The organism is Allobosea sp. Root381 (assembly GCF_001429395.1).
GTDB lineage: Bacteria > Pseudomonadota > Alphaproteobacteria > Rhizobiales > Beijerinckiaceae > Allobosea.
This window is the reverse complement of record NZ_LMJT01000023.1, coordinates 57,672-115,342: the sequence shown is the minus strand read 5'-3', so window position 1 is coordinate 115,342 and position 57,671 is coordinate 57,672. Positions and strand designations below refer to the sequence as shown.

47 protein-coding genes and 1 pseudogene are annotated in these 57,671 nt (G+C 67.3%); 25 read left to right on the top strand and 23 right to left on the bottom strand.

What is annotated here, in order from left to right; genetic code table 11:
- Positions 1–28 precede the first annotated feature (28 nt).
- Both pqqB and ASE63_RS17740 read right to left on the bottom strand, forming a co-directional pair.
- Positions 29–910, bottom strand: coding sequence for a pyrroloquinoline quinone biosynthesis protein PqqB (gene pqqB, locus ASE63_RS17745; protein ID WP_056804153.1), 882 nt, complete (start codon positions 908–910; stop codon positions 29–31).
- A gap of 177 nt (positions 911–1,087) precedes the next feature.
- On the bottom strand, positions 1,088–1,375 hold the full coding sequence (locus tag ASE63_RS17740; RefSeq protein WP_056804149.1) for a hypothetical protein: 288 nt from the start codon (positions 1,373–1,375) through the stop codon (positions 1,088–1,090).
- A gap of 166 nt (positions 1,376–1,541) precedes the next feature.
- On the opposite strand from ASE63_RS17740, the gene ASE63_RS17735 reads away from it, so the two are divergent.
- Positions 1,542–2,807 carry an FAD-dependent oxidoreductase gene (locus tag ASE63_RS17735; protein WP_244491441.1) on the top strand — a complete coding sequence of 422 codons (1,266 nt, stop codon included), beginning with the start codon at positions 1,542–1,544 and terminating at the stop codon, positions 2,805–2,807.
- Here the strand turns inward: ASE63_RS17735 and ASE63_RS17730 are convergent.
- The 3 genes from ASE63_RS17730 to ASE63_RS17720 form a co-directional block, all read right to left on the bottom strand.
- Entirely contained in the window at positions 2,804–3,400 is a 597-nt protein-coding gene (locus ASE63_RS17730) for a sugar O-acetyltransferase (protein WP_056804143.1), read from the bottom strand. The two genes, ASE63_RS17735 and ASE63_RS17730, sit on opposite strands and share 4 nt — an antisense overlap.
- 96 nt (positions 3,401–3,496) lie before the next feature.
- A complete protein-coding gene (locus ASE63_RS17725) occupies positions 3,497–4,156 on the bottom strand; it encodes a TetR/AcrR family transcriptional regulator (RefSeq protein WP_244491440.1) in 660 nt (219 codons plus the stop codon).
- A gap of 29 nt (positions 4,157–4,185) precedes the next feature.
- A complete protein-coding gene (locus ASE63_RS17720) occupies positions 4,186–5,676 on the bottom strand; it encodes an AMP-binding protein (protein WP_056804140.1) in 1,491 nt (496 codons plus the stop codon).
- 221 nt (positions 5,677–5,897) lie between these two features.
- Here ASE63_RS17720 and ASE63_RS17715 point away from each other — a divergent pair, with 221 nt between their 5' ends.
- From ASE63_RS17715 to ASE63_RS17645, 15 genes are all read left to right on the top strand, one after another.
- Positions 5,898–7,157 carry an ABC transporter substrate-binding protein gene (locus tag ASE63_RS17715; RefSeq protein WP_056804137.1) on the top strand — a complete coding sequence of 420 codons (1,260 nt, stop codon included), beginning with the start codon at positions 5,898–5,900 and terminating at the stop codon, positions 7,155–7,157.
- A 98-nt stretch (positions 7,158–7,255) separates the two neighbouring features.
- Entirely contained in the window at positions 7,256–8,158 is a 903-nt protein-coding gene (locus ASE63_RS17710) for a branched-chain amino acid ABC transporter permease (RefSeq protein WP_056804134.1), read from the top strand.
- A 1-nt stretch (position 8,159) separates the two neighbouring features.
- Complete coding sequence (locus ASE63_RS17705) at positions 8,160–9,179, top strand: branched-chain amino acid ABC transporter permease (RefSeq protein WP_056804131.1); 1,020 nt, start codon at positions 8,160–8,162, stop codon at positions 9,177–9,179.
- Positions 9,176–9,964 (top strand): SDR family oxidoreductase, encoded by a 789-nt coding sequence (locus ASE63_RS17700; protein ID WP_056804128.1) that lies wholly within the window; start codon positions 9,176–9,178, stop codon positions 9,962–9,964. The genes ASE63_RS17705 and ASE63_RS17700 overlap by 4 nt, the downstream gene beginning before the upstream one ends.
- Complete coding sequence (locus tag ASE63_RS17695; protein WP_056804123.1) at positions 9,957–10,709, top strand: ABC transporter ATP-binding protein; 753 nt, start codon at positions 9,957–9,959, stop codon at positions 10,707–10,709. Before ASE63_RS17700 ends, ASE63_RS17695 begins: the two co-directional genes overlap by 8 nt.
- Positions 10,706–11,422, top strand: a complete 717-nt coding sequence (locus ASE63_RS17690) for an ABC transporter ATP-binding protein (RefSeq protein WP_056804120.1) — start codon at positions 10,706–10,708, stop codon at positions 11,420–11,422. Before ASE63_RS17695 ends, ASE63_RS17690 begins: the two co-directional genes overlap by 4 nt.
- A gap of 19 nt (positions 11,423–11,441) precedes the next feature.
- Entirely contained in the window at positions 11,442–12,800 is a 1,359-nt protein-coding gene (locus tag ASE63_RS17685; RefSeq protein ID WP_056804117.1) for an MmgE/PrpD family protein, read from the top strand.
- 114 nt (positions 12,801–12,914) lie between these two features.
- Positions 12,915–13,931 carry a thiamine pyrophosphate-dependent dehydrogenase E1 component subunit alpha gene (locus tag ASE63_RS17680; protein ID WP_200962586.1) on the top strand — a complete coding sequence of 339 codons (1,017 nt, stop codon included), beginning with the start codon at positions 12,915–12,917 and terminating at the stop codon, positions 13,929–13,931.
- Positions 13,931–14,905, top strand: a complete 975-nt coding sequence (locus tag ASE63_RS17675; protein ID WP_056804111.1) for an alpha-ketoacid dehydrogenase subunit beta — start codon at positions 13,931–13,933, stop codon at positions 14,903–14,905. Before ASE63_RS17680 ends, ASE63_RS17675 begins: the two co-directional genes overlap by 1 nt.
- A gap of 12 nt (positions 14,906–14,917) precedes the next feature.
- Entirely contained in the window at positions 14,918–15,718 is an 801-nt protein-coding gene (locus tag ASE63_RS17670) for an enoyl-CoA hydratase/isomerase family protein (RefSeq protein WP_056804107.1), read from the top strand.
- A 1-nt stretch (position 15,719) separates the two neighbouring features.
- Positions 15,720–16,970, top strand: coding sequence for a dihydrolipoamide acetyltransferase family protein (locus tag ASE63_RS17665; protein ID WP_056804105.1), 1,251 nt, complete (start codon positions 15,720–15,722; stop codon positions 16,968–16,970).
- Complete coding sequence (locus ASE63_RS17660; protein ID WP_056804102.1) at positions 16,967–18,139, top strand: acyl-CoA dehydrogenase family protein; 1,173 nt, start codon at positions 16,967–16,969, stop codon at positions 18,137–18,139. The genes ASE63_RS17665 and ASE63_RS17660 overlap by 4 nt, the downstream gene beginning before the upstream one ends.
- Before the next feature lie 46 nt (positions 18,140–18,185).
- Positions 18,186–18,851 carry an EthD family reductase gene (locus ASE63_RS17655; protein ID WP_056804100.1) on the top strand — a complete coding sequence of 222 codons (666 nt, stop codon included), beginning with the start codon at positions 18,186–18,188 and terminating at the stop codon, positions 18,849–18,851.
- 129 nt (positions 18,852–18,980) lie between these two features.
- Positions 18,981–20,063, top strand: a complete 1,083-nt coding sequence (locus ASE63_RS17650; RefSeq protein WP_056804096.1) for an ATP-grasp domain-containing protein — start codon at positions 18,981–18,983, stop codon at positions 20,061–20,063.
- 678 nt (positions 20,064–20,741) lie between these two features.
- Positions 20,742–21,473 carry a response regulator transcription factor gene (locus ASE63_RS17645; protein WP_082610067.1) on the top strand — a complete coding sequence of 244 codons (732 nt, stop codon included), beginning with the start codon at positions 20,742–20,744 and terminating at the stop codon, positions 21,471–21,473.
- Positions 21,474–22,103: 630 nt separating this feature from the next.
- Here the strand turns inward: ASE63_RS17645 and ASE63_RS17640 are convergent.
- The 8 genes from ASE63_RS17640 to ASE63_RS17605 all read right to left on the bottom strand — a co-directional run bounded on the left by ASE63_RS17640 (position 22,104) and on the right by ASE63_RS17605 (position 34,240).
- Complete coding sequence (locus ASE63_RS17640) at positions 22,104–23,336, bottom strand: glycosyltransferase (RefSeq protein WP_056804090.1); 1,233 nt, start codon at positions 23,334–23,336, stop codon at positions 22,104–22,106.
- Positions 23,314–24,555 (bottom strand): oligosaccharide flippase family protein, encoded by a 1,242-nt coding sequence (locus tag ASE63_RS17635; protein WP_056804087.1) that lies wholly within the window; start codon positions 24,553–24,555, stop codon positions 23,314–23,316. The genes ASE63_RS17640 and ASE63_RS17635 overlap by 23 nt, the downstream gene beginning before the upstream one ends.
- A complete protein-coding gene (locus tag ASE63_RS17630) occupies positions 24,545–26,788 on the bottom strand; it encodes an NAD-dependent epimerase/dehydratase family protein (protein ID WP_056804084.1) in 2,244 nt (747 codons plus the stop codon). The genes ASE63_RS17635 and ASE63_RS17630 overlap by 11 nt, the downstream gene beginning before the upstream one ends.
- Positions 26,785–28,047: a glycosyltransferase family 4 protein gene (locus ASE63_RS17625; RefSeq protein ID WP_244491439.1), complete on the bottom strand. Its 1,263-nt coding sequence runs from the start codon at positions 28,045–28,047 to the stop codon at positions 26,785–26,787. Before ASE63_RS17625 ends, ASE63_RS17630 begins: the two co-directional genes overlap by 4 nt.
- Positions 28,047–29,018 carry an NAD-dependent epimerase/dehydratase family protein gene (locus ASE63_RS17620; protein WP_244491438.1) on the bottom strand — a complete coding sequence of 324 codons (972 nt, stop codon included), beginning with the start codon at positions 29,016–29,018 and terminating at the stop codon, positions 28,047–28,049. The genes ASE63_RS17625 and ASE63_RS17620 overlap by 1 nt, the downstream gene beginning before the upstream one ends.
- Before the next feature lie 12 nt (positions 29,019–29,030).
- Entirely contained in the window at positions 29,031–31,124 is a 2,094-nt protein-coding gene (locus ASE63_RS17615) for a polysaccharide biosynthesis tyrosine autokinase (protein WP_162261798.1), read from the bottom strand.
- A gap of 345 nt (positions 31,125–31,469) precedes the next feature.
- Positions 31,470–32,867, bottom strand: coding sequence for a mannose-1-phosphate guanylyltransferase/mannose-6-phosphate isomerase (locus ASE63_RS17610; RefSeq protein WP_056804073.1), 1,398 nt, complete (start codon positions 32,865–32,867; stop codon positions 31,470–31,472).
- A 41-nt stretch (positions 32,868–32,908) separates the two neighbouring features.
- Positions 32,909–34,240: a polysaccharide biosynthesis/export family protein gene (locus tag ASE63_RS17605; RefSeq protein ID WP_082610063.1), complete on the bottom strand. Its 1,332-nt coding sequence runs from the start codon at positions 34,238–34,240 to the stop codon at positions 32,909–32,911.
- A gap of 529 nt (positions 34,241–34,769) precedes the next feature.
- Here ASE63_RS17605 and ASE63_RS17600 point away from each other — a divergent pair.
- The 5 genes from ASE63_RS17600 to ASE63_RS17580 all read left to right on the top strand — a co-directional run bounded on the left by ASE63_RS17600 (position 34,770) and on the right by ASE63_RS17580 (position 40,344).
- Positions 34,770–35,750: a UDP-glucuronic acid decarboxylase family protein gene (locus tag ASE63_RS17600; RefSeq protein ID WP_056804550.1), complete on the top strand. Its 981-nt coding sequence runs from the start codon at positions 34,770–34,772 to the stop codon at positions 35,748–35,750.
- Positions 35,747–36,574 (top strand): WecB/TagA/CpsF family glycosyltransferase, encoded by an 828-nt coding sequence (locus tag ASE63_RS17595; protein WP_056804067.1) that lies wholly within the window; start codon positions 35,747–35,749, stop codon positions 36,572–36,574. The genes ASE63_RS17600 and ASE63_RS17595 overlap by 4 nt, the downstream gene beginning before the upstream one ends.
- A gap of 62 nt (positions 36,575–36,636) precedes the next feature.
- Positions 36,637–37,638: an NAD-dependent epimerase/dehydratase family protein gene (locus ASE63_RS17590; protein WP_056804064.1), complete on the top strand. Its 1,002-nt coding sequence runs from the start codon at positions 36,637–36,639 to the stop codon at positions 37,636–37,638.
- A gap of 41 nt (positions 37,639–37,679) precedes the next feature.
- Positions 37,680–39,155 carry an exopolysaccharide biosynthesis polyprenyl glycosylphosphotransferase gene (locus ASE63_RS17585; RefSeq protein ID WP_156410444.1) on the top strand — a complete coding sequence of 492 codons (1,476 nt, stop codon included), beginning with the start codon at positions 37,680–37,682 and terminating at the stop codon, positions 39,153–39,155.
- A 100-nt stretch (positions 39,156–39,255) separates the two neighbouring features.
- On the top strand, positions 39,256–40,344 hold the full coding sequence (locus tag ASE63_RS17580; protein WP_162261797.1) for an acyltransferase: 1,089 nt from the start codon (positions 39,256–39,258) through the stop codon (positions 40,342–40,344).
- Between the two features lie 8 nt (positions 40,345–40,352).
- On the opposite strand, the gene ASE63_RS17575 is transcribed toward ASE63_RS17580, so the two are convergent.
- The 6 genes from ASE63_RS17575 to ASE63_RS26760 form a co-directional block, all read right to left on the bottom strand.
- The gene (locus tag ASE63_RS17575) at positions 40,353–41,801 is read right to left on the bottom strand and encodes a right-handed parallel beta-helix repeat-containing protein (protein ID WP_056804055.1); all 1,449 of its coding nucleotides are present in this window, start codon (positions 41,799–41,801) and stop codon (positions 40,353–40,355) included.
- Positions 41,798–43,204 (bottom strand): O-antigen ligase family protein, encoded by a 1,407-nt coding sequence (locus ASE63_RS17570; protein WP_162261796.1) that lies wholly within the window; start codon positions 43,202–43,204, stop codon positions 41,798–41,800. The genes ASE63_RS17575 and ASE63_RS17570 overlap by 4 nt, the downstream gene beginning before the upstream one ends.
- 216 nt (positions 43,205–43,420) lie before the next feature.
- A complete protein-coding gene (gene rsgA / locus ASE63_RS17565) occupies positions 43,421–44,434 on the bottom strand; it encodes a ribosome small subunit-dependent GTPase A (RefSeq protein WP_056804050.1) in 1,014 nt (337 codons plus the stop codon).
- Positions 44,435–44,550: 116 nt separating this feature from the next.
- Positions 44,551–47,181: an AAA family ATPase gene (locus ASE63_RS17560; protein ID WP_056804047.1), complete on the bottom strand. Its 2,631-nt coding sequence runs from the start codon at positions 47,179–47,181 to the stop codon at positions 44,551–44,553.
- Complete coding sequence (locus ASE63_RS17555; RefSeq protein ID WP_056804043.1) at positions 47,178–48,302, bottom strand: DNA repair exonuclease; 1,125 nt, start codon at positions 48,300–48,302, stop codon at positions 47,178–47,180. The genes ASE63_RS17560 and ASE63_RS17555 overlap by 4 nt, the downstream gene beginning before the upstream one ends.
- Before the next feature lie 196 nt (positions 48,303–48,498).
- On the bottom strand, positions 48,499–48,657 hold the full coding sequence (locus tag ASE63_RS26760) for a biotin/lipoyl-containing protein (protein ID WP_348271361.1): 159 nt from the start codon (positions 48,655–48,657) through the stop codon (positions 48,499–48,501).
- Positions 48,658–48,669: 12 nt separating this feature from the next.
- Here ASE63_RS26760 and ASE63_RS28480 point away from each other — a divergent pair.
- The 4 genes and pseudogenes from ASE63_RS28480 to ASE63_RS17535 all read left to right on the top strand — a co-directional run.
- Positions 48,670–48,949, top strand: a pseudogene (locus tag ASE63_RS28480) (transposase); the annotation flags it as partial.
- 181 nt (positions 48,950–49,130) lie between these two features.
- Positions 49,131–50,003, top strand: coding sequence for a hypothetical protein (locus tag ASE63_RS17545; protein WP_156410441.1), 873 nt, complete (start codon positions 49,131–49,133; stop codon positions 50,001–50,003).
- Positions 50,004–50,194: 191 nt separating this feature from the next.
- Positions 50,195–50,857 (top strand): hemolysin III family protein, encoded by a 663-nt coding sequence (locus ASE63_RS17540; protein ID WP_056804038.1) that lies wholly within the window; start codon positions 50,195–50,197, stop codon positions 50,855–50,857.
- 64 nt (positions 50,858–50,921) lie between these two features.
- Positions 50,922–51,188: a hypothetical protein gene (locus ASE63_RS17535; RefSeq protein WP_056804036.1), complete on the top strand. Its 267-nt coding sequence runs from the start codon at positions 50,922–50,924 to the stop codon at positions 51,186–51,188.
- Positions 51,189–51,775: 587 nt separating this feature from the next.
- Here the strand turns inward: ASE63_RS17535 and ASE63_RS17530 are convergent.
- From ASE63_RS17530 to ASE63_RS17520, 4 genes are all read right to left on the bottom strand, one after another.
- Entirely contained in the window at positions 51,776–52,021 is a 246-nt protein-coding gene (locus ASE63_RS17530; RefSeq protein ID WP_156410440.1) for a hypothetical protein, read from the bottom strand.
- Positions 52,022–52,360: 339 nt separating this feature from the next.
- On the bottom strand, positions 52,361–52,621 hold the full coding sequence (locus ASE63_RS27365) for a hypothetical protein (RefSeq protein ID WP_156410439.1): 261 nt from the start codon (positions 52,619–52,621) through the stop codon (positions 52,361–52,363).
- A 495-nt stretch (positions 52,622–53,116) separates the two neighbouring features.
- Positions 53,117–56,296, bottom strand: coding sequence for an efflux RND transporter permease subunit (locus ASE63_RS17525; RefSeq protein WP_056804031.1), 3,180 nt, complete (start codon positions 56,294–56,296; stop codon positions 53,117–53,119).
- Positions 56,297–56,427: 131 nt separating this feature from the next.
- Entirely contained in the window at positions 56,428–57,627 is a 1,200-nt protein-coding gene (locus tag ASE63_RS17520; RefSeq protein ID WP_056804028.1) for an efflux RND transporter periplasmic adaptor subunit, read from the bottom strand.
- Between the last annotated feature and the right edge of the window lie 44 nt (positions 57,628–57,671).

The following is a 57,671-nucleotide window of genomic DNA, read 5'->3' as shown; positions in this document are numbered from 1 at the left end:
CTCGGGAAACATCTGGCTCAGGGCCGCCTCACAAGGCGATCTCCATCCCGTCATGCGCGATCTCGATGCCGGCGCTCTCGACGCGGCGGCGCTCCGGCGAATGCGAAATCAGGACGGGGTTGCTGTTGTTGATGTGGGTATAGACCTTGCGCGCGGCGGGCAGGCTCGCCAGCCAGTCGAGCGAGCCGCCGGGGCCTGTCATGGGCATATGCCCCATCCGCCGCCCGGTCTTCGCGCTCAGCCCGGCTGCAAGCATCTCGTCATCGGTGAACAGCGTGCCGTCGAACAGCACGATGTCGGCGCGCTCGGCCTCCTGCCGCACCGTCTCGCTCAGCATCGCGCAGCCGGGTATATAGACGAGCAGCCCTCCCCGACTCTCGACCGCAAGGCCGCTGGTCTCGCCGCTCTCGATCGCGGTCGCGACGCTTTCCTCCTCGAGATAAAGGGGCACCTTTCCCGGGGCCGGGAACAGTCGCATCCGGAAGGATCTTTCCGTGGCGATCGGTTCGCCCGTCACCGCGACATGTCGGATGGCCGGCAGCCGGAACATGACGTTGCTGGCGATTGCCTCGAGAACTGGCGCCGTCCCGAGGACGGTCAGCTCGCGGGCCTCACGCAGATGCGCAAGCCCGGCGATGTGGTCGATCTCGCCGCTGGTCAGGACGACGGCGCGGAGCGGCGAGGTCCGCGCTGCGGTGGGATGCAGGGCCGGGATCGCAGCAAGCTGCTGGCGCAGATCGGGCGAGGCATCGACGAGCACGGCTTCGTCGTCATCGACGAGCGCGATGGAAGACTGCGTGCGCCAAGGCGCGCGCGGATCGCCGGCCCAGGCCAGCGCGCAATTCGGGCAGCGACAGTTCCACTGCGGGAAGCCGCCGCCCGCGCCGGAGCCGAGCACGACGACCTTCACAGGGGCTCACACCTGCCGGCCTTCGGCCGTGACAATACCGGCGCATGCCTGCTCATGACGTCCCCCCGACTCGGAAGAGCATGCTTCCACGAAGGCGCTTTCGGAAGCCCCTCTCTTGCGACCTCGCCGCCGGCCGCCGAATGCCGGTCGCCGCAGGCGTTTCCCTGGCGTCGAACATCAGACCTTGGGCGGCAGCGAACCGCGATCGAAAACCGGGATCGACTCCGTGCGGCCTGCGGGCCGGGCTCCGGTCGGAATGTCCTCGGCCGCCTGCCTCACGGCTTCCTCGGATTCCGTCAGTCCGTCGGGCGTGTTGTTCGCGTCGCTGCCCTCGTCATGGATGTTGGTGCGCTCGCTGACACGACGGCCTGTCCGCACGGGGTCCGCCTCCAGCGGGCTCTCGCCGGGGGTCAGCGGCTCACGCTCGTCATCGAGCAACGCCGGGTTCTCGCGGGGCTTCTGCATGGTTTCCTCCTGTCATTGAGGAAGCCCGGAACGCCTGATTTTGTTCCCGTTGGCGGCCCGTGCGACGGCCGGCATCCGGCAACGCCGGCAGGGCGGTTTTCCTGTTGCCCGCCTCGTTCGTTCCGTGCTGCAAGCAACGCCGGCTCGGATGGGAAGGGTTCTGCGCGTGACGACGACTGCGACACGACAGGCCGATGTGATCGTGCTTGGCGCCGGCATCGTCGGGGTCGGCGCCGCCCTGCATCTGCAGGAGCGCGGGCGCAACGTCCTGCTGGTCGACCGCGGCGAGCCTGGGGCCGAGACCAGCCACGGCAACGCCGGCTTGATCGAGCGCGCCTCCGTCGTTCCCTACGCCTTCCCGCGCGAAGTCGGCGCGCTCGCCGCCCTCGCGACCAACCGCTCGATCGCCGTGCGCTATCGGCCGGCAGCGCTGCTGAAGATGGCGCCCTGGCTGGCGCGCTACTGGTGGAACTCGGCGCCGGACCGTCTCGACCGGCTGGGCCGCGCGATCCTGCCGCTGATCGAGCGCTGCATCGACGAGCATCGGCGCTGGACGAAGGCCGCCGGCACCGAGGCGCTGATGCGCGCCGAGGGCTGGATTGAGCTCTACCGCACCCGTCGCGGGCTGGAGCAGGCGGCCCGGGCCGCCTGCGAGCTGGCCAGCTACGGGCTCGCCTACGACGTTCTCGATCGCGACACGCTGCGCGAGCGCGAGCCCGCATTGCTCCCCGGCACCGTCGCGGGCGCGGTGCACTGGCGTGACCCGGTAACCGTCAGCGACCCCGGCGCCGTGACGCGGGCCTATGCCGCGCTGTTCGCCGCGCGCGGCGGCACGCTGGAGAAAGCCGACGCGCTCGCGCTGCACCAGCAAGGCACGGACTGGGTCCTGCCCATCGGCCAGACGATGTGGCGAGCGCCGGAGGTGGTCGCGGCGCTGGGGCCGTGGTCGGGCGACCTCTATGAGCGGCTGGGCTATCGCTTTCCGCTGGCATTCAAGCGGGGCTACCACATGCATTATGCTGCCGCAGACGAGGGCGGGCCGCGTCATCCGCTCTGCGACGCGCAGGCCGGCTTCGTCCTGACCTCGATGCGTCGTGGGATCCGGCTGACGACCGGCATCGAGCTGGCGGGGCGCGACGAGCCTTCGGATTCCTGGCAGCTCGACCGGGCGGAAAGCGTCGCGCGGCGTCTCATGCCGCTGGGCCCGCGCCTCGACGCGGAAGCCTGGCGCGGCGCCCGCCCCTGCTTCCCCGACATGCTGCCGGTCATCGGGCCGGCGCCACGGCATCGCGGCCTCTGGCTCGCCTTCGGCCACGCCCATCACGGCTTCACCCTGGGGCCCGTCACCGGGCGGCTCCTGGCCGAGATGATGCTGGGCGAGCCGACCCTCTGCGACCCCACGGCTTTCGCCGCAACGCGTTTCGGCTCCTAAAACCCCGGTCTGAAGCCGAGGCGATCCGCTTCGGTGATCTCGCGAATGACGCGGCAAGGCACTCCGGCAGCGATGACGCCGGGCGGGACGTCCCGGGTCACCACGCTGCCCGAGCCGACGACGCTGCCATCGCCGATCGTAACGCCCTGGTTGATGTTGACGCCACCGCCGATCCACACACGGTCTCCGATCTTCACCGGCTTGGCGTAGCAGATTCCGGCCGCGCGCTCCTCGGCATCGATCGCGTGGTTCGAGGTGTAGATGCCAACGCGCGGCCCGAACAGCACGTTGTCGCCGATGATGACCTCCGCGCCGTCGAGGATGACGCAGTCGAAATTGGCGTAGAATCGCTCGCCGATGCTGATGTTGAAGCCGAACTCGCAGCGGAAGCGCGGTTCGAAATGGACCCCGCCGCCGACCTTGCGCAAAAGCTCTCGCAGCAGCCCCTCGCGCTCGGCCTGCGGGCGCGCGAAACTGTCGTTGTAGCGGTCGGTGAGATGCACCGCCTTCGCCCGCGCCTCGACGAGTTCCGCGGTCAGGTCGTCATAGGGCGCGCCGGTGAGGATATGGCGGCGCTGCTGCTCGAGGTTCATGCGTGGTCTCGTTCTCATCAGGAGGCAGGGCCGGCGGGGCATGCCGGCCCAATATGTCCGAAACGAGAATTGCCTGGCGAAAACTGGACGCAAGGCTCAGCCAGGCGGCTTCGCCTTCTTGAAGAGGCCGCCGGAGATCAGCTTCTCATAGGCCGAGAAGACATGCTCCGGCACGGCCTGCGGCCCGTCCTCGCCATAGGCATAACGACGGCTGAGATAGCCGCGCGCGCCCATCAGCACATGGACGATGACCTCGAGCTCTTCGTCGCTGTAGTCGCCGACATGCCCCGGCGCCCGCGCGCGCTTGAGCAAGCGGACATAGGCCGTCGAGATGTTGTCCAGATGGTGCTGGTAGCCGGTCGGCGCGAAGACCTCGGCCTCGTTCAGGATCCTGAGGAACTCCGGCGTCTCCTTCACGAAATCGAAGAAGGCGCGAAACCGCGTGAACTCCTTCTCGACCTCCGAGCTGGCATCGTCGATCCGCGTGCGAATGAAGGCGACCATCTGCTGGCCGATGGCCGGCAGTAGCTGATCGAGCAGTTCCTGCCGGTTCTCGAAATGGTTGTAGAAGGTCCCCTGCGCGACACCGGCGGCCTCGGTGATCCGCGCGACGGACGCCTCGGCATAGCCGTAGCGGCCGACCATCTTGGCCGCGGCCTCGAACAGGCGCCGCTTGACGTCGTCGTTCTTCTCGCTGCGGGTCAGTTTGACGGGCCGCTTGCCCGCTTCCGCCCTGGTCTTGCTGATTGCCATCATGCAGGCCCGCTGTTGGATGTCGCGTCGGATTAAGCCCGGAATTCGTCGCGGAGAAGCCTTTTCAGAACCTTCCCCGACGGATTTCGCGGCAGGTTCTCACGTAGCACGATCTCGCGCGGCGCCTTGAAGGCGGCGAGCCTGGCGCGGCAGTGATCCCGCAGCGCCTCGAGCGATAGCTCGGCGCCCGGCTCCAGCACGACGAAGGCCACGGGTTTTTCGCCCCAGCGTTCGTCGGGCGCGCCGATGACCGCGACCTCGCGCACCTGTGGCAGTTCGAAGATGACACGCTCCACCTCCGACGAGGCGATGTTCTCGCCGCCCGAGATGATCATGTCCTTCAGCCGGTCGGTGAGGAAGAGGAAGCCATCGCCGTCGAGATAGCCCATGTCGCCGCTGCGGAACCAATCGCCATGGAAGGCAGCCTCCGTCTTGGCCGGATCGTTCCAGTAGCCGCGGGTGATCTTGGGGCCGCGCAGGCAGATCTCGCCCGCTTCGCCCGCCGGCAGCGCCCGCCCCTCCTCGTCGCGGATCGAGATCTCGACATGCGCCAGCGCACGTCCGACGGAGCCGATCTTCTCGATCTCGCGCCCGGCCTCCATCAGCGTGTCGCCGCTGCAGGTCTCGGTCAGCCCGTAGGCGTCGACATAGCGGGCGCGGGGGAAGCTTTCGCCGAAACTGCGGATCCGCGCCTCCGGCGTGCGCTCGCCGCCGCCGACGACCCAGCGCAGGCTGGTCAGGTCGAGGCCGCTCGTCGGGGCCGCGGCCAGCATGGCGCTGGTCATCACCGGGGCGAGCCACGCGCCGTCCAGCCGCTCGCGAGCGATCGCGGCCAGCGCCGCCTCGGCCGAGAAATCGCGCAGGATGCAGAGCATGCCGCCGACCCAGAGCACCGCCATGCCCGGCAGGTCGAAGGCGCCGACATGGTAGAGCGGACCGGTGACGAGCAGGCGGTTCCCGGCGTTCAGCTCGAGCGCGACGATGTGGTCGCTGCACTTCCAGTAGAAGTTCTCGTAGCTGTGCATCACCCCCTTGGGCCGGTCGGTGGTGCCGGAGGTGTACATCAGCCGGAAGAGATCGCCGGGCTTGCGCGCGACCCGGGGCGCCGGCGCCGCGCCGTTTCCGAGCCGCGTGCTGTCGGCCCGGGCGGCTGCATCGACCAGTACAACGTTTCCGGCGAGCGCAGCACCGGCCGCGAGCTCCTCGTCCGCGATCAGCAGCTTCGTCCCGGAATTGGCGGCGATGTAGCCGACCTCATCCGCCGAGAGCCTGAAATTGATCGGCAGGAAGACGCCGCCGACATGGCCGACCGCAATCGCGATCTCGACGAAGGCGGCGCTGTTCTTCATCAGCACGGCCACGACATCGCCCTCCCCGATGCCACGCTCGCCAAGCCAGCCGGCCGTCAGCGCGACGCGGCGCGAAAGCTCGCCATAGCCGATGCGCGCCTCCCCGAAGACGATCGCGAGGCGTTCGGGGGAGCGGCCGGCGTGGAAGTCGATGAAGCTCGAGAGATTGATCATTCCTGCCCGCCGCCCGTGCCGTTTCCGCCCTGGCGCCAGCGCCTCGCAGGTGCCGGTCGCATCGTTTTCTGGTTTATGACTCGTAATTCATTTTTTGCTTGACGTCATCACCCGTCGTCATGACTATCGCCGCAACAAGACCCCGGCAACGACAGGGGGCAACAAAGCATGGCCCCCGCGCAAAGGCGGCAAACGGCCAGGGTGGAACCAGGGAGAAGGTCATGACAGGCACGTCGTTGAGATCGATGAACCGGCGCGGATTCCTCGTCGCCGGAGCAGCCGCAGCAGGCACCGTTTCGATGCCCTGGGTGGCCGGCGCGCAGGCCAAGGTCATCAAGGTCGGCTTACCCACGATCTTGTCCGGGCGCGTTGCCCAGCTCGGCACCTCCTCGCGCAATGCGGCGCTGCTGGAAGTCGAAAAGGTCAATGCCGCCGGCGGCCTCGCCGGCCGCACGATCGAGCTCGTCATCCGCGACACCAAGGGCCAGCCGCAGGAGGCTGCCCGCGTCGCCCGCGAACTGGTCAACTCCGATGGCTGCGAGTTGCTGATCGATGCCGAGGCTTCGACCGGCGCCTTTGCCGTGCATGAGGTGGCGCGCGATCTCGGCATCCTCTGCGTCCACACCAATTCCGAGACCTCCTCGCTCAGCGCCGATCCGAAACTCAAGCTCGCGAACGCCTTCCGCTGCGCCCGCCAGGGCATCCACGACTCGGTCGTCGGCGGCACCTACGCGGCCGAGATCGCCAATGCGAAGAACCTGACGCGCTGGGCCACCTGCTCGCCGGACTATGCCTACGGGCGCGATACCACGGCCGAGTTCGTGATGTATCTGAAGCAGTTCGCGCCGAAGGTCGAAGTGATCAGCGAGGCCTGGCCGAAAATCTTCCAGCCCGACTATACCGAGTCGATCACCAAGATCCTGCAGGCCAAGCCGCAGGCGCTCTATTCCTGCCTCTGGGGCGGAGACCTGACCTCCTTCATCGACCAGGCCGCGATCTACGCACTGTTCACGCAGATGCAGTTCTACGCCGTCAACATGGCCGACTACACCGCCCTGACCGCGGTGAAGAACCTGCCGGCCGGCATCCAGTCCGGCAACCGCTACATCAAGACCTTCCCGGCAACGCCCGAGAACGCCGCCTGGGGCGACGCCTACAAAGCCAAGTATGGCGAGTATCCGACCAACTGGTCCTGGCAGAACGCGCTTGCCGTCAACTTCCTGGCCGAGGCCGCGAAGAAGGCCGGCTCCGCCGACGGCAAGAAGATCGCCGAGGCACTGCGCGGCCTGAGCATCAAGTCGCCCTTCGGCGCCGACGGCACGGTGACGATGCGCGCCGAGGACCAGACGATCGTCGGTTACGCCGTCGGCTGGGGCACCACGATCCCGAAGGAGCCCTATGTGCCGGAGATGAAGAGCGTGCCCTGGCAGCGCATCTTCGAGCTCGAGGCCGAGTGGAAGAAGTCGAAGGGCTTCGCCTGAAGCCAGGCTCCGGCGGTGAAGGTCATCGCCCCCCTCTCCATAATCAGACAGGCCGCGTTCGCGCGCGGCCTGAACGCCCCTCTGTCGATGAGCGCGTGATGGATCTCAACGCCCTGACCGAATGCCTGGTCTCGACCTCCTGCATAGTGACGCAGGTGACCAGCGGCTTCATCATCGGAATGCTGCTGTTCCTGGTCGCGATCGGGCTCACGCTCATCTTCGGCGTGATGAAGATCGTCAATTTCACGCATGGCGCCTTCTACATGATCGGCGCCTATCTCGCGATGACGGTGTTCCAGCTCACCGAGAGCTACACGCTGGCCCTGCTCGGCGCTGCTGTCGGCGCCTGCCTGTTCGGCATCGTCGTGGAGCGCTTCTTCATGCAGCGCATCTATGGCGGCAACGTCCTGATGCAGCTCCTGGTCTGCTACGCGCTCGTCCTGATCCTCGACGACCTCGTGCGCATCATCTGGGGGCCCGAATTCAAGTCGATGGGCATGCCGGACGCCTTCCGCGTGCCGCCGCTCTTCATCATGGGCGGGGTGGTGCCGCCGTTCTATCTCTTCCTGATCGCCGCGGCACTCTCGATCGCGGTCATCGTCGGCCTCGCTATCGCCCGCACGCGCTTCGGCAAGACGATCCGCGCCGCCGCGCATAATCCGTCGATGGTCTCAGTGCTCGGCATCAATACCGGCCTGCTCTTCACCGGCGTCTTCGCACTGGGTTGCCTGCTGGCCGGGCTCGCCGGCGGGCTTGCCGCGCCGGTGCGCTCGCTGACGCCCGGCATGGGCTTCTCGATCCTGATCGAGAGCTTCATCGTCACCGTCATCGGCGGCATGGGCTCGATCCTCGGCGCGCTGGTGGGCGCCCTGCTGATCGGCCTGATCCGTACCTTCGGCGCGCTCGGCTTCCCGCTCTTCACCGAGGCGCTGATGTATCTCGCCATGGCGGTCGTGCTGATCGTCAAGCCGTCGGGCCTGTTCGGACGCGAGGCTGCCTGACATGAAGAGCCCTGCCCTTCGCGACGCCCTCTTCGGCCTCGTCGCCTTCCTCGTCCTCGCCGCCTTGCCGCTCCTCACCACCAGCAGCGCGCTGATCGACTTCGTCATCCGCTGCGCCGCGCTCGGCCTGTTCGCGACCTCGCTGAACCTGCTCGTCGGCTATGGCGGCATGGTCTCGTTCGGCCACGGCCTGTTCTTCGGCATGGGCGCCTACAGCTTCGGCATCATCATGCAGCGGACGGGCATGCCGATCCCGCTCGCGATCCTGCTGACGATGGCGGTCGCGGCCATGGTCGCGCTGGCCGTGGGCGCCATCTGCGTGCGGCTGAAGGAGATCTATTTCGCCTTCGTCACCCTCGCCTTCCAGATGCTCGTGCACAGCATGATCATCGCCTGGGTGCCGGTCACCGGCGGCGACCAGGGGCTGCGCGGCGGCATCCCGCGGCCCTCCTTCCTCGGCATCAATCTCGCCGACCAAAAGCAGCTCTATCTCTTCAGCGCCGCCCTGCTGGTACTCGGCCTGCTGGCGATGCGCCACATCGTCTCCTCGCCCTTCGGCTACACGCTGCGGATGGTGCGAGACAACCCGACGCGCGCCGGCTTCCTCGGCGTCGACGTCTACCGCACGCGCCTCACCGCCTTCGTGCTCGCCGGCGTGTTCGCCAGCCTCGGCGGCGTCGTGATGAGCCTGTTCGTCTCGGGCGCCTATCCCGAATTCGCCTTCTGGACGATGTCGGGCGAGGCCGTCTTCATCGTCATGCTCGGCGGCACGGTCGCCTTCCTCGGCCCGATGGTCGGCACGGTGCTGCTGCTCCTGCTGAACGACTTTGTGACCCGCGTCGCGGAGCATCACGGGCTCGTGCTGGGCGCGGTGATCCTGCTCTTCGCGCTCGGCCTGCGAAAAGGCCTGCTCGACTTCGTCATGGACTGGCGCGAGGCGCGCCGGACCCGGGCTCAGGCGGGCTCGGCCGGCAAGGACAAGATGGCGGCCGCGGACAAGATGGAAAGGGTTGCGACATGAGCGAGGCGATGATCGCCGTCGTCACCGGCGGAGCGAGCGGCATCGGTGCGGCCTGCTGCCGCGAGCTTGCGAAGCGCGGACACAAGGTCGTCGTGCTCGACCGCGACATGGCCCGCGCGGAGGGCGTCGCCGTGGAAATCGGCGGCCACGCGCTCTTCGGCGATGTCGGCGACGAAGCCGGCCTCAGGGCCGTGGCCGCCCGCATAGAGGCCGAAATCGGCCCGGTCGGGATCGTCGTCAACAGTGCCGGCGTGCTCCAGCCGCCGCTCCGGCCGACCGAGCTACCGATGACGCTCTGGGACCATGTCGTCCATATCGACCAGCGTGGAACCTATCTTGGCTGCGTGGTCTTCGCCGAGGCGATGCTCGCAAGGCGCAGCGGCAGCATCGTCAACATCGCCTCGATCGCCGGCTCCCGCTCGATGGCCCTGCACGCCTATGCCCCCGCCAAGGCTGCGGTGATCTCGATCACGCGCTGCCTCGCGGCCGAGTGGGGCCCGGCCGGCATCCGCGTCAACTCGGTCTCGCCCGGCTTCACCCGCACGCCCGCGCTGCAGGAGGCCATCGACAAGGGCGAGCGCGACGTCACCAACCTCGTCGGCAGCGTGCCCATGGGCCGCCTCGTCGAGCCCGACGAGATCGCCCGCGTCGTCGCCTTCGTCGCCTCGCCCGAGGCTTCCGCACTTTCAGGCATCGACCTGCCGGTCGACTGCGGCTGGATGGCCGGCACCTCCTGGCACACCTATGGCGGCTTCCGCGATCCCGGGAACGGCCCCCATGCTTGAGATCACGAACCTCGTGAAATCCTTCGGCGGCGTGCGCGCCACGGATGATGTCACCCTGACCTTCGCGACCGGCTCGCTCACCGCGATCATCGGCCCGAACGGCGCCGGCAAGAGCACCTTCTTCAACCTGCTCTCGGGCGCCTTCGGCCCTGACAGCGGCGACATCCGGCTCGACGGCCAGTCGATCGTCGGCCTGAGCATCGGCGAGATCGTGCGACGCGGCATCGGCCGGGCGTTCCAGGTCGCGAGCATCTTCCCGTCGCTGACCGTCGAGGAGACCATGCTGGCAGCGGTCAGCGCCCATCACCGCCAGTCGGCCAGGCTGGGAGCCCGCTTCCCGCTGCCCTCGACGCGCGACCACGCCGCGCACTGCATCGAGATGGTCGGCCTGACCGGCAAGCGCGACACGCTTTCGGCGAACCTCTCACATGGCGACCAGAAGCTGCTCGACATCGCGCTCGCCCTCGTCCTCGAGCCCAAGGTGCTGCTGCTCGACGAGCCGACGGCGGGCATGGGCCCCGAGGAGCGCTGGCGCGTCATCGAGAAGGTGCGCGAGCTCTGGGAGCGCCAGAAGATCACCGTCGTCTTCATCGAGCACGATATGGATATCGTCTTCCGCATAGCGCCCTCGATCAGGGTGCTGAGCTATGGCCGCGTCCTGGCCGAGGGCACGCCCCAGGAAATCCGCACCAACCCCGCCGTCATCGAGGCCTATCTCGGCACCGAACACGAGGCTGCGGCATGAGTACGCGCAACGTCATCGAAGTCTCCGGCATCGACGTGTTCTACGGCGCGAGCCAGATCCTGTTCGGCGTCGATTTCACAATCCGGGAAGGCCAGACCATGGCCCTGCTCGGCCGCAACGGCGCCGGCAAGAGCACCACGATGAAGGCGATCGCCGGCCTCGCTCCGCCCAAGCGCGGCACGGTCCGGCTGTTCGGTCAGGACCGCACGCGGCAGAAGCCCTATGAGATGGCGCGCGCCGGCCTCGGCTTCGTGCCCGAGGACCGGCAGGTCTTCCCCGAGCACAGCGTCGAGGACAACCTCTTGATCGCGCGCAAGCCCGGCCCCGACGGGCGCGACGAATGGAGCCTGGAGCGGATCTACGAGATCTTCCCGCTGCTGACGCCGCTGCGCCAGCGCATGGCGGGCCGCCTCTCCGGCGGCGAGCAGCAGATGCTGGCGATCGCTCGCATGCTGATGGGCAACCCCTCGGTGCTCCTGCTCGACGAGCCGAGCGAGGGCCTCGCCCCGATCATCGTCCAGCGCATCGGCGCCCTGGTCCGCACCCTGCGCGAGACCGGCGTCACCATCCTGATCGCCGAGCAGAACATGCATTTCTGCCTCGGCCTCGCCAGCGACGCGACCGTGATCGACAAGGGCCAGATCGTCTTCCGCGGCACCATCGCGGAGCTCAAGGCCAGCGACGATGTCCGTCAGCGCTATCTCGCGCTCTGACCCGCACGGGAGACCGGCCATGCCGACACTGACCCAGGATATTGCGCGCTTCATCGCCGGGCTCGATGCGGAAACGCTTCCGGCCGAGGTCACCGACAAGGCGCGCTCCTGCCTCGTCAACGCGTTGGGCATGGGCGTCAACGGATTCGACATGCCCTACGCCGCAATCGCCCGCAAGGCCGCCATTGCGCTCGACGGCGACGTGCAGAACGGCGCGACCCTGTTCGGCGACGGCCGGCGCAGCACGGTCGGTGCCGCCTGCCTCGCCAACAGCGCGCTCTTCCACGGCCGCGCCCAGGAGGACACCTGCGGCGCCGCCCATTTCGGCACCATCCTGATCCCGATGCTGCTCGCAATGACGGAGGCGCGCGGCTACCCGCTGTCGCGGCTCCTCCCTGCCCTCGTCGCCGGCTACGAGACCGGCGGGTTGTTCGAGACCGCCTTCGCCGGCAGCACCACGCCGGCCGGCTTTCGCTCCTCTGCTACTTATGGCTGCATCGCGGCAGCGGCCGCCGCCGGCAAGCTGATGGAACTGGACGAGGACCGGCTCGCCGCCGCTCTCGCCAACGCCGTCTCCTTCACCGGTGGCGTGCTGCAATCCTTCGCCGACGCTACCGACGAATGGCGCTATCAAGTCGGTGTCGTCGCCCGCAGCGGGTTGATCGCGGCCGAGCTGGCCGCCGCGGGCTCCATCTCGGCTCCGCACGCCTTCGAAGGGCGGGCCGGTTTCGTGCGCTGCTTCGCCGGCGCCGAGATCCCGGACGATCTCGCCTCCCGGCTCGGCCGCGACTGGTCGATCCTGCGCGTGACCTTCAAGCCCTACCCCGTCTGCGCCTTCAACCAGACGCCCGTCACCGGCGCGCTGGCGCTGCGCGAGACGCTCGCCGGCCGGAAGGTCAAGGCCGTCCGGGTGCGGATGAACCCCTATGAGACCGGCTATGCCGGCATGGACGCGGCCGGACCGTTCAGCTCGATTTCCGGCACGCTGATGAGCATCCCCTTCTGTATCGCGACCACGCTCGTCCGGGGCGTTCCGAGCATGCGGCACATGACGACCTATGACGACGACGCCGTGAACGGGCTGGTCGCGCGGACGACGCTGGTCACCGATCCTGCTGTCCCGATCCTCAGCGCCGTGATCGAGGCTGACACCGCCGACGGCAAAACGCTCGTCCATGAGCAGCGCATGACGCCTGCCGACTACGCCTTCGACCGCGCGACGCTGCGCGAACTCCTGACCCGGACCGGCGCCGAGCAGGGTCTTCCAGCCGAGCTCTTCGAACGGATCGAGCGCGCCGCCGATGCGCTGCCCGGCGGCCGGATCGAGGATTTCATCGCGCTGTTTTCCGCCATCGAACCGAAGCGCGCCGCCGCGTGACCGCCGCTCCGGATCAGGCGCGAAAGAGCAGGGTCGCATTTTCTTTGAAATAAAATGAATCATGACTCATAAATCATATTATGTTAATGCTGTTGCATCGGAATCGAGAGCGCCATGAGCCAGCCAGGAGCGATGCGGAGCGAAGCCGGAGCGGGCCATAACGCAGCAGCGGAACTGCTCGCGCTCTACCGCTCGCTCGTGCTGATCCGGCGCAGCGAGGAGCGGCTGAGCCGGATGTTCGCCGATGGCGAGGTGCCCGGCTTCATCCATCTCAGCATCGGGCAGGAAGCCGTCTCGGCCGGCGTCATGTCGGCGCTGACGCCGCAGGACACCATCGCCTCGACCCATCGCGGCCATGGCCATGCCATCGCCAAGGGCATCTCGCTCGATGGCTTCTTCGCCGAATTGCTGGCCCGCGATACCGGGCTCTGCCGTGGCCGGGGCGGCTCGATGCATGTCGCGGACATGTCGGTCGGGATGCTCGGCGCCAACGGCATCGTTGGAGCCGGTGTATCGATCGCGCTCGGCAGCGCGCTCGCGCACAAGACGCAGAAGAACGGCGCGATCGCGGTCGCCTTCTTCGGCGACGGCGCGCTCGCCGAAGGGCTGATGCATGAATGCCTGAACATGGCGGCGCTGTGGAAGCTGCCGCTGCTCTTCGTCTGCGAGAACAATGGCTGGGGCGAGTTCCTGCCGACCTCGAAGCAGCTCGCCTTCACGCTGAAGGACCTCGCCGCCGCCTATCGCATCCCGCATGTCGTGATCGACGGCAACGACGTCGCCGTCGTCGCGGAACATGCCGCAAGCCTCGTCGCCGAGGTGCGCCGCGACGGCCCGCGCGTGCTCGAATGCATGACGACGCGTGTCCGCGGCCATTTCGAGGGCGACGCGCAAAAGTACCGCGACCCGGACGAACTTGCCGGCCTGAGCGCGCGCGACCCGCTCGACGTCACCGCCGGTCAGCTCAAGGCGCTGGGCATCGGCGAGAGCGCTCTTGCCGACATCGCCGACGAGATCGCCGCCCGGATCGAGGCGGCGGTTGAAGCGGCGCGCGCCGCGCCGATGCCGAGCTTCGAGGCGGCACAAGCGGACGTCTACACGGTCTCCAACGCCGCGCGGGAGAACGCCTGATGGCCGAGATGCGTTATCTGCGCGCGATCAACCAGGCGCTGGCCGATGCAATGGCGGCCGATCCGAGCGTGATCCTGCTCGGCGAGGATGTCGGCGAGGCCGGCGGCTCCTTCGGCGCCAGCCGCGGCCTGCGCGATCGCTTCGGTGCGGAGCGGGTGATCGACACGCCGATCTCGGAGGCGGCGCTTGCCGGCGCTGCTGTCGGCGCAGCGCTGAGCGGGCTTCGGCCCGTCGCCGAGATCATGTTCATGGACTTCACCACGCTCGTGATGGACGCGCTGGTGAACCAGGCGGCCAAGGCGCGCTTCATGTTCGGCGGCCAGCGCTCGGTGCCGATGGTACTGCGCACGCCCCATGGCGGCGGCCTCGGCGCGGGCCCGCAACATTCGCAATGCCTAGAGGCCTGGTTCGCCCATGTACCGGGGCTGAAGGTGGTCTGCCCCTCCGACCCCACCAGCGCCTATGGGCTGCTGCGCGCCGCTATCGCCGATCCGGACCCGGTCGTCTTCATCGAGCACAAGGCGCTCTATGCGATGAAGGGCGAGGTGCCGGACGATGCACCCCTTCTCCCGCTCGGCCGGGCCGCCATCCTGCGCGAGGGCCGCGACGCCACGATCGTCGCTTATGGCGCCGCGGTCCATACCGCGCTCGCTGCCGCAGGGCAGCTCGCCGAAGAGGGCATCGAGGCAGAGGTCGTCGACCTGCGCAGCATCCAACCCTGGGACGAGGAGACCGTGCTGGCCTCGCTTTCTCGGACCCATCGGCTCGTCGTCGTGCATGAGGCGGTCGAGGCCTTCGGCGTCGGTGCCGAAATCGTCGCTCGCATGGCCGATATCGGCTTCGACGAGCTCGACGGGCCGATCCTGCGCGTCGCAGCGCCGTTCATGCCGGTGCCGTTCTCCAAGGGGCTGGAGACGGCTTACCTGCCCTCCCCGGAGCGCGTCGCTGCTGCCGTGCGCCGCACGCTCGCCTGAAGGAACCCCGCCATGTCTGGAAAGCCCGAGATCTCGGACAGCATCCTCTATGAACGCCGCGACGCCGTCGCGCTGATCACGATCAACCGCCCCGCGACGCTCAACGCCCTCGACATGGCGACGCTGGCCGCACTCGACGAGGCCGTGGCGCGCGCCGCCACCGACGCGGCGGTACGGGTGATCGTCTTCACGGGTGCAGGCGATCGCGCCTTCGTCGCGGGCGGCGACATCGCCGATCTCGACAGCCGCCAAGGCCTGCCGCACTACCTCGAGCTGGGCGAGCGGCTGCATAGCGTCTTCCGGCGGATCGAGACGCTGGACAAGCCGACAATCGCCGCCGTCAACGGCTGGGCGCTGGGCGGCGGAACGGAGCTCCTGCTCTGCATCGACATCCGCATCGCCACGGCTTCAGCCAAGCTCGGCCTGCCCGAGATCAATCTCGGGCTCTTCCCGGGTGCCGGCGGCTCGCAGCGCTTGATCCGGCAGATCCCCCTCTGCAAGGCCAAGGAGCTGATGTTCACCGGCGCGCGCATCGACGCGATCGAGGCCGAAAAGCTGGGCCTTATCAACCGAGTCGTGCCGGATACTGAAGTTCTGTCTCAGGCCCTCGCACTGGCCGAGACCATCGCCGCGAAGTCGCCGCTCGTGCTGAAGTTGCTGAAGCGGACGATGTCGGACGGGCTCGACATGCCGCTGCCCTCCTCGCTGCGCCACGAGCAGGCGATGATCGGCCTCGTGCTCGATACGCAGGATGCGCATGAGGGCTGCCAGGCCTTCCTCCAGAAGCGCCCCGCGCAGTTCAAGGGCGCCTGAGATGAGCGCTCCCGCCGCGATCGTCATGCCCAAGCTCGGTCTGACCATGACCGAGGGCCTGCTAGCCGAGTGGCGGGTCGGACCGGGCGACACGGTCGCGATGGGTGACGTGCTCTTCGTCATCGAGACCGAGAAGATCGCGACCGAGATCGAGGCCCAGCATCCCGGCCGCATAGGCGTCATTCTGGTACCGGAAGGCGAAACCGTTCCGGTCGGCGCCACGCTCGCGACCTGGGCGGATGGAGAGGCGGCCACTCCGGCAACGGACGCAGTTCCGACGCCCGCCCTGGCTACCGAGGCCCAGCCGAAACCAGCGCCCGCAGCGACCCAATCGAATGAGGCCGAGCCCGCGCGCGCTGCTGCCGGCGCGCGCATCGTCGCAACCCCGCTCGCTCGTCGCGTCGCGCGGCAGAACGGCGTCGCGCTCGACCGCGTCGCCGGCTCGGGTCCGCATGGCCGCATTAAGCTGAAGGATGTCGAGGCCGCGCTCGCCGCGCCCGCGGCAAGCTCCACGACCGCGCTCTCGCGACCCCGCAGCGCCGGGAGCCAGCGCCGCCCCGCAACAGGTATCGAGCAGGTCGTCGCGCGGCGGCTCACGCAGGCCAAACAGACGATCCCGCATTTCTACGTGCTGGCGGAGGCCGACGTCACCGCGCTGCTGGCGGCGCGCGAGGAGCTGAACGCGGCCGGCACCCCACAGCGCCTCAGCATCACCCATTTCATCATGGCGGCGGTGGGCCGCGCGCTGCTGGCTCAGCCCGAGATCAACGCGGTCTGGGACGAGGGCGACATCGTGACGCTCGCGGGCAGCGATGTCGGAATGGCGGTGGACAGCCCCCGCGGGCTGATGGTCCCCGTCCTGCGCGATGCCGGCGCGCATCATCTCGATGCGGTCGCGCGGGCTTGTGCCGACATCGTCGGCAAGGCGCGCGACGGCCGGCTGACGGCGGCCGATTGCGAGGGCGGCGCGATCAGCGTCTCGAATGTCGGCATGTACGGCGCGTCGCACCTCGTCTCGATCATCAATCCGGGACAGTCGGCGATCCTCGGCGTGGCGGCGGTGAAGCCCGTCTTCAGGCCCGATGCGCAGGGCCAACCGGCGCTCCGGCAGGAGCTCGGCCTCGTCCTGTCCTGCGATCACCGCGTCATCGACGGCGTGCGCGCCGCCCAGTTCCTCGACTGCGTCGTGAAGACGCTCGAACACCCGTTGCCGCTGCTGCGCCAGCCGGCGCCCCAAGGGAGCCAGACATGAATTTCGACCGCAGCGACGAGCAGATCATGCTCATCGAGACCGCGCGACGGGTCGGGGAGAAGTTCGGCCTCGACTACTGGCGAGAGATCGATGCCGAGAAGGCCTTCCCCACCGCAATCTGGCAGGAGATCTGCGACGCCGGCCTCTGCGGCATCGCGATCCCGGAGGAGTATGGCGGCGCCGGCCTCGGCATGGTCGAGGTCGCGCTGGCGATCGAGGCGCTCTGCGCGGCCGGCGGCGGCTCGACGCTTAGCCAGATGTTCATGTGCAACCCCGTCTTCGGCGGGGTCACGATCTGCAATTTCGGCACACCGGCGATGAAGCGCGAATTGCTGCCGGCCCTCGTCGCCGGCAAGGCGATGTTCGCGATGGCGCTGACGGAGCCGGACGCGGGCACCAACTCGCTGGCGATCAGGACCTTCGCGAAGGCCGATGGCGATGGCTGGCGGATCAGCGGCCAGAAGATCTGGATCACGGCCGTGCCCCAGGCCACCAAGATCCTCATCGTCGCTCGCACCAGGAAGCTCGAGGAGGTCGGCCGCAAGACCGACGGCATCAGCCTCTTCCTGATCGATGTCGAGCGCGAGGGGCTAAGCCATCAGGCCATCGACAAGGTCGGCACCAACACCCTGCCCTCCAGCTCGGTCTTCCTGGAGAATGTCCGGGTCGAGCCGCATGAGCTCGTCGGTACGCTCGACGGCGGCTTCCGCCAGTTGCTCGACGTGCTGAACACCGAGCGCATCGTCACCACCGCCGGTCTGGTCGCGACGGCCGAGCTGGCGATCCGCCTCGCCGTCGACTACGCCCGCGAGCGCAAGGTCTTCAACAACGCCCCGATCGGCTCCTATCAGGGCATCCAGTTCCCGCTGGCGGAAGCGCAGATCCAGCTCGAATGCGCGCGGCTGATGAACCACAAGGCCGCGACCTTCTACGACCAGGGCAAGCCCTACGGCACCGAGGCCAACATGGCGAAATACATGGCCGGCCACGCCGCCGGCCATGCAACCGACCGCGCCATCCAGACGCTGGGCGGCATGGGCTACGCCAAGGAATACCATGTCGAGCGGCTGTGGCGGGACGCCCGCCTGTTCAGGGTCGCCCCCGTCTCCGAGGAGATGATCCTGAACTACGTCGCGCAGCACGATCTCGGCCTGCCACGTTCCTATTGATGCCGGCCGCCACGATCGAAGCCGGGGCCGAACGGGAAGCAGAGCCATGCGCAAGATCGTGACGCTCGTGAAGCGCAGCCCCGGCCTCACGGTGCAGGATTTCCAGAGGCGCTGGGCGCAGGACCATGGCCCGCTCGCGGCGGCCGCGCCCGGCCTGCGCCGCTATGTGCAGTCGCATGCGCTGGAAAAGGGCTATGCCAAGGGCGAGCTGCTGTTCGACGGCATCAGCGAGAGCTGGTTCGACGATGACGCCGCTTATGCCGCCTATGGCACCAGCGAGACCGCCCTCCGGATCGAGGCCGACCTGCTCACTCTGGTCGATCCGGCGCGGCTGGTGCGAATGGCCGTCGATGTCTATGTCGTCAAGGACGGCCCGGTGCCTGAGCCGGCGGTCAAGAATATCGAATTCGTCAACCGCCGGCCGGGCATGCCGCTGATACCCTTCCGCGCGTATTGGCGCGGCGTCCACGGCCCCCTCGCCGCCACGATCCCCGTACTGCGGCGCTATGAGCAGAACCACCTCGCCCTGTCGCAATACGAAGCCGGCGAGCCGCCCTATGACGGGCTGGCGATCACCTGGTTCAATTCCACCGCCGAGATGAAGGCCGGCACGCTGACGCCCGAATATATCGCGACACGCGCCGACGAGCCCAACTTCCTGCCCGACGGCCACCTGCCGATCATCATCGCGCGCGAGATTTTCTTCGGCTGAAACCGCGGCGCCGGGCGTTCCCAAGGAGGTAATCCCGATGCCCTGTCGACTTCCCGCGCCGCGTTGGCGTTTGATCGAAGCGGGTCGTCATGACTGCGTGCGAAATGCGCAGCAAGGACGGGGGGCGGGATGTCGAAGGCCTTGATACTCGCCAACGGATTCCGGCTGCAATATCGCGCGTTGCGCTGCGCTGCTCCCCTGTTCGACGCCGTACACGTCTACGGCACGGCCGATGCCAAGTCGCTCTCGCAATCGGCTTTCTGCCGCCGCTTCCATGCCCGACGATCCACCGACGAACCCTTCGCAACCCCGGCCGATGTCGAGGCCATCGGCCGCATCCTCTCCGAAGAAGGGATCGACTACATCTTGCCGAGCGATGCCGACACCACGCGTTTCCTGGCCGAGCATCGCGGCAGCCTCCCCGCGACCTGCTATCCCGTCCCCACGCCTGAAGCCTTCGACAGCCTGAACGACAAATCGCGCTTCGCCCGCTTCTGCGCCCGTCTCGACCTGCCGCACCCGACGACCATGCTCTGCCAGGACATCGGAGAAATCAGGGCCGCGTTGAAGGCGGCAGGGCCCGGCCGCGACTTCGTGGTCAAGCCGATCGGGCTCTGGGGCAGCCTCGGCGTCGCCAGGATTTCCCACGCCACCGCCGAACCGCTGCTGAAATCCCTGGGCTACGCCCCGATCCTGCTGCAGGACTACATCCCCGGCACGGAGTTTACCACCATCGCGCTGGCCCGGGGCGGCGATCTCGAAAAGGTGGTGCATTGTCGCCGCGAGGAGCAGGATATCGGCTTCTTCGACCAGGCGGAGGCGACGTCGCTGGCGGCGAAGATCGCGGCCAGCCTCGGCTATGACGGCGTCATGGTCTTCGACATCCGCGTCGACCCGGCGGGCCGCCTCCACTTGATCGAATGCAATCCGTGCTTCTGGTACCGGATGGAAATGGCCATGCTTGCCGGTGCCAACTTCGTCGAGTTCGGCTTCTGGCCCGAGCGATCCAGGTCGCGGGGACTCTTCCCTGTTCATCCGGGGCGTCTCTCCGGCGCGGCGGCGGTCCTGCAGCGCGCCCTGCAGCCCTGGAAGCTGACGGCCAGCGACCGGGCCAGCATGCGCTTCATCCTGTCCGACCCCGTGCCGGCGGCCATCACGCTTGCCGGCCGGCTGGGGCGCATGCGCCAGGCAGCGAACGGCCGCCAGCTCTGATCGTCGCGCCTTGCGCTGCGTCCTTTGCCGGGCCCCTGCGGGCCGGCGGATACAGGCTCACGACGAGGCGCGCAGGGATCCGGATCGGGACCGCTCTGAGCGCAAAACTGGGCATCGGACCGAAGCGATGCGGGGCACCCGCCGAAGGTTACCGAGCGGCCGCCGGACAACCGCGGGAACGAAAGAGCGAGATTTCGCGAAAGGCCGGCATAGCCAGGAACCCGCCAGCGACCGCCCGGCATCGACGCGATCTCATTTCCAGCGACCGGCGCCTCCTCAAGACACAAGAATGTGACCCAAGCGATTATTGCCCTCCGCAGGTCCTGATATTTAGACATTTGAAATAATTGACAAGAACTCGACGAATCATACCTCGCGAGAAAGGGGACGAAAGCGAAAAAAAAGGCAAAAGTAGTACACAATCCGCGAGCAATAATCCGATCGACGCAAAAAACATCATCGAATAACGCAATCAAGGCGAACATCGTACCAAATATAACTATAAAAAACTCCAACTAAACTGTATCCGAAGGGCGCAACTCTGAAACAACCGGCCGGATTATGTGCAAAATTTGCTAGGAATGTTGCCGTTCTTATGCATAATATAATCTTGGCTATCGATCAAAAAATGTAGCCAACAGGGGAAATCAATCGCGATCCTGCTTGGGGGCGAAGACGATGAGTGGCGTCTCAACCGTAATTATCGAAACAAGCACCTTGTTTCGAGAGGGCCTCGCTAAACTTTTGCAGAAGACCAGCTTTAACATCATAGCAACGGTCTCCAGCGCAGAGGAACTGAAATCCGAGACTTATCCGGAACCGGAGATCGTTATTGTTGGAACGACGAATTCCGACAGGAGCCTGGAAAGCAACTTACGAATATTGAAGGCGCGGTTCCCGCGGGTCCGGTGCGTCGTGCTCTCCGATCAGTACACGGTCGAGCAGGTCCATCTTGCCTTCGCGCTGTCGGCGCGCGGCTATCTGATCAAGACCATCAGCTCTTCGACGCTGATCAAGTCGCTCGAGTTGGTCATGCTCGGAGAGAGCATCATTCCGTCGGCGTTGCTGACGCGGGTGGTGGATGAGCATGACGTCGGGGTCGAGGCCGACGAGGATGACGAGGACGAGGTCGTCGAGGAAGTCGCTCCGGCATCTCGTGCACTCTCGGCTCGTGAAGTGCAGATCCTGCAATGCCTGGTCCGTGGGCAGTCCAACAAGATGATCGCCCGCAACCTCGACATCGTGGAAGCGACCGTCAAGGCGCATATCAAGGCGATCCTGCGCAAGATCCGCGTCCAGAACCGTGTCCAGGCGGCTATATGGGCGATGAAAGGGCTGGAATCGATCCGCCAGATTCCCCACACCAACGGCACGTTGATCGAAGTCGGCCGCGCGCGCGCCGCGCCGTAAGAGGATGTCTCGCTCAAGCGAGGTATCTCATTTGCGGGGCTCGTGAAAGCAATGAGCCCCGAGACCATGACTGCTGGCAGGAAGGGCTGCGGAGCACTGCGCCGCGCCTCTTTCTGCATGGACGCGGCCTGCATGGGCGCGGCGATGGACACCGGGTTCGCCTCGGGCAGTTCCCGTCATTGCGAGAAGCCGTAGCGACGAAGCAGTCCAGGGGTGGCGGCGTTACGCCCTCCCGAATTGCCGCGCGGAGCCCGTGCTCGCGACGTCGGCACAGGTACGACTTAGCCCGATCTGAGAACGATCGAGAGCGCGCTGATTTCTGGCGGCGCGAGGCGTCGCCTCCAACAAGCGTCGGAGCAGCGCCGATCCGGGATGACGGTGCCGTTCCATGCCCTCCGCTGCATGCGACGAAGCGTCCGCGAGCGCATGCCGGCATCCACCTTACCATCCCGCCTCACTAATCCGGGCGCCCTGTCGGAGTTCGTTTGGCAATTCATCCCCACCGTCATTCCGGGCATCCGCTTCGCTGCGCCGGGAATGACGACCGGAGGATGACAGGGGCGAGCCTTTGAGGAACCGCGTCAGCGGCGTCTCGAAGGATGAGCGCAAGTGGGATTTTCCAAGAGGCTGTCAGGCCAGATAGAGGCCGCGCAGGGTCGCGGCGATCGGCGTCCAGTCGCCGATTTCGACGGCCATGCCATAGGCTGCCAGCGCCATCGTGTCCCAGGCCTCCGGCGACAAGGCGGAAGCCTGGCTGAAGGAGGACGCGATCGCCTGCGGCGTCAGGGCCGAGAGGACGAATCCGGCCCCGGTGGCATCGACCGCAGCATCCAGGCCGGTTTCCGTGGAGACCACGAGCGGCAGCCCCGACAGTGCCGCCTCGAGCGCCGCGATCGGTACCCCGTCGAAACGCGACGGCTGGACGAAGTAGTCCCACCGCGCCATCCGCCGCCGCTTCTCCTCACCGAAGCAGGAACCGTTGATCTCGACGGCGTCGCCGAGACCGAAGGTGTTCGCCATCGCCGAGATCACGTCCCGTGCCGGGCCGGTGCCGATCAGCACGAGCCTGCCCTGCCCGCCTCCGTGCCGATAGGCGGCGAAGCCCTCGATCAGCAGGTCGAGCCCCTTGTGCACGATCGCGTAGCGACCGCAGAAGCCGAAGGTCGGAAATTCGGCGAAGGAGGTCCTGCGGCGAGGCGCCGGCGGCATGCCGTCGAGAGCGCTCGAATAGGCCGCGTTCGGGATCACCCGGATCCGGGCGCGCGGGGCAAGGCGCCGGATCACCTGCGCCTCTGCCGCCGAGACGGCCTGGACGAAGCGCGCCTTCCCGAGCGCACGCTGCTCGACGAGCCGTACATAGAGCGCCGATTTCCAGTTCGCGGTCCGGCCGGCCTTGTCGATGACATGCGAATACCGTCCATGGACGGTAATGCCGTAGGCAAGGCCGCGGCGCCCGAGTTCGCGCACCAGCAAGGGCAGCACCGGCTGCCGGGCCGTGTGGATGTGGAAGATCGTCTCGGGGCCCGCGCCAGCGGTCAGCGCGGCCATGATCTGCGGCACGATGCCGACGATATGCCCCATCAGCATCGGGCCGTCGAGTGGCAGGATCAGCGTGGGGAGCTCGATCGGCTCGGGCTCGCCCGCCACATCCGGGCGCCGCAGGATGATGATCCTGGGGTCGTCGCCGGCGGCGATCTGCTCCCGCGCGATCCTGCGGACCACGTGGTGGATGCCGTTCGCCGCGGAAGGATGCGGGGTGACGTCGTCGATCACGACATGGCGGATGTCGAGGCTCGCTCGCGCGGCAATGCGGATATGCGAGGCGGCCGGGCGGCCGGCATCAAGCAGCCGGTTTTCGGCCATCGGCGATCATCCTCGACAGGAACCATTGGGAAGCCAGGAGTCGAACGAGGCTCGCCACGGCGAGCGCGATGCAGCAGCCGACCACCGCGTGGTCGACGGCGAGAGGCAGGAACAGGGCGGCTGCGGCGATCGTGCCCAGCAGGTTGATGAGCAGAGCCAGCCGGGCCGCATCGACCCCGTGCATGTAGGAGCAGACCATGTCGGCCGAGTAGGCGAGCAGGGCGGCCACGGCGAGGACGCGGATCGGGAGGGCGAGATCCGCATAGGCCGAGTCCGGCCCGTAGATCGCGCCCAGGACGAATTCGGGCACGACCAGGAGGACACCGTAGCACAGCAGGACCGGCAGCGCCCCGGCGACGGCGTAGGGCCGCGCGGCCTGCCAGGCGACGCCGTACCCGTCCTGAAACTTCCGGGCCGCGGTTTGCGGGATGACATTGCACAGTCCGATCAGGATGGGGTTCGCCAGGTTGGTGATGTTGAGCGCGGCCTGGAAGGAGGCGGTCGCCGCGGCTCCATGCAGCGCCGCCAGCCCCCAGAAAAAGATCTGCAGGCGCATCGCGCCCGTGAGATTGTTGGCGAGAGACCAGCTGCCGAGCGACCAGAAATCGGCGATCGTCACCCGCAGTGAGCCAGGCGCGCGGAAATCGGGCCCGACCAGCCGGTAGCTCACGATCAGCGCCGCGGCCATGGCGAGCGCCATCGCATTGAAGACATCCGCCAGCGTGGCGGGGCCTCGCTGCAGTAGCACCAGCACCAGGGCGACTTGGCCGAGATAGCCGATCACATCGCCGATCAGCGCGTCGCGGTGGCGAAATTCGGCGAAGAGCCCGCGCCGGAGCGCCTCCTGCGTCTGGCCCACGACGAACAAGGTCAGCAGGGGCAGCACCAGATCGGTCCGGCCCATGACGATCAGGACCACGCCGATGAGCAGGATCAGCGGCAGGCCGAGCAGGCCGAGCAGCACGATGCCGCGCCCGATGAGCTTTCGCCGCTCCTCATCGGGCAGCACCGTGCTGCGGATCGACATCGGATAGAAGATCAGCGAACCCGCGGTGAGTTGCACCAGCAGCAGGCTGCCGATGATCAGCGCGAACATACCGTATTCCGCCGGCGGCAGATTCCGCGCCAGGACGATGTTGAGCAGGAAGGCGCCGAGGCTGACCACGCCCTGGTCGAGGATCGTCCAGGAGGAGCGGGACCAATGCGCCTCAACCCGCATCGACCAGCCTCGTGGACGCGTCCTCTGCCGCCTCCGGCCGCGGACCTGCGAGCGCCGCGCTCTCCCGGCGCAGGTCGCCATAGGCCCAGGCGAGATAGGCCGAGGTCTCGCGCATGCCCTCGGTGAAGCCGTAGCGCGGCGCATAGCCGAGCAAGCGGGCGGCCTTCTCGTTGCTACTGGGGGCCTGCGAGCGGTAGAGCGCGAGCGCCTGCCGATCGGGCAGATAACGCATGCCGAACTGGCGGCCGCCTCCGCCGAAATAGACCCGCGTCACGAACTCGTGCAGCGGCCCCGGCAGCGCATCGTAACCCGCCTGCAGCGCCTGCCGCGCCGGCGGCCAGCGCACGATGATCTGGATGAGCCGCTTGGGGTTTGCGAGCACCATCTTCAGATCGCGGATGAAGCCGTGATTGGCACTCGCAACCGCCTCGGCCGGCCAGTAGCGCGGCTTTTCGGCGTCGATGGCCTCTGCCATGCTCTCGTAGAACCTGGCCCAGCTCACGGGCTCGGGTCCGGACAGGATGAAGCGCTGGCCCACCGCCTCCGGCCGCTGAGCCGCCAGGACGAAACCGTCGACGAGGTCATCGACATAGACGGCATTGCACAGGCCCTCGCCGCGATCGGGCAGGATCACCTCGCCGGTCAGCAGTCGCTCGGCGATGTCGTTGGTCCAGGATTTCGCGAAGGGCCCGTAGACGATTGCCGGCTGGACGATGCTGGCCTTGAGGCCCTGTTCGCGCACGGCCCGCAACGTACGCGCCTCGAGGTCGAGCTTGTTGCGCGCATAAATCCAGGTGCGGTCACCGTCGCGCGTCTCCTCGGTGAGCGCCCCGTCCGGAAACGGCTCATACACCGAGAAGCTGCTGACATAGACGAACCCCTTGACCTTCTGGCGCAGCGCTTCCGCGATCAAGCCATCCAGCGCGTCGAGATTGAGCTTCCGCGAGCGCGTGTCATAGGCGCAGTGGAAGACGTAGTCGGCCCCCTCCAGCCCGCGCGCGATCGCCACCGCATCGTCGAGCCTGCCCTTGATGATCTCGACCGGCAGCCTTGCCAGCCGAGTCGCCTGCCCGTAGCTGCGGATCAGGCAGCGCACCTTCACCCCCTGCTCGACGAGGCGCTCGGCCAGGCGCCCTCCGATGAAGCCGGTCGCCCCGGTAATCAGCGCGGTGCTGCCGGCCGGCAGGCGCGGCTGGGCGTCGTCGGCGCTGGCCGGCGTTGCCGAGGGCCAGGGCATCGCAAGCGGCTCGCGGGCGGCATAGCAGCGTTCGATAAGCGCCACCGAGCGGATGCCTTCCTTGCCGGAGATCCCCTTTTCCTTATCGCCGGCGACGCTGCCGCGGAAATCGCGGAGCTCGGAATCGAAGAGCTCGGGGAAGAGCTGGAGCGGCATGTCGGCGGCGGCGCGCCCGTCATGCCGGAAGGCCAGCGCGTTCGGCGAGCCTGCTAGGATGCGACTCTTGGCGAGATGGACCTCGACGAAGCCTTCCGTGCCCTCGATGACGATCGTGCCGCGCAGGTCGCGCGTGCGGCTCAGCTCGACGCTGCCGACGGCGCCCGACGCCATCCGGCATTCCACCACGCAGTCGGCCTCGACACCGTGGTCGGCATCGTCGCGATAGCTCAGCGAGGCGACGTCGCCCAGCCACCAGAGCAACAGGTCGAGCGTATGGGCGCCGGTGTCCATCAGCACGCCACCGGCCGCCAGCTCGCGCTTCAGCAAGGCGTCGGAACTCGTCGCCCAGTTGAAGACGAAGCCCTCGCGGATGTCGAAGCGCGTGATCCTGCCGAGCACGCCGGCATCGAGCAGCGCCTTGAGCCAGCGCGTGCCGTGCAGATAGCGGCGCAGCAGGCCGACGCGAAGCGAAACCCCGCGCTCTTCAGCCGCCGCGACCATGGCCTCGCATTGCGCCGAGGTCGCCGCGAGGGGCTTCTCCATGAAGAGGTGCTTGCCGGCCTGCAGAAGTTCGAGCCCGATCGGCCCGTGCAGGACATGCGGCACGGCCACGATCGCGGCGTCGAAGCGGTCGGCAACCTCATGCCAGTCCTGCGCCGTCACGATGGAACGCCCCTGGCCGCCGAACTTGCCCGCGACGAGCGTCGCACGCTCGGGCGAGCGGTCGATCAGGACGGAAGGCGTCCAGCCGAGGCGCCGCAGCGAAGGGGCTAGATGATGATCAACGACGGCGCCGCAGCCTATGATGGCGAGCCGTTCTCCGGCGGGCAGGGTCATGCGGGCCGTCCTCTCTGCTGGCGAAGGGTGGGTGCAACCGGCCGCGCCGGAGATCGTACGGCCGGCGCAGGCCGTAACAGGCGCTCGTATTCGGTGAAGGCGCGCCGCGCAGCGCTCTCCCAGGTGTAATTCGCCGCGACATGGGCCCGCGCCAGGCGCCCCATTTCGGCGAGTCTGTCGGGATCTTGCGCGAGATCGTCGAGCGCGGCGGCGAGTTCCTCGACCTGCCCGGGCTTGACCAGCCTGCCGTAGTCCTTGCCGACCTGATGCGGGATGCCACCCACCGCCGAGGCGAGGACCGGAACGCCGTGGGACATCGCCTCCAGGATCGCCAGCGGGAACGTGTCGGCGAGCGTCGGGAAGACGAAGAGATCGGCCCGTCGGTACAGCGCCGCGACATCCTCGTCGGAGAGCCGCCCGGTGATCACGATGCGCTGGTCGGGCCCCTTGAGAAGGGAGGCCAGCCCATAGTCGATCTCCGTGCGCGTCTCGCCACCGACGATCAGCTGGAACGGGCAGGTCAAGCGCGCAAAGGCCGACAGCAGCACCGGCAGCCCCTTGTTCGGCGTATGGTTCGCCAGGAACATGCAGGTGAGCTGGCCCGGGCGGCGCTCGCCGATGCCGAGGCGCTGCCAGGCCGCCACATCCCCGGCCGGATCGGCAGGGCGCGGCACGGGCACGCCATTAGGCACGTTCACCAGCGCATCGCCGGCAAAGCCCATCTGCCGGACGATCTCGTCATCGGCCGGCGACAGCGTGAAGACGGCGGCGGCATGGCGGACGGCCTGATGCACCGGCCTCGTCACCAGTTCCTGCCAGACCAGGCGCTTCAGCGGCCCGAAGCCGTAGATTCGCGCGCCGTTGTGGATCTCGTTGAAGCCATGCGTGGAGACGACATAGGGAATGCCTGCCCTCCGGCAGGCGCGGGCGATGCGCGCCATTTCCAGCGCCGGCATCGGATTGTGAATGTGCACAAGGTCGAAGCCGCCCTTGGCGATCAGCTGCGGGATATCGGATCGGTAGAACAGCGTCCGGTAGCGGTTCGACAGGCGCTGCCAGGGCAGCAGCGGCGGCAGCGTCGCCTTCACCGGCAGCCGGCGCACCCTGCCCTCCTCCGCACCGCCCGCCTGCGGACCCATCATGCTGGCGATGGTCATGTCGCAGTACTCGGCAAGCGCGACGCTGAGCTGCTCGGCGGCGCGTCCGGCACCGCTGACCGACATGTGTGGCGGCGCCACGATGGCGGCGAGGACCCTCATCACAGATACTTCGCGGTCAGGGATGCCGAGAGGTCCGGCTCGCGCCAGAGATCCTGCAGGGCATCGTCGATGGTGAAGGCCGGCTCCCAGCCGAAACGCCGGCGGATTTGCGTCGTGTCGGCGGCGAGGAAGGGCCGGTCTACGGCGCGCACCCGCGCGCTGTCCTGCTCAAGCGTGAAGCCGATCTGGGCGATATCGCGCAGCTTGAGCAGGATCTCGTCGACCGAATAGGGATGCGACGTGCCGAGATTGACCGTCACGGTCGCGCCCTCGACCAGCGTGTCGTCCGTGGCGATGGTGGCGAAGCCGCGCGCGGCATCCTCGACATGGATGTAGTCCCGCTTCGGCCAGCGGTTGCCGAGCCGGATCGTGGTCCGCCCCGCCTTGAGCTGGGCGACGATCTCCGGCAGCAGATGCGGGTTGGTTTCGCCGGGGCCGACGACGTTGAAGAGCCGCACCGCCACCGCCGCCAGCGAGCGCTGCGCGGCGAGATAGCGGACGTAATGTTCGCCATGCAGCTTGTTCATGCCGTAGATGTCGCTCGGCTCGAGCAGCGCCGAGCCCTCGCAATGGGGCTGCGTGTCCGGCTTGTAGACCGCGCCGCTGCTCGCATAGACGAAGCGCGATCCGGCGGGCGCAGCCAGGAGCAGGTTCATCACCCCCAGCACATTGGTCTGTGTCGCCATCGCCGGCAGCTGCTCGCATTCGGGGATGTAGTGGATCGCCGCCAGATGGACGATCACGTCGGGGCAGAAATCCGCGACGACATCGGCGATCGCGGCCTGGTCGTTGATGTCGGTCCGCTTCAGGCGAAACTTCGCGAGTTCATCCTCCGCAAAGCGGACCTGCCCGTAGCGGATATTGTCGACGACGCAGACCTCATGCCGGTCATAGAGACGTCGCGTAACCTGGCGGCCGACATAGCCGTTGCCGCCGGTGATCATGATCCGTTTTTGATTGTACAAGATCACCTCCGCCGGATTTCAGTCGAACGTCGCGTAATACTGGCGGCTCTTCTTCGCCGGGAGGGCTCTGAAAAAGCCCTGATAGGACTGGTACTTGTCGAAATCGACGCCGGTCAGAACGATTCCCTGCACCCGCACCGATGCATCGCGAAGCCGCTTCAGGGTCTCGGCCACCAAAGCCTTCGGGGTCGCGTTCCAGCGCACCGCCTGCAGGACGATGTCCGCAAACGGGGCAAGGATCAGCGCATCGGCCACCAGCGTCACCGGCGGCGCCTCGATGATCACGACGTCATAGGTCCCGCAGGCCTCCCTGACGAAGTCACCGAATGCCGCCCGCGCGAAGATCGCGCCGCCTTCCGAGAGTCCGGTCCGGCGCTGGATGACGGAGAGCGGCGCGATCCACTCGCCCTTCGTCATCGGCAGGCTGTTGCTCAGGTCGGCATTACGGCGCTGCAGGACCGGTATCGGTTCGCCCGCCCCCTTCTCCAGGAAGCGGTGGCGTGTCACCGGATCGACGACCATGTCCTCCAGCGCCGGCCTGACCTCGCAGTCCAGCTCGCGGCATGGCGAGGCATCGATAATCAGGACGCTGCGGCCCATCTCCATCAGGCTCAACGCCAGCGAGTCCACCAGCATGGACTTGCCCTCTCCCGGCAGGGCCGAGGTCACCAGCACGGTCTTCGCGCCGGCCTGGGACGAGGTCAGCCCGGTCGACGCCGCGATCGCGCGCATCGCCTCCCGCCGCGCGACGATATCGAAACTGTCGAAGGTGCCCGAGGAGGCCGGCACGAGGCCGACGCAGGGGCAATCGATTTCGCGCAGCACCTCGTCCTCCGTGCGGAAGCCGGTGTCGCGGCGCTCCAGCAGGAAGGCGATGCCGGCACCGAGCGCCGCGGCTGCGATGATGGCGAAGCCGAGGACGAGCGACTTCTTTGGGCCGGACGGCGTCATGATCGGCTCGGCCGGGACCATGACCTGCGCGGCGACCGGCTTGAGATCGGCCAGCGCCTGCGCCTGGACCTGGTTCTCGGTCAGCGTTCTCAGGCGGTTGCGCAGGGATTCGGCCTTGCCTTGCAGCGTGCGAAGTTCGGCCTCGCGCGCCTTCGCCTCGATCAGGGCGAGCCTCGCCTTGCGAACGGCTGCGTCGAGTTCGCCCTCGACCCTGCGGGCATTGCTCACATCCACTGCGATCGCGGCGACGGCCTTCGCGACCTCGTCCCGCAGCCGCTGCTCGGTCTCCTCCACCAGCAGGCGGGCGCGCTCGGCCTGGGGATGGCGCTCACCGACCGACGCCGAGAGTTCGGCTGCCTGCCTGCGCGCCACCTCGCGGCTTTCCGCCAGCCGCTGGATCTGCGGCAATGCCGCGACGTCGGGCGGGACAAGGCCCTGCGCGGCAGCGCGCGTCGCCCGCTCCAGCCGCGCCTCCTCGTTCAGCCGCGCCAGGCCGGCAGCGATGATCTGGCTCGAGACCTCGCGCATCTGCTGCTGCAGGAGCACTCCGCCTTCGGAGGAGGTGTCGACGATGTTGTGGGTCGAACGGTACTCCGAGGCAGCGGTCTCGGCCGTTTCCAGCGCGGTCCGCGTCTCGTTGATCTGGGCGGCGTACCATTCGCTGGCGCGCCGGGAGGCGGTGAAGCTCGCCTCGCTACGGTTCTTCAGATAGACCTCGACGAAGAGATTGGCGATACGCGCCGCCCGCTGCGGATCATTCGCGGTGAATCCGATCTCGATCAGATAGGAACGGCTGTCGTTGCGGACCGTGACGTCACGCATCAGCGCCAGGATGCTGCGCTCGTCGGGCTCGCTCGCCGTGCCGGCCCGGCCATCCGCACTTTTCGGGTGCTCGCTTGCCAGCCGCTGGGCGACCTGTCTCACGATGGCTCGCGAGCGGACAAGGCGGGCTTCGGTCTCGATCAGGGCGCCGACGTCGAGCGAGGCGAGCGGCTGCTGCCGGCTCGCGCCACCACCCTGGTCGTCCCGGCTGAAATCAACCTGGACCAGGGCTGCCGAGGTGTAGCGCCTTTCGGCCGTCAGCAGGAAGGCAACGGCGGCGGCGGCGGCCAGGACGACGAGCGCGACGATCATACGCTTGTGCCGCCACAGGGTGAGCATGGCAGCGAAGCCGACGCTCTCCGCATGCCGCCGGACGGCACCTTCCAACCGTATCGGACTCTGAAAGGCCAGGTTCATCGCTGCACGTACGTCCAGAGGCATGATGGTCGGCGAGGCTCGGCCGCAGCCCCCTGGCTTGGCCTCGTGGCCCACCGTCGAGGGCAGGCTTTGGTTGATTGGACGGTCTCGCGCGGGCGCTTGGAAGGGGGGCTCTGGGAGTAGTCCCATTGCCCCCTGTTGGAGCACTGCGGAAGCCGTCTCGGCGTCGCCCGGCACCGCGCCGCCACGGACCGGAAACCCGCCGCAAGCGCGGCAGGGGGAGAAGGCTCCGCATCGCGACGCCCGTCAGATGCGCCGGTAGGCGTCCTCGGCACGCACCGCGCCATCTGCCCTGCCATGCTGCACGGCGACGAGCTCGACCGGGATGGTGCCGGGGTTCTCGAGCCTGTGGAGCGCACCGACGGGGATGTGCGCGTGCTGGTTCGGTGTCAGCAGCCGGACCTTCTTGCCGACCGTGACCCGGGCCGTCCCGCTGACCACGACCCAATGCTCGGCACGACCGTGGCTCTGCAGCGCGAGCTGGCCCTTGGCATTGACGACGATACGCTTGACCTGAAAGTCGTCGCCCTGGTCCATCACCTGCTGCCAGCCCCACGGCCCGTAGACACGCGGATGCGTGTCAGCTTCCTGGCGCCCATCACGGCGTAGCCCCTCGACGATCTGCTTGACCTCGCGGCTGCGCGCCCGGTCAGCGACCAGGATGGCGTCCCGGTTCACGATCACCACGAGATCGTCGACCCCGAGCACGGATGTCAGCGGCCCGTCCGTCGAGACGAAGCAGCGATGCGCATCCGAGAGGATGACCTGGCCCTGACTGACATTGCCCTCCTTGTCCTGCTCGCTCACGGACCAGAGCAGGTCCCAGTTGCCGACGTCGGACCAGCCGCAGGAGAGCGACACGACAGCGGCGCGCGAGGTTCGCTCCATCACCGCGTAGTCGATCGATTGCTGCTCGGCCCTGCCATAGTGCTCGGCGTCGAGCACGAAGGCGCCCGACGCGTTCCCGGCGAGATCGGCCGCCAGCAGCACGGCCTTGACGCTGTCGGGAACGAAGGTCGCGTATTCTTCGACCAGCGTGCGCGCCGTCGCCATGAAGTTCCCGGAATTCCACAGGAAACCCTCGAGCACGTAGCGCATCGCGCGCTCGACATCCGGCTTCTCGACGAATTTGGCGACCGCGCGGGCCTCGCCCTCGAGGTCTTCCGCCGGCTGGATGTAGCCGTACTCCGTCGCCGGATGCGTCGGCATGATGCCGAAGGTCACGAGGCGCCCCGCCAGCACCGCCGGCAGGCCCGCCAGCACCGCGGCGCGAAACGCCTCGGTGTCCCGCACCACATGGTCGGACGCCACGACGAGCAGCGGGCAGTCGAGGTCGAGTCGCCCGGCCACGGCCGCGGCGGCAACGATCGCCGGCCCGGTGTCGCGCCGCATCGGCTCGAGCACGAGGTCCGCCTCGACATCGATCTCGGCGAGCTGCTTCTCGACGATGAAGCGGTAGGCCTGGTTGCTGATGATCAGCGGGCGGCCGAAGCCCGGCCCGGTCACCCGCAGGATCGTCTGCTGGAAGATCGAGCGGTCGCCGACCCGCAGGGCAAACTGCTTGGGAAAGGAATCGCGCGACATGGGCCAGAGCCGCGTGCCGGCTCCCCCGCACAGGATCAGCGGCCGGACAGGAATGGTCATGCGTGTCTCCGTTTCAGCAACTGTCGGACAGGCACCACAGCTCAACGCCAGTTGACCGCAACAGGCTCGGCGGACAGGGGCGGCTCGGGCAGGCGTTCGACCCGCAGGATGTCGCCGGGCTCCAGGAGCGTGGTGTCTGTGACGGCGAAGGTTTCGCTCTTGTCGCCGGCAGCGCGGCTCACGAAGAGCGCGCGGCGCGGGGCGCCGCCGGCTTCCTCGACGAAGCCCACCTGCCGGAGCCTGAGCTCGCGCGTGCCCCGGGCGGCGGGAAGCGCCGCCTCGATTTCGCCCAGACGCATCAGCGTCTCCTGGAGCTCCGTCTTGACCCGACGCTGATAGATGTCGCGGATATCGCGGACACGGATGGCCAGCTCGCCCAGACTGACCTCGATGTTGGACATCTCGCCGTTGAAACGGGCGATGTTGCCGCGGTTTCGTGCCTCTTCGCGCTGCAGCTCGATCCCCGTATAGCGGCGCGCCAGGCCCGAGCTCAGCAGGGCGTTGTAGTCGACCAAATGCTGCTGGATCAGCTCGAGCTGGCGCTTCTCGGAAGCGAGCTGCTCGCTCACATAGCGCTTTCCGGCCTCCAGCTTCGGCCGCTGCTGCTCGACCAGGGCGACCTGTTCCGCCAGGGCCGCGTTCTGGAAGGCATGCATCTCCGCCTCGCCCTTGATGATGTCGGCCAGCGCGCCGCCGGCCGTAGTGGGGGCCGGCAGGCCGGCGAAATCGAGCGAGGACCGGTTGTCGCGTTGCGCCTCCAGCCGGATCCGCCGGGCGAGTATCGCATTGCGCGTGCCCTCGAGGGTCCGCACGCGCTCGTCGGCCTGCAGGTATTCCGCCCGAAGCACCGCCTGGGCGCGCTCTTCGGTCAGGGTGAATCCCCCCGACAGCGCGACGGCGGCCATCACAGAGATCCCATAGCGATAGGGATGGCTGCCCGGCGTCTTGACGTCCCCGACGACATAGATCGGCCGGGCCTCGGCGAGCCGCACCGAGACGATGGGCTTCTGCACGAAGCCCTGGGCGAGGCGCTGGGCGATACTCTGCTCGATCTCCCGGATGCCGAGGCCGCGGACCGGGACCGCGCCGATCAGCGGCATGGTCACGCTGTGCGTACCGTCGACGATCCACTCGCCCGACAGCTCGGTCTGGCCGAAGACGACGATTCCGAGGCGATCGCCGGGCGCGACTCGATAAGCCGGCGGATCGTTGGCGGCCACCTTGAAGGCGGGGATCAGGAGAACGGCCGCCAGGGCCGCAAGGACTACCAGGCGCATCAGCCGCACGACCGTACGCGGGAGCCCTCCTTCGGCCCGGACGGGAACGTCGGCGCGAATGATGCTGATGCCGGCCGACACAACGCTTCGTCTCATCGAGGTCTCCCCGAAAACAGGACCTCCCACCCGGCATGGACGTGGCGAGAGGACATGCCGAGAGCCTAGAGCAGGCCGTCGCCTTGCCGTGCGCTCTTAGGGGCAGGTTGCGAGCGCGATGGGGCTACTCCCGAGAGCCGCCCCCCCGCGGTCCGGCCGCATGGCGGCGGGCGCAGGGCCGGCACCGGCTGCCGCCAGGGCCGCATTCCGGTGGATCGAGGACCTGCGGGAGGGCCCGGCGAGGCTTTGGCTGAGCCGGCCGTCCGGAGCGCGAGACGGCGCTCACCGCCACGTTGCGACGGAGTACCCCCAAAAGCGGCCTCAGATTGGAGCGGTGCCTCGAAAGCGCCAATTGCCAGCAAGCGCCTTCAAGTAAACGATGAGTTAACAGAAAGGGGCGAGACCTCAAAGAAGGCGGCCTTCTAAAAAGAGAATCAATATTTAATAAGAGTCAAATCTCAAAAAGATTTTAAAACTAATAAAAAAATAGCTTCTAAATAAAATGACAGATCGCTGGGAGCGCGAGAACATGAAAAGAGTTCTGGTGACTGGGGGCGCAGGCTTTGTTGGATCTCACCTTTGCAAGAAATTACTCGACGGCGGCGACGAGGTTCTCTGCCTCGATAACTATTTCACGGGATCGCGCGCCAACATCGCACATTTGCTGGCGAACCCACGCTTCGAAGTCGTCAGGCACGACATCACGTTTCCGCTCTATGTCGAGGTGGACGAGATCTACAACCTCGCCTGCCCCGCATCGCCGGTGCACTACCAGCACGATCCGGTCCAGACCACGAAGACCAGCGTCATCGGCGCCATCAACATGCTCGGACTGGCCAAGCGCCTGCGCGCGCGCATCCTCCAGGCATCGACCAGCGAGGTCTACGGAGATCCCGAGGTTCATCCGCAACGTGAAGACTATCGCGGCATGGTCAACATCAACGGCCCGCGCGCCTGCTATGACGAGGGCAAGCGCTGCGCCGAAACCCTGTTCTACGACTACCAGCGTCAGCACGGCATCGACATCCGCGTCGTGCGCATCTTCAACACATACGGCCCGCGCATGCACCCTGAGGATGGGCGGGTGGTCTCCAACTTCATCGTCCAGGCGCTGCGCAACGAGCCGATCACCCTCTATGGCAATGGCAGCCAGACGCGCTCCTTCTGCTATGTCGACGACCTCGTCGAAGGCGTCGTCAAGTTCATGAACGTGCCGGGCACGGTCGCCGGCGCGGTCAACCTCGGCAATCCGAATGAAATCAGCGTTCGCCAGCTCGCCGAAACGATCATCGATCTGACGGGCTCGCGCTCGGCGATCGTCTACCACCCGCTGCCGCAGGACGATCCGCGCCAGCGCTGCCCGGACATCGAGCGCGCGACGACGCTCCTTCGCTGGCAGCCGCGCGTCGATCTGACGGATGGTCTCTCGCGCACGATCGCCTATTTCGACGAACTGCTCCGCGAGGCCGATCCCCAGCCGGTGCCGTTGGAAGCAAGGGCCGTCGCATGAACATCGAGCGCCCCCATAAAGAAGCCGCACGCATCGACGTCCTCGGCGTTCAGGTCAGCGCGATCGACATGGACCAGGCGCTTGGCACGATCGAAACATGGGTCACCGGCGGCAGGCGGCATTATGTCTGCGCCACCGGTGCGCATGGCATCATGGAAAGCCAGCGCGACGAGACCTTGCGGGCGGTCCACAACCAGGCCGGCATGGTGACGCCGCATGGCATGCCGCTCGTCTGGATGTCGCGGTTGCTGGGTCATCCGCAGACCGGACGCGTCTATGGCCCGGACCTGATGCGCGCACTCAGCGAGCTCTCGGCGCGGCGCGGCTGGCGCCAATTCTATTACGGCGGCGCCATGGGCGTCGGCGACCGGGTGGCGGCTGCCCTTACGCAGGCCCATCCGGGCCTCGTGGTCGCCGGCACGCTCAGCCCGCCGTTCAGGGCCCTGACCGGCGAGGAGGACGCCGGCATCGTCGAGCAGATCAACGCGGCGCGGCCCGACATCGTCTGGGTCGGCCTGAGCACACCCAAGCAGGAATACTGGATGGCGAGCCATATCGGGCGCATCGACGCACCGGTGATGATCGGCGTCGGCGCAGCCTTCGATACCCTGGTCGGCAGAAAGGCCCAGGCGCCGCCCTGGATGCAACGCAACGGCCTGGAATGGCTGTTCCGGCTGAGCCGGGAGCCCCGCCGGCTGTTTCGCCGCTACGCCTGGATCGTGCCCGGTTTCCTCGTCGCGGCATGCTTCCAGCTCGCCCGACGCTCCGCTTCGGTGGCTCGGGACCGGGCTGCCCAGCGGGTTCGCCAGCCACTGGCGAGGTGAACCGAACGATGACCGCCACACGGCCGGAAGGCCGCTTCAGTTCAAGCATCATGGAGGGGTAGATGTCCGAGAAGACTGTTCTCGTCACCGGAGCCGGAGGCTTCATCGGTCACCATCTTGTCGATTATCTTGTCCGCAAGGGACTGCGGGTCCGCGGGGTCGACATCAAGGCGCCGGAATACGCGCCGACGGCAGCCCATGATTTCCGGCTGCTCGACCTGCGTGTGGAGAAGAACTGCGCCATCGCCACCGCCGGCGTCGACGAGGTCTATCACCTCGCGGCGGATATGGGCGGCATCGGCTACATCACCTCCTCCCATGCCGCGATCTCGCTGCACAACACGCTGATCAACGTGCACATGCTCAAGGCGGCGCGCGAGGCCGGCGTGAAGCGCTTCCTCTACTCGTCCTCCGCCTGCATCTACCCGCAATATCTGCAGACCAAGCCCGACGTCACCCCGCTGCGCGAGGACGACGCCTTCCCGGCCGATCCCGAGGAAGGCTACGGGCTCGAGAAGCTCTACATGGAGAAGCTCTGCCAGTACTTCACCGAGGATTGGGGCTTCCCGACCCGAACGGTACGCTTCCACAACGTCTACGGGCCGCTGGGCACCTATTCCGGCGGCCGCGAGAAGGCGCCGGCCGCGATCAGCCGCAAGGTCGCGGAGATCGCCGATGGCGGCACCATCGAGATCTGGGGCGACGGCCAGCAGACCCGCTCCTTCATGCATGTCGACGACTGCGTCGAAGGAATCTACCGGATCATGCAGTCGGACTATGACCGGCCCCTGAACCTGGGAACGGACGAGCTCGTCACGATCGACGAACTCGTCGACCTCGTCGCCATGACCGCGGGCAAGACCGTGATCAAGCGCCACGACACCTCCCGCCCGCAGGGCGTGCGCGGGCGCAACAGCGACAATTCCCGGCTGCGCAGCGTCCTCGATTGGGAGCCTCATATCATGCTGAAGGACGGCATCGTGCCGACCTATCGCTGGATCGAGCAAATGGTCGCGGGCGGCGCGGCGCAGTTGCATGACCCGGCCGCGGAGGCCGCCGAGTAGAGCGCTGCAGCCCAGATAAAGGCTTTTGGGGGAGGAACGTCATGCAGCCCGTGGCATCGTCGTCGCGCACACAGATGAGCTGGGGCGATCTCGCCCCCGCTTCGGCAGCCGCGCGGGCAGGACGGATGCAAGGAGCGCTCTGGCGCCGGGCCGCTGTCGTCACCGCGTTCGTGGCAGGCGACTATCTGACCCTTGCCATCGCGGTGCTGGCCGGGACGGCCCTGCTGCCGGCGGCGAGCCGGGGCTGGGCCGAGAGCGGCCTCACGCTCTTCGCCGCGCTCGTTCTCCTCCATGGCGCCATCGGCCTCTACAGCTGCTGGGGCCCCTGCCCGATCGAGCGGCTGCGGCGTCGTGCGCTCGCAGCGTTCGGGCTGGGGGCGGCGGTCTTCGTCATGGCCTCGGCCTGGAGTTCTCCGGTCGATGCCGCGGCCATCGGCCTCGTCACGCTGCTGCTTTTCGTGTGCGGCCATTATATCGAGGGGCTGGCGCGCCTTGTGCTGATGCGCGGCGGGCTCTGGGGTGCCCCGACCGTGCTGATCGGCTCCGTCGAGAGCTGCTCCCGAATGGCGAGCACTCTTCTCGCCAATCCGAAGCTCGGTTTGCGGCCCGTCGGGATCGCAGCCGACCTGCCGGATGACGGTGCACGCCCCATCAGCAAGGTTCCGATCGTGTGTGGCGCCGGCGAAGCCCATCAGCTTGGCGGCAGCGCCGAGGTCGCCATCGTCTCGGCCTCGGATCTTGCGGCATCTGAGAGCATGGACGCGATGAGGCTGTCGCGCCTGCCCTTCGCGCATATCATCGTCGCGGAGGCCGCCGGCGGCATTCCCAATCTCGGTCTGCGAACCCGCAATCTCGGCACCGCGTTGGGCCTGGAGGTCCGGTTTGACCTGTTCCGCTCCGGTCATCTCGCATTGAAGCGGGCGATCGATCTCGCCTTCGCGGTTCCGGCCGCGATCGCAGTGGCGCCCCTCGTCGCGGTCCTCGCCCTGGCAGTCAAGATCGCCGATCCGGGGCCGGCCTTCTACCGTCAGCGCCGCGTCGGCCGCGATGGCCGGGTGCTGGAGGTGCTCAAGCTGCGCACCATGTATCGCGATGCGGAGTCGCGGCTGAGCGGCTACCTGCAGAGCAACCCCGAGGCGCAGGCCGAATGGTCGCGCTTCTTCAAGCTGCGCAACGACCCCAGAGTCCTGCCCGGGATCGGGCATCTGCTGCGGCGCTCCAGCCTCGACGAGCTGCCGCAGCTCTGGCACATCCTGCGCGGCGAGATGAGCCTGGTCGGCCCGCGGCCCTTCCCCGCCTACCACATGAACAGCTTCGACGCCGCCTTCCAGAGTGTGCGCGTCAGCGTGCCGCCCGGCCTGACCGGCCTCTGGCAGGTCAGTTCCCGCAGCGGCGGCGATCTCGATGTCCAGAAGGAGCAGGACCTCTTCTACATCCGCAACTGGTCTATCTGGCTCGACATCTACGTCATATTAGAGACTTTCCCTGCAGTCTTCACGGCAAGGGGCGCGCAGTGACGGGATCTTGCGCGACCAGCTACCCAGGCATGATCACGGGCGACCACGCCAACCTGTCCTGCCCCGCCAGGGGAACGGCATCCCGCCGGGGAGCATGACCGTGCAGAGGGAACGGCGCGTCGAGATTCAGTGGCTGCGCGCGGTCGCGGCATGCGAGGTCGTGATCTGCCACTCCAGCCTGCTGACGAAGCATTTCACCAGCAGCGTGCCGATACCGGCCTGGTACCAGCCCCTGTCGGCGATCGGCGTGGAGCTGTTCTTCATCGTCTCCGGCTATGTGATCTGCATGAGGGTCGGCGAGTCGGACGGCGCCCGGCCATTCCTCGTCGCGCGCATCCTGCGCCTCTATCCGATGTACTGGATCTTCACCTGCGTCGCGGTGCTCGCCTACCTGCTCAACCCGGCCTGGCACCTGAACAACTTCACCTTCGAACTCCTGCCGATGGCAAAGTCCTTTCTGATCTTGCCTCAGACAGGCTTCCCCATCCTCGGCGTCGGCTGGACGCTCGAGCACGAGATGGTCTTCTACGTCTTCGTCGCCGTGATGCTCTTGACGATCGGCGGGAGCAATCGCGCAAAGCTCTCTCTCGCCTGGCTGCTTGCGGGGCTCGGCGCCGTCGGGGCGGTACTGGGCACTCCGCCGCACCCGCTCATCGCCGGCGCCCCCGGTGCGGATTCGACCGCTCTGCTCTCCCACGTCTTCAGCCCCTTCATGTTCGCCTTCGGCCTGGGCTGGCTGGCGCGGGTGCTGGAAGATGGACGGTCGTCTAAGCTCTGGATCGACGTGCTGCCCTTCATTCTGTTCGCGATCGGCGCGTTGTGGCTCGCACCGGAATGGGGGCGGCTGCCGCTGCTGCGCATCGCCATCGCGGCACTCGTCTTCGCCGGCTTCCTGGCCTGCCGCGGCCGCTTCGCCGATACGCCGCTGAACCGCCTGATATGGCAGCTCGGCGATGCCTCCTTCAGCATCTATCTCTCGCACTGGTTCCTGCTCTCGGCCGGCGGCAAGCTGATGGGCCATCTCGACCCTCCCGACTGGCTCGAGCTGCCGGTGCGGATCGTCGGAGTCGGTGCCAGCATCGCCTTCGGCCTCGTCGTCTTCCTGCTGATCGAGAAGCCGCTCGACCGGAAGCTGCGCCGCCGGCCCGCAACGCTGCCTGTCGCAGCCCCGGTGCCGTCCGCCCCGTGAACGCGCGGTCAGGGCCCGCCCGGCTTCTCCGCGATCAGGGTGCCGTTGGCCTCCTGCCCCCGCCGCCGGAAGCCGGCGAAATCCGTCCGGAGCGTGTCCCAGGCGAAGACGGGGGCCTCGCGGCCGCGGTAGCGATAGGTGTTCTGGTCGAAGATGTTTCCGCCCTTGCTGATGATCGCGTAGTTCTCGGCCAAGGGGTTGCCCACCGAAACGCCGCCGGCGGCACCCTCTCCAAGGAAGGTGATATCGTTGCGGTGCACGTGGTTGCCGCGCGTCTTGTAGAAGCCGCCGCCGACCTTCCAGCGGTTCTGGTCGATCAGCATCACCCCCCGCCCGGGATTCCGGACGATCAGCGTATTGTCGTGGATGTCGGCATATTCGGAGGCCGCGATCTGGATCTCGCCACCCCAGAACCAGCCTGCCCCGCCCTGGTTGTTCTCGCGCAGCTGGTTGCCGCGGATGACCGTGCGCGACGACAGCTCGAAGAAGATGCCGGCACCACGGTTGAACTCGATCCGGTTGCCCTCGAACAGAACGTTGATACAGCGCTCGTCGCACCACAGCCCCGGCCCGACATTGTGGTGGACGTAGTTGTTGCGGATGAAGAGATCGGAGCTTTCGGTGATCTTCAGGCCACCGGCATCCCATTCCGTGGCAAAGCCGAAGATGTTGTTGTTCCAGATCTCGTTGGCCTCGATCACGATGTTGGTGCCGTCCGCGGTGACGCCGATCTGCCCGTTATGGTGGATATTGCAGTCCGCGACGACCCCGTCATGACCGACCGAGACGCCGGCGCCGCTGTTCAGCCGCAGCTCGGAGTGCTCGATCCGCCAGCCCCGCCCGTCGCCGCGGATCGCGCCCTCCTGCGCCGGGTTGAAGTATTTCTCGACGACAAGGCCGCGGATCAGCACCGCATCGGTCGCGCCGATGAAAGCGTGCGTCGCGGTGGAGACCTCGACGAGCCTGCCCTGCGGTGCATCCGCGAGCACGATGTCGCGGCTGGCCTGATCATGGAAGAAGCTGCCCGGACGCAGGCCGGAACGGCTCGCGACCCGGCGCAGCGGCTCGCCATCAAGGAAGACGCCGACGGGCAGCTCGCAGCCTTCATGGCCCGGCTCGCAGACTCCGCGCAGCTCGCCCGTGGGCGCCTGCCCCGCAGCGACCCAGCCTCCGGCGACCTGCCTGAATTCGGTGAGGACCCGTGCCCCGTTGAGAATGGCGCCGGACTCGCCGAAGAAGCGCTGACCGGTCTTCGGCCGGACGACCTGCATGCGGTGGATACCGGCCGCAATGCAGAATCCGGCGCCCGGCGGCGCGCGCGCCGCGGCTTCCGCGAGCGACTGCCCCGGCGGGATGCGGGCCGCATCGGCCGGGCAGGCGCTCCCGGCATCGGGAGCGGCCTCGAGCGGAATGGCCCCGAGCAGCAGCAGCACGACCGTCGCCGCGAGCGCCTTCACCGGCCTGTCTGCGCAGACGACCCCCGCAGGCGCTGCAGCGGCAGCGCTGCCACCGGTCTGGTGAGCAGGATATCGCGGCCGGTATCGTAGATCAGCGTCAGGCCGATCCCCACCCCGATGATGCACCAGAACCAGATGCCCAGCATCGGCCCCTCCAGCGCCACGTCGAAGGACGCGTTGATCAGCATCGCAAGGCCGTAGCAGCCTATCCAGATGAACAGCTTGACCCAGTCCGCATCGCCATTGGCGCGCGCGGCCAAGCCCCGCGACGCCAACATCAGGAACCATGTCGCGCAGACCAGCACCCAGAGAGCCAGGCCCGGCACGCCGGCCCGCGCGAGAATGTGGAGATGGGCGTTGTGCGGGGCCCTGACCGGCGCGACTCCCGGTTCCTGTCCGAGTGTAAAGCCGTCAGACTCGGCCAGGTTCACGCCGAACCCCTTGCCGGTCCAGAAATAGGGACCGCGCAGCGTATAGTCCTGGATCGTCTGCCACCAGCGCAGGCGCCAGGTCTTGGTGCCATCGAGATTCGCCGCCTCGCTGTGCCCGACCAGGCTCTCGACATTGTTCACGAGCTGGGCCGGCCCGATCACCCGCCCGCCCTCGGTTTCGATCTGGAGGCCGAGCACCATCACGACTGCGAGCACCGCGCCGCCGCCGAAGAGGATCGGCACGATGCGATGCAGCCTGCCACCGAGCACCGCCGCCACGCAGAGCGGCACGGCGAAGGCGAGCATCGCTCCGCGGCTGACGGAGATCATCAGGAACCCGACCAGTATCATCACGAGCCAAAGCAAGGGCACGCGCCTGAGCCCGAGCAGCACGAAGACGGCGGCGCCGCCGAGATGGACCGCCGCCTCGCCCATGCGCACATAGACCACCGGCACGCCCGAGAAGGGCCAGGACAGCAGATGCGAGAGCGAATTCGTCGCATAGGCCAGCATCGCACCGCTGAAACCGTAGATCAGGGCAAAGCGGCTGTAGTGCTGCAGCAGCCAGCCGAGGCGCCGCGGCTTCTGCACCAGCAGCGCGGCGATGATGAAGGCATACAGGCCATAGACCGCCAGGACGCTGTCGCGCAGCGCATCGACGCCATAGAGCCCGATATTTGGCAGCGTCCGCAGCAGGACCCAGCCGATCAGCGCCACGATGGCGAGGCTCGGCAGCGTCATCAGCACGGCTAGCCAGCAACCGCTCAGCAGCAGCGCGGCGAGGCCGAACAGCAGGGCAATTTCGCTGACGAAGATCGGGGGGACGCCGATATAGGCGAAGCCCTTGCCGAAGAACGCATAACCGAAGAGCAGGACGAAGAGGCACAGCAGGACGCGATCGCCAAAGTCGCGCTCCTCCCCCGCTCGCCACGCGGGCTTCGCCATCGGAGTCGTGACGATGGACAACGGCATCCCGGGCTCCTCGCGCGTCCAGCCGGCGGCGCGCCCGGCGGGCCGGACCGGCGACGGCCATCCCTCGCGCCTACGCGGTTCCTGCAGCTCGCCCATAGAACGCGCAGCGGACGGCAGCGTCGAGCACTGCGCTGGAGGTACTCCCGATGCGCCATCGGCCTTAGGGGCGCGCAAGCCTATTGAGCGGGGCCCCGCGCCGCCCACCCCGTCCGGCTGCTATCGCCGCCTTCCCTTCGGCCCCCGCGCCTCGGGCGTCTTCGCCTTGTTTTCGAGGTCGAGCTTGCGCCAGCGCGCCAGCCGCTCCGGCGTGATGAGCCCTTCCCTGACGCCTTCCTGGACGGCGCAGCCCGGCTCGTGTTCATGGGTGCAGTCGCGGAAGCGGCAGAGCGGCGCGCGCTCGGCGATCTCAGCAAACAGCGTCTCGAGGCCGGCGGCGGCATCGCTGACATGCAGCGTCCGCATCCCCGGCGTGTCGATCACCCAGCCGCCGCCGGCGATGGCGTGCAGCGAGCGCGAGGTCGTGGTGTGGCGGCCCTTGTCGTCGCGGGCGCGGATGCCGCCGGTCGCCTGCAACTCGCCCTCGTCCGCGCCGGCAAGCGCGTTCACCAGCGTCGACTTGCCGACGCCCGACGACCCGACCAGCGCGACGGTACGCCCCTCCCCGCACCAGGGCTCGAGCACCACCGCTGCTCCGGCCTCCCGCGGGTTGACGATCGCGACCGCAAGCCCGCGCTGCAGCGCGGCGGCTTGGGCGCGATAGCTCTCCACATCGGCGGCGAGATCAGCCTTCGTCAACAGGATCACCGGTTCGGCCCCGCTCTCATTGGCCAACGCCAGATAGCGTTCCAGCCGGGCCACATTGAAATCGTCGTTGCAGGAGGTGACGATGAACAGCGTGTCGATATTGGCGCCGGCGAGCTGCGGCGACTTCGCCCCCTCGATGCGGCGCGCCAGCACGCTGCGGCGCTCCAGGAGCCGCCGCAGCAGATGCGTGCCCGGCTCGACCAGAACCCAGTCGCCGACGGTGTAGTCGCCGGTATTGGTATGGACCGGCAGTTCAAGTCGGATCGGCCCGGCCTCGCCGACCGCGCTCATCCGGGCGCGATGCACGGTAGCGATGCGGACAGGCACCAGCCCCGCCGCGTCCGGCCCGCATTGCGTGGCGAAGAAATCAGACCAGCCCAGCTCCGCGAGCGAAAGCGGGCGGGCCTCGGGCGCGTGACCGGTCATCGTCGGGGCTCGGGCTGAAGCATGGGGGTCATTCCGCTCTTTGAGCGGGGCTTGGCCGCGCTGGCAAGCGCTCCTTGCGTGAAACCGCTGCTACGCCGGATTAGCAAGAGCCTGCCTCACCCCTCGGGACTCCACGGCACCATCTGGAGGCTGTTGCCGCCAAGCTCGGCGAAGGCGCGCTGGCGGCAGGAGAAGACGATGATCTGCTGGTTGCTCGCCTGCCGGTGCAGCGCGTCGAACATACGCTCGATCCGGTCGTCGTCGGAATAGACCAGCGCATCGTCGAGGATCACCGGTGCCGGCTGGCCGTCCTTCGCCAGCAGCCGCGCGAAGGCGAGCCGCGTCAGAACGGCGAGCTGCTCGCGCATGCCGCCGCTCAGCACGCCGACCGGCTCCTCCAGCCCATTGCGGCTGACGGTGCGCGGCAGCAGCGTCTCCTCGTCGAAGGTCACGGTCGCGTCCTCGAAGAGCAGGCCGAGCAGCGGCCGAAGCTCCCGCATCACCGGCGCGAAATAATGCTCCCGCGCCTCGGTCCGGGCGGTGTCGAGGGCGCCGCGCAAGCGCGTCAGCAGCGCGACCTCGCGTTCCAGCGTGGCAAGCCGCGCTCCGGCCGTCGCCAGCTTGTCCCGCGCCTCCTGCCAAGCTTCCGCGACCGCCGCATCGGCCTGCCCGCGGATGCGCCCGTTCAGCTCGGCCGCCTCCTCGCGCAGCTTGCCGATCTCGGCCGTCGCGCCGTCGGCGACCGAGCGCATCCGTCGATATTTCGCCTCGGCGCCCGCGACATCCGCAGCGCCCGCGCGCAAGCTCTCGACCTGCGCCTGCGCCGCCGCCCAAATCCGCTCGGCGTCGGCGAGCGCGGAAGCGAGCTCCGCCTCCCGCGCCGCGCGCCCCTCTTCCGCACCGAGCATGGCGGCTAGGCCGGTGAGCTCGGAAGCGACGCTCGCCAGCGCCCGCTCGGCCTCGACGACCGTCGCACTGGCCTGGTCGCGCGCGGCCTGCGCCCCGCGCTGCTCCATGCGCGAGGCGGTGACGCGCGCCTCGGCCGCGACCAGCGCGCCGCGCATCGCCTCGGGGTCCTCACTCGCCTCGGCCGCGCCGGCGCTCTGGGCTTCGAGCCGCGCGATCTTCTCCTGCAAGGCCGGCAACCCGTCCGGCGCGAGCAGGCCGAGGCGCTGCTTCGCCAGTTCCAACCGGCCGGACAGGTCGCGGATCGCGCTTTCGCGAGCGCGCGCCTCGGCCAGGCCGGAGACGCCGAGCCCTTCCAACAGGGTCAGGCGCCGCGCCTCAGCCCGGCCGAGATCGTCCTGCCCATCCGCGCCCTGCGGCAGCGTCAGCCCGAGCCGGCCGACCCCCTCGATCTCCAGCACGGCATTCCGCGTCAGCGCCCGCTCCTCGCCATCGGCCAGCGCGACACCGTCGAGCGCAATGGCCGCGCTCACGCCCTCGCGATAGTCGATCCGCAGCAGCGGCGCGTGGGCGGCGACAACGGCCCGGAGCCCGACCAGCTCCGTTTCCACCGCCTCGAGCTGCTTCACCGCCGCAGCCGGCAGTGCCAACGCCTTCAGCTCGGCCTGGATGGTCTCGACCTCGGCACGGCCGGCTTCCGCCTTGGCGTAGGCCTGCCGGGTCACGGCAAGCGCCTCGGCCGCGTCGCGGGCGCGCAAGGCTCGTTCGAGCCGCGTCAGCAGGTCGCGCGCCTCGCGCTCGGCTGCCTCGGCCGCATCGACCGCGAGAGCCGCCGCCTGTCCGGCCTCGCCCGCCGCGCGCTGGCGCTCCAGCGCCTCGTCACGCTTCCGGCGGCCCTCGGCCTCAAGCTCGCGCAGCACGGCGAAGCGGGCGGCGTTCCGACGCTGGCCGTCGAGCGCCTGCGCAGCGGCATCGCGGCCGTTGCGCGCCAGCGCCGCCTCGACCTCCGCCGTCCGCAGCGCCTCGCCATGGGCCTTCGCGGCGGCGAAGGCGGCTTCCGCCTGAGCGACCTCGCGCTGGCGCGTCGCCTGCTGCTCCGGGCTCTCCAGCTCCGCCAGCCGCACCCGAAGCGCCCGGCGCCGGTCCAGCGCCTCGCGTAGCTCGCGCACCTCGCCTGCGAGCTTGCGCTCGGCCTCGAGCAGCCGGTCGCGCTCCTCGATGGCCTGCGCATAAGGGCCGCCGGCCTTGGGTCGCCCCGTCGCCGTCACCAGCCGCGACAACTCCTCCTCGCAGGCCGCGACCGCCTGCGCCATGCGGCGCCCGCCGGTCAGCGACTCGACCTCGCCCTGCACGGAGGTCAGCACCGTTTCGCGCGCGCGCTTTTCACCCTCCTCGTCGCTCTTCGCCCGCCGGTCGATCCCGGTGATCCCCTGCCGGACCCAGAGCAGTCCGGCCGGGCCGCTCGTGCCGCCCTGGACCAGCCCCGCGATGAAGCGCTCCGCCTCGTCGGCCTGGGCCACGAGCCGGCCAGTCGCGAGCTCGCGCACCGTCGCGCGCCGGCCGCCATAATACTGCTTGGTCAGCCGGAAGGCGCCCTCGCCGGTGCGGATATCCGCCTCGACCAGCGGATTGCCGCCGCTATAGGGCCGCAGGCCCTGCACGGCGCCGGGCGTCCCGGTATGTGGCTGGAAGAACAGCGCGTGCAGCGCGTCGAAGCAGGTGGACTTGCCGAATTCATTGACGGCGCAGAGCACGTTGACGCCGTCGCCGATGCCCTCGACGGCAATGCCGCGCCCGGCAAAACGACGGACATTGTGGAGACGTAGCGCCGTCAGCTTCATGACGGCATCGCCTCGCAATAGCTGAACAGCCTGACGAGCGCGTCCCGCGCCGCCTCCCGCTCATTGCTCGGGCGCGCTTCGTCCTGGCTCTCGGCCAAGAGCCTGTCGGCAGCCTGGCGCAGCGCCCCGGCGCGGTCGATGGCGTCGAGATCGGCGCTCTCGCAATCGGTCGCCAGCGCCTCCGCATCGAGGACGAGATGCGCGAATTCGGGCGCGACCGCCGCGACGGCGGCATCGAGCGCGGCGCGCGCCTGCGGGCGCTGGCGCCCCGACGCGACGACCCGCAGCAGCACCTGCCGGCGGACGCTTCCGGAAGGCAGCCGCTCGGCCAGAGCCGTCGCCGCGTCCTCGCCCGAGAGCAGCTCCAGCGGCAGCATGCGCCAGTCGAAGCTGCCGGTCTCGACGGGCGTGACCTCGGGCATGGCGCCGGGGCCGGCGAGCGCGACGAGAAGCGCCCGGCCCGGCCCCTCATGCTTGAAGCGGTCCTGCTCAGGCGCGCCGCTGTACCAGCAGCGCGGTTCGATCCGCATCTGGCCATGCCAGTCGCCGAGCGCGAGATAGTCGAGCCCGGCCCGGCTCGCCCGGTCGGGCGCGATGATGTCGAGGCCGCCGCCATCCTCGGAAAAGCTCTGGATCGCGCCATGGGCGAGCCCGATGCGCAGGGCCCCGTCCGCGGTGGCGGCACGGTCCATCCACTCCGTCAGGTCGCGGCCGGGACGGCGCGTGGTGCAGGGCGCCGGCAGAATCGCGACGCCGGGCTCGATCTCGATCGGCCCGGGCTCGGTCGCAAGCAGGACATTCGCCGGAAGCGCGGCGCGCGTCGCGGCCCAGAGCTCGTCGGCCAGCAGCGAATCATGATTGCCCGGCAGCAGGATCCAGCGCAGCGGCGCGTGCCCTGCCATGGCGGCGAGCGCCTGCCGCAGCATCGCCGGGCTCGGCGTCTCGGTGTCGAAGCAATCGCCGGCGAGCAGGATCGTCCCGGCGCCGCCCGCCCGTGCCTGCAGCGCCAGCCGGTCGAGCACGGTGTGGCGCGCATCGCGCAGCCGGCCGCGCAGCTCCTCCGGCATCGTGCCGAAGCGCTTGCCGATATGCAGGTCCGAGCTGTGGATGAAACGGAACATCAGGCCTCGCGAAGCTGCGGACCAAAATCCGCCTGCCCTACATCGGCACGAAACCGCGATTTGTCGAGACACTGGCGTTTCGGACCGCGTGCGGCCGATACCAGAGGGAGCGCGCGCCCTTTTGAGAAGGAAGATTGCGGGCACGGCGAACAGCCGTGCCCGGCGGCCCGAAGACAAGCTCACAGGGTCGTGTCTTTCAGGGTCGCGTAGAGACGGATTTTGCTGCTGAAGAGGTCGTGATCGGGCCACCATCTTCGAGCCGGATCAGTTGGTCCCCGTCATTGACTTGCTGTCCATCACCAACGCAAACCTCGGCGACAACGCCGTCTCGTGGCGCACGCAGCACATGCTCCATCTTCATGGCTTCGGCGCCGCCATGCTGGTCGATGCCCTGCCGCCCGCCAAGGCCATGCTCGCCGACAGGGGCTATGACGCCGACTTGTTCAGAGCCGCGCTCGCCGCACGCGGCATAGCCCGTGCATTCCCTTGAAGATCAATCGCAATATCGCCAGCGCCATCGCATCGAGAACATGTTCGCTCGACTCAAGGACTGGCGCCGCATCCACACACGATACGATCGATGCGCTCACACCTTCATGTCAGCCATCGCATTCGCCGCGGCATTCATCTTCCGGCTCAAACGATGAGTCCTGAGCCTAGCACCCTCGCGAACCTGGAACATGTCGTTCTCGGTGCGGTTTAGCCGACACGCGCAATCGCGCATCGCCGATGGGGGTTACCATGGACAGTATCATCTACCTCGTTGGGCTGGTGGTGGTCATTCTGGCCATCCTGTCTTTTCTCGGCTTGCGGTGAGGAGATTAAGTCATGTCGCTCGGCTCAACTGACGTCGTTGTCGTCACTCCTCCCGAGGCCCAGCATTCAGCCGGATCTTATTTGGAATGGAGCCCAATCCTCGGGGGCGCAGTGCTTTCAGCCGCCATCTCGACGACCATGGTGGCTTTTGGTTCGGCAATTGGTTTGTCGCTGGTCTCGGCTGAACCCTCGCGGTCCAGCAGCGCCGTGGTCCTCGCTATTGCCGGTGCGCTCTGGGCTCTCTGGGTCACGGTATCGGCGTGTGGCGCCGGCGGCTACCTTGCCGGGCGCATGAGGAAACCCCTCGCCGACAGCAGTTCAAGCGAACGCGGTGTTCGGGATGGCGCGCATGGGCTTGTCGTATGGGCCGTCGGCGCGCTTATCGTGGCGTTCATGACGTCCTCCTCCTTGATGGGTGCTGCCAAGACGGCTGCGACGGGAGCAGCCGCCGTCGCGGGTGGGGCGAGTACCTTGATCAGCCAGCAGGCAGATCCACTCGCGTCAGCCGTTGACAGCGTCATGCGGTCGACCGGTACCGAGCCGATCAGCCAGGCAGAGCGCGACGAGGCGTCTCGGATACTCGTTCGCAGCTTGGCGAACGGCACCTTGGATCCGGCTGATCGTGATTACGTCGTTTCCCGAATGGCCACGCGCATGAATATTCCGAAGGAAGAGGCCGAGAAACGCATCGACGACGCTTTCTCACGTCTTAATCAGGCGAAGGAAACTGCTAAGCAGGCGGCCGAAAAGGCGCGCAAGACCGGCATCATTGTCGCCTTCATGACGGCGGCAGTGCTGCTCGTCGGAGCTGCCGCGGCCTATCTTGCGGCAATGCTGGGAGGCCGGCATCGCGACGAAGAAATCGACATTCTGATGCCTCGCTAAACCAGTCCTTTTTTGGGATACTTTGGAGCCCGTCGCGGGAGCGGCGGGCTCCACCATTTCATGACGTATTCTGAGAGATATGGTGCCGCCAGACTGAGGTCGTAAGATCAAAGAGTCGCCCGACTCTGTGCTGTGAAAATCGTCGAATTGGCATCGGTCGGGTGTCGCGTTGGCCGGTCCGCGAGGAACAAATGAACCCTCCCTCTTCAGGTCGCTTCGTTTTCAATCGTGCGGAGCTGTGGGCCGACGGATTGGTGCACGTCCTTGGTGTCGCGCTGGGGATAGCCGCTGTGACGGGGCTTATCGCCAAGGTCGCGGCACACGGCTCATCATCAGATCTCATTCCTGTTGCGATCTATGGGCTCGCGCTGCTTGCCGTTCTCGTCGTCTCGGCAGTTTACAACATGTGGCCGGTATCGCCGATGAAGTGGATGATCCGGCGTTTCGACCACTCGGCCATCTACATTCTGATCGCAGGGACCTACACGCCGTTCTTGATGAAGCTGGGCGAAAGCGTCCTCGCGCAATTCCTGCTTGTCGTTATTTGGGCTGCATCGGCAGTCGGGGTTCTGCTCAAAGTTGTTCTCCCCGTTCGGTTCGATCGCCTTTCGATTGCGCTGTATCTGCTTATCGGCTGGAGCGGAATCGTGCTTTGGGACAGCATCGTTGACCTGCCGGGCATCGCATTGGAGCTCATGCTGGCGGGTGGCCTGCTTTATACGGTGGGCGTGGGCTTCCACGTCTGGCACCGACTACTTTTCCAAAATGCCATATGGCACGCGTTCGTCCTCGCGGCGTCAGGCTGTTTCTACGGCGCAGTGTATCAGCAGTACGCCGTCGGCTTTGCCATGTGACGCGGGCTCAAGGGCTCGCGAGAGCAGGCCGACGAAGCGTCGATCTTCATGAAGGAGGCCTTTGATGGCTGACTATCCAAACGTCGTCCGATCGCCACTGAGCCAGGAATACAGCGAGGAAGAGATTTCGGTGCGCGTCGAAATCTACAAGGTCGAAGGCACCGAGGGATGGACGCTGGAGGTCATGGACCAGGATGGCGGCTCCACAGTCTGGCAGGACGTCTTCACCACGGATTCCGCGGCGATGGCCGAATTCACAGAAGGCGTGCAGGCGCTCGGCCTAGCCCAGCTCATCGACCCCGATGAGGACGACGGGTCAACCGTCCACTGATACGTGTGATACGTGCTCGCCCATAAGTGAACCCGGCCGACGACGCCGGACGGCTACTTCTCGGTAGGCGGCAGGCTTAGGAGGTTCGACCAATCGGCGATCCCGGACTGTCAGCACCAGGAAATCGTCGGCGAGTTGATTCACGCCCGGAGGGCGGTGACGGAAGCCGAAGCACGGCCGAGGTCACTTCGGACCGCGCGCTCGTGTCGATGCTGCATAGGTAGCGCTCGGCGAGCGAGGCTCGTTTGGTGGTATGCCCAATCCTGATTTCAATCGTTACCTCTCGAGCCGTGAGCCCAGCACGGAACCTCGATTCCGCATCCGAGTTGGCTACGCAACGGAGGATTAAATGGTGCGTTTGCTGGCGATCTGTGGGGTGCTCTGTGTATCGGGAGCGACATCCGTACTAGCTGCGTCCATAGGGCCCCTGCCAACCGCCTGGGCAGCCTCTGGACTCGCCGTTACGATCCTCGCCATCACCGGAATAATCGTTGTTGAATCGGAGAGGGGCTGAGCGCTCGTCGGTCATCTGTGCCGTCGTGCCGCCATTCGGTTCCGCCCGTGCGGGCGCCGCTGCTCGATCCAGCCTATTTCTTCTCGAACTTTTTCAGGCGATCAAACATTGCCGTGATCGGATTGTGCCGCCGCTCCAATCTGTGCCGGTTCAAATCATCGCCCGCAACCTCCCCGCCCTGCCCCGCATCCCATTTCTCTGCGGCATCGCGCAACTCGACCAACTCCGCCTCATCGCGTGCGTCACCCGCTTGGGCGAGCGCCTCGATCCGAAGCGTCACCCTCCCGTAATCCTCCCGGCTTTTGATCTTCGCCGCCATGAACATGCTCCAAATCGCCACGGACCTACTTGCTGACCGACGACGCTGTTCTGAGAGATCTCGGCCTTGCCCACGGCGCGACCTGGGCTTGCTTCATAGCGCCCGGATTTGCTTTTCGAGCTCGTGGCGACGCGGATCATGCGATGGCGCATAATCAGCAGCGTCTGTCTGTTTTACGCGACAGTCAAAAGGCCCGGCTAGCCAAAGCAGGCTGAAGCCGTCAGCAGTTCGGCGTCAATTCAAGTGCCAAATCGTACTTCTCGGCGGATATCATTGGGTTCGAAGCTATTGCGAGAGCGTCCGAAAGCTCGTGCCAGCGGTGCTTTCTATTGCCGTCGACTACGCAGCCGCATCCTGCGCCGGCCGCAGCCGACCGACCACCGCGAGATGGCGGTCCCCGACATTCGTCACCGCAACGATTATCTCGACGCCGTCGTCACAAAGTAGCGTCAGGCGATCGCAAAAATTTGCTGGATCGACCTGCGACGTATCGCACAACAAGTAACCAGAGCGCGTATCATCGTATGCGCCACCGAATTGATACTCGACAGAAATCGTTCTCGCATAGCGAAGAACGAGACGTCCTTTTCCACTGATCATCATTCGTCTCCGCCGGGCGGCGTCTATCGCGCCGCAGCGGTCATTTCCATAAGAGTTATGGAGCCAACTGCGTAACGATGTTCAACAATTCCCTCCGGCGTGTCGATATCTTTTGATAGGCCGACATCAATTTCAAAACCCGAAGGATCCGTCCCGCCCCGGTCAAGGACTCGTTGCGCGATGGAGTTGGTTTATGTGTGCCGGTCACGCGCTGCCCTCCGGCCCGAGCGCCACGCATCTTGAGCTGCGCGGAGAGCCCGCGATGTGGGTTCGCCGGCAGGGTCCTCACAGCGAGAGTGCGCAACCCAACGTTGAAAAACCTGTTTCGACCTGGAGGCCCACGGGTTGGACACCGATGGCTAGATGCACAATCATCACGGACGCCGGAAAGGCCTGTCGCCTCCTTCGTGACGCCTCGACGGCCCCTGAATCGGCGGGCCGTCGCGTCACGATGCAGGGCAGATTGCGCGGCCGCGCTTTCCTGAGCTCAGAGGTTCACTCCGCCGCCTGCAGCACCGGGGCCTCGACATCGTGCCGGGCGAGCGGGCGGTTGCCCGCCAGCTTGCGCATCAGCACGTAGAACACCGGCGTCAGGAAGATGCCGAAAGCGGTGACGCCGATCATGCCGGAGAAGACCGCGATGCCCATGGCCTGGCGCATCTCGGCGCCCGCCCCGGTCGAGATCACCAGCGGCACCACGCCCATGACGAAGGCGAGCGAAGTCATCAGGATCGGCCTCAGCCTCAGGCGGCTGGCCTCGATCGCGGCCTCCACCGGCGTTCGCCCCTCGAACTCGAGCTCGCGCGCGAATTCGACGATCAGGATCGCGTTCTTCGCCGATAGCCCGACCAAGACCACGAGGCCGATCTGGGTGAAGACGTTGTTGTCCCCGCCCGTGAGCCAGACGCCGGCGAGCGCCGCGAGCAGCCCCATCGGAATGATCAGCAGGATCGCGATCGGCAGGGTCAGGCTCTCGTACTGGGCCGCCAGCACCAGGAAGACGAGCAGGATCGCCACCGGGAAGACGATCATCGCCGAATTGCCGGCCAGGATCTCCTGATAGGTCAGCTCGGTCCATTCGAAGACGAAGCCGCGCGGCAGCGTCTCGGCTGCGATCCGTTCCACCGCCTGCTGCGCCTGGCCGGACGAGAAGCCCGGAGCCGCGCCGGCATTGATATCGGAGGAGAGGAAGCCGTTATAGCGCATCGCCCGCTCCGGACCGGCATCGGCGCGCACGTTGAGCACCGCGCTGAGCGGGATCATCTCGCCGGTGTTCGAGCGCACCCTGAGCTGGCCGATATGTTCGGGCAGCGCGCGATAGGGCGCGTCGGCCTGGACGCGCACGGTGTAGGTGCGGCCGAAGCGATTGAAGTCGTTGACATAGGTCGAGCCGAGATAAGTCTGCAGCGTGTCGAACACCTCCGTCACCGGCACACCAAGCTGGCGGGCCTTGGTGCGGTCGATATCGGCATAGAGCTGCGGCACGTTGACCTGGAAGCTCGAGAACATGCCGGCGATCTCCGGCGCCGTGCTGGCCTTGGCCATGAACGCCTTGGTCGCCTCGTCCAGCGCCTTGTAGCCGAGGCCGGCGCGATCCTCGATCTGCAGCTTGAAGCCGCCGATCGTGCCGAGCCCCTGGACGGGCGGCGGCGGGAACATCGCGATGAAGGCCTCCTGGATGCCGGCGAACTGCTTGTTCAGATCGGCAGCGATCGCGTTGCCGCTGAGCGCCGGGTCCTTGCGCTGGTCGAAGGGCTTCAGCCCGACGAAGACGATGCCGGCATTGGACGAGTTGGTGAAGCCGTTGATCGAGAGCCCCGGGAAGGAGATCGCGTTCTCGACGCCCGGATGCTTTAGCGCGATCTCGTCCATGCGGCGGATGACATCCTCCGTCCGGTCGAGCGTGGCGGCGTCCGGCAGCTGCGCGAAGCCGACGAGGTACTGCTTGTCCTGACCCGGCACGAAGCCCGACGGCACCGCCTTGAACAGCACGCCGGTGAAGCCCAGCAGCACGACATAGAGCGCCATCATCACGGCCTTGCGCGAGATTACCCGGCGCACGCCGCCGCCATAGGCCTCCGAGGACCGGTTGAAGAAGCGGTTGAAGCCGCGGAAGAACCAGCCAAACAGCTTGTCCATGACGCGCGTCAGCCGGTCCTTCGGGGCGTGATGCCCCTTGAGCAGCAGCGCGGCCAAGGCCGGCGACAGCGTCAGCGAGTTGATCGCCGAGATCACCGTCGAGATCGCGATGGTGAGCGCGAACTGACGGTAGAACTGCCCCGTGAGGCCGGAGATGAAGGCGAGCGGCACGAACACCGCGACCAGCACCAGCGCGATCGCGATGATCGGGCCGGAGACCTCGCGCATCGCCTTGTAGGTGGCGTCGCGCGGGCTGAGACCGTTCTCGATATTGCGCTCGACGTTCTCGACCACGACGATCGCGTCGTCGACGACGATGCCGATGGCGAGCACCAGCCCGAACAGGCTGAGTGCATTGATCGAGAAGCCCAGCAGGTACATCACCGCGAAGGTGCCGACGACCGAGACCGGCACGGCGACGAGCGGGATGATCGAGGCCCGCCAGGTCTGCAGGAAGACGATGACGACGAGCACCACCAGCGCCACGGCCTCGAGCAGCGTCGTGATCACCGCCTTGATCGAGGCGCGGACGAACTGGGTGGTGTCGTAGACGATCGCATAGTCCACGCCCTCGGGCATGTTCTGCTTGATCTCGCGCATCGTCTCCTGGACGCGGTCGGCGATCGCGATGGCGTTCGAGCCCGGTGCCTGGAACACAGGCACGGCGACCGCCTGCTTGCCGTTCAGCAGCGAGCGCAGCGAATATTCGGCCGCGCCGAGCTCGATGCGGGAGATGTCCTTCAGCCTGACGACGGCGCCGTCGGCGCCGGTCTTGACGATGATCTCGCCGAATTCCTCCTCGCTCTGGAGGCGGCCCTGTGCATTGACCGAGAGCTGCAGATCGAGCCCCGCCGCATTGGGCGAGGCGCCGATCACGCCGGCCGCGGCCTGCACGTTCTGGGCGCGGATCTCGCGCACCACATCGCCGGGCGAGAGCCCGTGCTCGGCGACCTTCTGCGGATCGAGCCAGACACGCAGCGAATAGTCGCCCGAGCCGAAGAGCTGCACCTGCCCGACGCCGTCGATCCGCGCCAGCCGGTCCTTGACGTTCAGCACCGCGTAGTTGCGCAGATAGGTCATGTCGTAGCGGCCGTTCGGCGAGGTGATGTGCACCACCATCGTCAGGTCCGGCGAGCTCTTGATCGTGGTGACGCCGAGGCGGCGCACCTCCTCCGGCAGACGCGGCTCGGCCTGCGCGACGCGGTTCTGCACCAGCTGCTGCGCCTGGTCCGGGCTGGTGCCGAGCCGGAAGGTGACGTTCAGCGTCATCACGCCGTCCGTCGTCGCCTGGCTCGACATGTAGAGCATGCCTTCGACGCCGTTGATCTGCTCCTCGATCGGCGTCGCCACCGTCTCGGCGATGACGCGCGGCGAGGCGCCGGGATATTGCGCACGCACGACGATCGTCGGCGGCACGACCTCCGGATACTCGGAGATCGGCAGGGCCCTGATCGACAGCAGCCCCGCGAGGAAGATGAGAACGGAGAGGACCGCCGCGAAGATCGGCCGGTCGATGAAGAATTTCGAGAGGTTCATGGGTCGCCCCCCTTTGGAGCGGCGTTTGGTTGTTTTGTGAGGAAAGCGTCATGCTCGGGCCTGACCCGAGCATCTCTTCGACGAGTTTCTCGGGCCTGCGCTTCGCTTCGCCCGAGAATGACGGGAGCGCGTCAGCGCTGGGCGAGTTCGGTGGGCTTCGCCCTGATCTCGCTCTTCTGCGCCATCGGCACGGTCTCGGGCGCGACCGTCGCACCCGGGCGGATGCGCTGCAGGCCATTGACGACGATGCGCTCGCCCGCCTTCAGGCCGCCGGTGACAACGCGCAGTCCCTGGTGCGCCGCGCCGAGCGTAACCTCGCGCCAGACGGCCTTGCCGTCCTCGCCTACGACGAAGACGAACTTCTTGTTCTGGTCGGTGCCGACGGCGCGCTCGTTGATGACGAGCTGCGCCTCCGCCCTCGCCTGTCCAAGCTGGACGCGCACGAACTGGCCGGGCATCAGCCTGCCGCCGGGATTGTCGAGCAGGGCACGCACGCGCACCGTGCCGCTGGCGCCGTCGATGCCGTTATCGACGAAATGCAGCCGGCCCTCGACGCTGGCGGAACCGCCGGCCGCGGTCGTCAGCCTGACCGGAATCTGCTCGAGCGCGCGCGGCCCCTCCGGCAGCGAGGCCAGAGCGTCGATCACGCTCTTCTCGTCGGCATTGAAGGCGGCGTAGATCGGGTCGATCGAGAGCAGCGTCGTCAGCACCTGCCCGCCGGCGGCGATCAGGTTGCCTGTGGTGACGTCGAGCCGGCCGATGCGCCCGGCGATAGGCGCGCGGATCTGGGTGTAGTCGAGGTTGAGTTGCGCCGTGCGGCGCGCAGCCTCCGCCGAACGCAGATTGGCCTGCGCCTCCCGCAGGCCGTTAATGCGGGTGTCGAGGTCGCGCTGCGACAGGTTGCGGCTGGCGATGAGCTGCTGGCCGCGCTCATGCTCGGTGGTGGCCAGAGCGACGCGCGCCTCGGCAGCCAGCACCTGCGCCTCGACCCGCTCCAGCTCGGCGAGATAGGTCGCCTGGTCGATGCTGACGAGCAGGTCGCCCTGCTTGACCAGATTGCCCTCGCGGAAATGCACGGCCTCGACGACGCCGGCGACGCGCGAGCGCAGCTCGACGCGCTCGATCGCCTCGAGCCGGCCGGAGAACTCGGCCCAGGGCACGATCTCGCGCGACTCGACCGTGGCGACGGAGACGGGGATGGCAGCCGGCGCGGCCGGCGCGGTGTCGCCCTGCGCGCTGGTTCCGGACAGGCCGATGGTGACGAGGGCGCCGAGCGCGACCGAGGCTGCGAGCCCGGCCAGCAGGCCATGACGGGTCGTTCCCTGAATCATGGGTGAAATCCTTCTGAAAGTTCGAAATGAAATGTCGGGAAAGA

Coding starts and splice junctions, on each gene's coding strand:
- ASE63_RS17675 (WP_056804111.1), top strand. CDS start 13,931: ATGGCCGAGATGCGTTATCTGCGCGCGATCAACCAGGCGCTGGCCGAT.
- ASE63_RS17590 (WP_056804064.1), top strand. CDS start 36,637: ATGTCCGAGAAGACTGTTCTCGTCACCGGAGCCGGAGGCTTCATCGGT.
- ASE63_RS17720 (WP_056804140.1), bottom strand. CDS start 5,676: ATGATCAATCTCTCGAGCTTCATCGACTTCCACGCCGGCCGCTCCCCC.
- ASE63_RS17530 (WP_156410440.1), bottom strand. CDS start 52,021: ATGGCGGCGAAGATCAAAAGCCGGGAGGATTACGGGAGGGTGACGCTT.
- ASE63_RS17540 (WP_056804038.1), top strand. CDS start 50,195: ATGAACCCTCCCTCTTCAGGTCGCTTCGTTTTCAATCGTGCGGAGCTG.
- ASE63_RS17625 (WP_244491439.1), bottom strand. CDS start 28,047: ATGAGGGTCCTCGCCGCCATCGTGGCGCCGCCACACATGTCGGTCAGC.
- ASE63_RS17700 (WP_056804128.1), top strand. CDS start 9,176: ATGAGCGAGGCGATGATCGCCGTCGTCACCGGCGGAGCGAGCGGCATC.
- ASE63_RS17520 (WP_056804028.1), bottom strand. CDS start 57,627: ATGATTCAGGGAACGACCCGTCATGGCCTGCTGGCCGGGCTCGCAGCC.
- ASE63_RS17655 (WP_056804100.1), top strand. CDS start 18,186: ATGCGCAAGATCGTGACGCTCGTGAAGCGCAGCCCCGGCCTCACGGTG.
- ASE63_RS17600 (WP_056804550.1), top strand. CDS start 34,770: ATGAAAAGAGTTCTGGTGACTGGGGGCGCAGGCTTTGTTGGATCTCAC.
- rsgA (WP_056804050.1), bottom strand. CDS start 44,434: ATGACCGGTCACGCGCCCGAGGCCCGCCCGCTTTCGCTCGCGGAGCTG.
- ASE63_RS17685 (WP_056804117.1), top strand. CDS start 11,442: ATGCCGACACTGACCCAGGATATTGCGCGCTTCATCGCCGGGCTCGAT.
- ASE63_RS17725 (WP_244491440.1), bottom strand. CDS start 4,156: ATGATGGCAATCAGCAAGACCAGGGCGGAAGCGGGCAAGCGGCCCGTC.
- ASE63_RS17715 (WP_056804137.1), top strand. CDS start 5,898: ATGACAGGCACGTCGTTGAGATCGATGAACCGGCGCGGATTCCTCGTC.
- ASE63_RS17560 (WP_056804047.1), bottom strand. CDS start 47,181: ATGAAGCTGACGGCGCTACGTCTCCACAATGTCCGTCGTTTTGCCGGG.
- ASE63_RS17695 (WP_056804123.1), top strand. CDS start 9,957: ATGCTTGAGATCACGAACCTCGTGAAATCCTTCGGCGGCGTGCGCGCC.
- ASE63_RS17645 (WP_082610067.1), top strand. CDS start 20,742: ATGAGTGGCGTCTCAACCGTAATTATCGAAACAAGCACCTTGTTTCGA.
- ASE63_RS17680 (WP_200962586.1), top strand. CDS start 12,915: ATGAGCCAGCCAGGAGCGATGCGGAGCGAAGCCGGAGCGGGCCATAAC.
- ASE63_RS26760 (WP_348271361.1), bottom strand. CDS start 48,657: ATGGAGCATGTGCTGCGTGCGCCACGAGACGGCGTTGTCGCCGAGGTT.
- ASE63_RS17525 (WP_056804031.1), bottom strand. CDS start 56,296: ATGAACCTCTCGAAATTCTTCATCGACCGGCCGATCTTCGCGGCGGTC.
- ASE63_RS17535 (WP_056804036.1), top strand. CDS start 50,922: ATGGCTGACTATCCAAACGTCGTCCGATCGCCACTGAGCCAGGAATAC.
- ASE63_RS17610 (WP_056804073.1), bottom strand. CDS start 32,867: ATGACCATTCCTGTCCGGCCGCTGATCCTGTGCGGGGGAGCCGGCACG.
- ASE63_RS17650 (WP_056804096.1), top strand. CDS start 18,981: ATGTCGAAGGCCTTGATACTCGCCAACGGATTCCGGCTGCAATATCGC.
- ASE63_RS17570 (WP_162261796.1), bottom strand. CDS start 43,204: ATGCCGTTGTCCATCGTCACGACTCCGATGGCGAAGCCCGCGTGGCGA.
- ASE63_RS17585 (WP_156410444.1), top strand. CDS start 37,680: ATGCAGCCCGTGGCATCGTCGTCGCGCACACAGATGAGCTGGGGCGAT.
- ASE63_RS17705 (WP_056804131.1), top strand. CDS start 8,160: ATGAAGAGCCCTGCCCTTCGCGACGCCCTCTTCGGCCTCGTCGCCTTC.
- ASE63_RS17730 (WP_056804143.1), bottom strand. CDS start 3,400: ATGAACCTCGAGCAGCAGCGCCGCCATATCCTCACCGGCGCGCCCTAT.
- ASE63_RS27365 (WP_156410439.1), bottom strand. CDS start 52,621: ATGATCAGTGGAAAAGGACGTCTCGTTCTTCGCTATGCGAGAACGATT.
- ASE63_RS17555 (WP_056804043.1), bottom strand. CDS start 48,302: ATGTTCCGTTTCATCCACAGCTCGGACCTGCATATCGGCAAGCGCTTC.
- ASE63_RS17595 (WP_056804067.1), top strand. CDS start 35,747: ATGAACATCGAGCGCCCCCATAAAGAAGCCGCACGCATCGACGTCCTC.
- ASE63_RS17630 (WP_056804084.1), bottom strand. CDS start 26,788: ATGACCCTGCCCGCCGGAGAACGGCTCGCCATCATAGGCTGCGGCGCC.
- ASE63_RS17635 (WP_056804087.1), bottom strand. CDS start 24,555: ATGCGGGTTGAGGCGCATTGGTCCCGCTCCTCCTGGACGATCCTCGAC.
- ASE63_RS17660 (WP_056804102.1), top strand. CDS start 16,967: ATGAATTTCGACCGCAGCGACGAGCAGATCATGCTCATCGAGACCGCG.
- ASE63_RS17690 (WP_056804120.1), top strand. CDS start 10,706: ATGAGTACGCGCAACGTCATCGAAGTCTCCGGCATCGACGTGTTCTAC.
- ASE63_RS17665 (WP_056804105.1), top strand. CDS start 15,720: ATGAGCGCTCCCGCCGCGATCGTCATGCCCAAGCTCGGTCTGACCATG.
- ASE63_RS17545 (WP_156410441.1), top strand. CDS start 49,131: ATGTCGCTCGGCTCAACTGACGTCGTTGTCGTCACTCCTCCCGAGGCC.
- ASE63_RS17640 (WP_056804090.1), bottom strand. CDS start 23,336: ATGGCCGAAAACCGGCTGCTTGATGCCGGCCGCCCGGCCGCCTCGCAT.
- ASE63_RS17670 (WP_056804107.1), top strand. CDS start 14,918: ATGTCTGGAAAGCCCGAGATCTCGGACAGCATCCTCTATGAACGCCGC.
- ASE63_RS17740 (WP_056804149.1), bottom strand. CDS start 1,375: ATGCAGAAGCCCCGCGAGAACCCGGCGTTGCTCGATGACGAGCGTGAG.
- ASE63_RS17605 (WP_082610063.1), bottom strand. CDS start 34,240: ATGAGACGAAGCGTTGTGTCGGCCGGCATCAGCATCATTCGCGCCGAC.
- ASE63_RS17710 (WP_056804134.1), top strand. CDS start 7,256: ATGGATCTCAACGCCCTGACCGAATGCCTGGTCTCGACCTCCTGCATA.
- ASE63_RS17615 (WP_162261798.1), bottom strand. CDS start 31,124: ATGCTCACCCTGTGGCGGCACAAGCGTATGATCGTCGCGCTCGTCGTC.